Consider the following 54826-nt stretch of genomic DNA (forward strand, 5'->3'; position numbering starts at 1 on the left):
CACTCCTCGCGGGGCGGCCCCGTCGCGAGGAGTGCACGAAGTGCTCGACGAGCCGCCCCGAAAGCGCAGGAAAGACCGCACAGCATGAAACCCGTCCGCCTGGTCAAGGGCTTTGTCACCGTGGGCTTCTGGACCCTGGTCAGCCGCGTCGCGGGCCTGGTCCGCGACATCTTCCTTGCCCGCTATCTCGGCGACGGCACGGTGGCGCAGGCTTTCGTCGTGGCGCAATCGCTGCCCAACATGTTCCGCCGCTTTTTCGCCGAGGGCGCCTTCAACTTCGCCTTCGTGCCGATGTTCGCCAAGAAGGTCGAGGCGGGCGAGGATGCGCAGGGTTTTGCCGGCGATGCCTTCTGGGGCCTGGCGGCCTTCCTGGCGCTTTTCTCGGCCGTGGCCATCCTCCTCATGCCGGGACTGGTGTTCCTGATGGCCTCGGGCTTCGTCGGCGACGAAAGGTTCGACGTCGCGGTGACGCTGGGCCGGATCGCATTCGCCTATATCCTGTTCATCTCGCTGACCGCGCTGATGTCGGGGATGCTGAACGCGGCGGGGAAATTCGCGGTGACCTCGGTCGTCACGGTGCTCTTGTCGCTGACCATGATCGCCGGGATGCTTCTGGCGGCGCGGATGGGCTGGGACATGGGCCGGACGCTGGCCTGGTCGGTCACCATCTCGGGGGTGCTGCAACTTCTGGCGACCTGGGCGGCGATGCGGCATCTGGGCTACCGGCTGCCGTTCCGCTGGCCGCACCTGACGCCGGATCTCAGGCGCCTGGCCGTGATCGCCGCCCCGGCCGTGCTGGCGGGGGGCGTGGTGCAGATCAACCTGATCGTCGGCCGCCAGGTCGCCAGCCTGACCGACGGCGCGGTGGTCTGGCTCTACAACGCCGACCGGATCTACCAGCTGCCGCTGGGCGTCGTCGGCATCGCCATCGGCATCGTCCTCTTGCCCGACCTGTCGCGCCGCCTGCGGGCCGAGGATCACGAGGGTTCGCGCGCCTCGTTCAACCGCGGGACCGAATTCGCGCTGCTGCTGACCCTGCCCGCCGCCGTGGCGCTGATGGTCATCGCCCTGCCGATCATCAGCGTCCTCTTCCAGCGCGGCGAATACGGTCCCGAGGCGACGTCGAACACCGCCTGGGCGCTGGCCGCCTATGGCGCGGGCCTGCCGGCCTTTGTCCTGCACAAGGTGCTGCAACCCCTGTTCTACGCCCGCGAGGACACGCGCTCGCCCTTCCGCTATGCCGTCAACTCGATGGTGGTGAACGCGGCGCTGGCGATCGGGCTGCTGCCGCTGATCGGCTGGCTTGCGGCGGCGGTGGCGACCACGGCGGCGGCCTGGGTCATGGTCTGGCAACTCTGGCACGGCAGCCGCGCCATGGGCGACGCCGCCCGCCTGGACGACCGCTTCCGCTATCGCCTGCCGCGCATCGCCTTCGCCTCGGCGCTGATGGGCGTGGTCCTCTGGGGCCTGACCCTGCCGCTGGCCGGGACGCTGGCCACGCCGGGCCTGCGCACCCCGGCCCTGGGCGGGATCGTGCTGGCCGGAATGGCGGTCTACTTCGGCACCGTGCTGGCCATCGGTGGGATGAGCTGGGTCGAGCTGAAAGGCGCCTTCCGCCGTCAGCGCTGACGCATCTTGTCCATCACCCGGGCCCAGCCGCCCGGGCTGACCACGAAGGACATCAGGAACCCGGCCGCGAAGCCGGCGATATCGGCCACCCAGTCCCAGTTGCCGCCGAACAGCACGCCGAACAGCAGCTGGAAGAACAGCAGCATCCCGATCAGGCTGAAGGCGCGATACCTGTTCGCGCCGGTCCGGGCCAGGTTCACCCACAGAAGGAAGGTGAAGGCCCCGATCAGCCCGTAGACCGCCGGATAGGCCCCGATCAGCGGCGCGCGCAGCCCCGGCACCAGAAAGCCATAGGCCAGCGCCCCCGCCACGGCCGAACCGAGGAACACCGCCAGCACCGCCCACCAGCGGAAGATCTCGCCCACCATCTTGCCCAGGGCCAGCAGGATCACCACCGCGAACATCGCATGGGTAAAGCTGCCGTGGACGATGGTATAGGTGAACAGCCGGTGCAATTCCTCCAGCGGATAGCCGCCGGTTTCCCACTGGTGGCGCATGAGGTCGGGGAAGGCCCCGAACCGCTCCACCGCCTGCAACCGCCAGCCGACACCCTGCGCGCCGCCGACCAGACCGCGCTCGGCCAGGGTCAGGACGATCTCCATCGCGACCAGCGGCAGGGCCAGGACCCAGACCACCGCCGGCAACGGGTTGATCGGCGCAGCGTTATGGTCGCGGTTCATGTCCAGCCTGCCCTGATTGACGCCTGTTGCCCCTTGGATTACGCGGGATCGCAAGCTTAATCCAGACGGAGCCAACCCATGTCCACCCCGGCCCCAACGGTCCAAACGCCGAAAACCTTCCAGCCCCGCATCTTCTCGGGCATCCAGCCCTCGGGCGGGCTGACGCTTGGCAACTACCTTGGCGCGCTGAAGCGTTTCGTCGAAAAGCAGGACGAGGGGATCGAGACGATCTACTGCCTGGTCGACATGCATGCGATCACCGTCTGGCAGGATCCCGCGAAACTGCGGCAGCAGACCCGCGAAGGGGCCGCCGCCTTCATCGCGGCGGGGATCGACCCGAAACGCTCCATCCTCTTCAACCAAAGCCAGGTCAGCGCCCATGCCGAGCTGGCCTGGATCTTCAACTGCGTGGCCCGCATGGGCTGGATGGGCCGGATGACCCAGTGGAAGGACAAGACCGCCGGCAAGAACGCCGAGGCGGCCAGCCTGGGCCTCTTCGCCTATCCGGCGCTGATGGCCGCCGACATCATGGCCTACCACGCGACCATGGTCCCGGTGGGCGAGGACCAGAAGCAGCACCTGGAACTGACGCGCGACATCGCGATCAAGTTCAACAACGATTATGGCGTGGACTTCTTCCCCATCGTCGAGCCCCTGATCGAGGGCGCGGCGACCCGCGTCATGTCCCTGCGCGACGGCACCAGGAAGATGTCGAAATCCGATCCCTCGGATCAAAGCCGGATCAACCTGACCGACGACGCCGACAGCATCGCCGCCAAGATCCGCAAGGCCAAGACCGACCCCGCGCCGCTGCCCGATAGCCTTGAGGGCCTGAAGGACCGGCCCGAGGCGCGCAACCTGGTGAACATCTACGCCGCGCTTTCGGGCCATTCCGCCGAGCAGGTCGTCCGCGACTTTGCCGGCGCGCAGTTCGGCACCTTCAAGCCCGCGCTGGCCGATCTGGCGGTGGCGAAACTCGCGCCCATCACCACCGAGATGAACCGCCTGATGGCCGACCCGGCCGAGATCGACCGCATCCTCGGCGACGGCGCGGACCGCGCCGACGCCATCGCCCGCCCGATCCTGGAGCAGGTCTACGACATCACTGGCATGATCCGCTCGCGCCGGGGCTGAGCGTCACATTCCCGTTGCGCCCCCGCACTAGGGTCGGGGCGTCCGGAGAATGCGATCTGTCCCCATCGCCCGGTCCGGCCCGCTGCCAACGGACGGACCTTCCCGACATTGCCCCCGTGCCGCCTGCACGGGGGCTTTTTCACGGCTGTGCCTCGTCATGCGGATGCTCTGCCGAGGGCGTATGCGTCGCGCCCGGTCCGATCGGCGCGCCCTCGCTGCCCTGCGGCCCATAGACCGCCGCATGCAGCCCCCAGTACAGCGAGGAGAACCCGACCAGCGCCAGCGCAAGGCCGGGCGGGATGCCCCAGAGCGATTCCCGCAACGGACGCCAGCGGTTGAGCCGCGGGGCCGGGTCGGCCGCGATCAAGACCAGGATCGCCATGATCAGCGCATGGCCCACCAGGTCGATCCGGCCAAAGGGCCAGACCGCCGCGACGAAGATCACCAGCAGCGCCAGCGCCGACAACCGCCGCACCAGGGGCGTGCCCGTCAGCCCGAACCCTAGGGTGAACTCGGCCACCCCGGCCATCGGAATGAAGACGTCGCGCGGCAGGCCGAAGGTCAGGAAGGGCCGCTCCTCGACCAGGGGATAGAACCATTCGGGATAGGCGAACTTCTCCAGGCTTGACCACATCAGCGCGATGGCCACGCCCCAGCGCAGCACCCGGAACCGCGCCGCGCGCCAGTCCTCGTTCCGGCTGGCCGCCAGCACCAGATAGCCTGCCGCCGCCACCCCGAGCGCCAGATAGTCCAGCAGGTGGAAGAAGTCGTAGTCGCGCAGCGCCAGCACCCAAAGCCCGATGATCCCCAGCGCCGACAGGGGCATGGTCCGGCGCCAGAACACCCCGACCGCGATCAGCAGTTGCGTCCAGCTGACCCATTCGCTGGGGGTTTGCAGGTCCGGCGTCAGATAGACCCCGCCGACCGAAAAGATCGCCACGAAGAAGCCGCCGATCATCGCCCGCATGAAATCGTCGCCCCGGGCCCAAAGTGGCGCGGTCGCGCGGTCGAACCCGGAAAGCGCCGCCTTTCCGGCCGCAGTCCGCTCGACAAAGCGGGTCAGCAGGAAGAAGACCAGCACCAGCGCCAGCGCGGTCCAGAACCACGGATCGGTCAGCGTCCGCATGGGAGAGGCGGGTGGCGCGCCGACGATGAAGGGCGCGAACCATTTGACATGGGCAGCCGCCGGCAGGGCCCAGAGCAGGCAGAAGACTGTAAGGCACCACCGCAGCATCGAAATCCCGCCTTGCGTCCCGTAGACAACACCGCCGCGCGCCAAGGGTTCCGGCTTTTCCACAGGAGATTTCCGAAGAAATCGCTTTACAGGCTTCCGCTTTGGCCACACCATATCTAGTAAGGTCTGCGTCAGGCATACGCTGCACCTTGCCAGACACCCAGTCCTTGGGGTCGAACGGCCCCGATGGCATCAAAATGAGGCCGGGCATGTCGCTTTCCGAAGACTACGCAACGATGGAAGATCTCCACCCGATCGACATCGTCGAGACCCTGGCCGAACACCATGCCTGGGAATTCGACCGCGTGACCGAGGACCAGATCGCCATGGCGGTCGAGGGGCAGTGGCGCACCTACTCGCTCACCCTGGCCTGGAATCCCCAGGACGAGACGCTGCGCCTGATCTGCACCTTCGAGATGGAGCCGCCGGAGAACCGGATTCCTGCGCTTTACGATGTGCTGAACCGCTGCAACGACATGGTCTGGACCGGGGCCTTCACCTGGTGGGCCGAGCAGAAGCTGATGGTCTGGCGCTATGGGCTGGTGCTGTCCGGCGGGCAGGTCGCGGGGCCGGAACAGATCGACCGGCTGATCTCCGGCGCCGTCCTTGCGGCCGAACGGTTCTATCCGGCCTTCCAGTTGGCCTCCTGGGGCGACCAGACCCCGGCCGAGGCGATGAAAGTCGCCATTGCCGAGGCTTACGGCCGCGCCTAACCTCTCCCCCGGTTTGAAGGGGGGTTCGATGACCTTGGATCGCGTGGCCCGGGACGGGCTGGTGCTGCTTGGCTGCGGCAAGATGGGAACGGCGCTGTTGACGGGCTGGCTGGCGGCGGGGGTGCCGCCGGACTCGGTCTGGGTGATCGAGCCCAATCCGACCGACTGGCTGAAGGGGACCGGAGTCCATCTGAATCAGGGGGTTCCGGCCTCGCCCGCCGTGGCGCTGCTGGCGGTGAAGCCGCAGATGATGGGCGCGGCCCTGCCCGCATTGCAGGCCCTCGGCAACGGCAAGACCCTTTTCGTCTCGATCGCCGCCGGCACCACCATCGCCAGCTTCGAGGCCGCGCTCGGCGACCGCACGCCCATCGTCCGCACCATGCCGAACACGCCTTCGATGGTCGGCCGTGGCATCACCGCGATCTGCCGCAACGCGCATGTCCCCGACGCCGACTTCGCCCTGGCGCGCGCGCTGATGGCAGCGGTGGGCCAGGTGGTCGAGCTTGCGGGCGAACACCAGATCGACGCGGTGACCGGCGTTTCCGGCTCGGGCCCGGCCTATGTCTTCCACCTGATCGAGGCGATGGCCGCGGCCGGCGAGGCCGAGGGCCTGTCCCCCGAAGTGGCGATGCAGCTGGCGCGCGCCACGGTCTGCGGCGCGGGCGAACTGGCGTTCCAAAGCCCCGAGACGGCGGCGCAGCTGCGCGTCAACGTGACCTCTCCCGGCGGGACCACGGCGGCGGCGCTGGCGGTGCTGATGGATCAGGCCACCGGCTTTCCGCCGCTGCTGAAGCGGGCGGTCAAGGCCGCCGCCGACCGGGGGCGGGAGCTGGGCAAATGACCATCACCTACGGCGATTTCGAGAAGGTCGACATCCGCGTCGGCCGCATCACCCGGGCCGAGCCCTTCCCCGAGGCGCGGAAACCGGCCTACCGGCTCTGGGTCGATTTCGGACCGGAGATTGGCGAGAAACGCTCCTCGGCGCAGGTCACGACGCATTACACGCCGGAAGAGCTGGTCGGCCGCCAGGTGCTGGGCGTGGTGAACTTCCCGCCCCGGCAGATCGGGCCGGTCCTGTCCGAGGTGCTGGTCCTCGGCCTGCCGGACGAGAACGGCCAGGTCGTGCTGATCGGGCCGGGGCATGAGGTTCCGCTGGGGGGGAAACTGTTCTGATGCAACGCCTTCTGATCACCCGTCGCCTGCCCGACCGCGTGCTGGAGGCCGCCCGCGCCCGGTTTGACGTGACGCTGCGCGACCGGACCGAGGTGCTGTCGCCCGACGAACTCCGCGCCGCGCTGCGCGACCATGATGCCGTGCTGCCGACGCTGGGCGACCGCTTCCAGGCCGATGTCTTCGCCGATGTGCCGCAGCCCCGGGCGAAACTGCTGGCGAATTTCGGCGTGGGCTACAACCACATCGACGCCGAGGCCGCGAAAGCCGCCGGGATCGCGGTGACGAACACGCCCGGCGCGGTGACCGATGCCACGGCGGACATCGCGCTTGGCCTGATCCTGATGACCGCCCGCCGCCTGGGCGAGGGCGAGCGCCTGCTGCGCGCCGGGAAATGGCAGGGCTGGGGTCCGGTGCAGATGCTGGGCACCCATGTCACCGGCAAGCGGCTGGGCGTGATCGGCATGGGCCGGATCGGCAAGGCGATCGCCCGGCGCTGCCACTACGGCTTCGGCATGGAGGTGGTGTTCTACAACCGCTCGCCGGTCGCCGATCCGGGCCTGCCCGCGCGCCAGGTCGGGATGGAGGAGGCGATGGCCGCCGATTTCGTCGTCATCGCCGTGCCGGGCGGCAAGGAGACGCATCACCTGATCGATGCGGCGGCGCTGGCGATGATGCGGCCGCAGGGCATCTTCGTGAACATCAGCCGCGGCGACGTCGTGGACGAGGCCGCGCTGGTCGAGGTCTTGCGGACGGGCCGGATCGCCGGGGCCGGCCTCGACGTCTACGAATTCGAGCCGAAGGTCCCCCAGGCCCTGATCGGGATGGAGAACGTGACCCTCCTGCCCCATCTCGGCACCGCCTGCCTGGAGGTGCGCGAGGCGATGGGGATGATGGCGGTGGCGAACCTGATCGCCTGGGCCGAGGGCAAGGCGCTGCCGAACCACGTCAACCCATGATCCTCTCCCGCGCCCGGCGGTTCATCTTCGCCCATGCCCCGAAGACGGGCGGAACGGCCTTTGCCCTGGCCTATGAGGCGAGGGCGGCCAGGGACGACATCCTGATCGGCGACACGCCCAAGGCGCGGCAGCGGGCCGGGCGCTGGAAGGGGATCCGGACGGCGGGACGGGTCTGGAAGCATTCGACCCTGGCCGATGTGGTCGGGCTGGTCACGCCCCAGGAGATCGCCGCCTGCCAGGTGGCGACGCTGGTGCGCAATCCCTGGGACCGGGCGGTCAGCTATTACCACTGGCTGCGGGCGCAGGGCTTCGCCCATCCCGCCGTCGGCCTTGCCAGGGCGCATGACTTCTCGGGCTTCCTGAACCATCCGCAGACCCGGGCCAGCTTCCGCCTCTGGCCCTACGGCGCCTATCTGCGGCAGGGCGACGGGACGGAAGCGCCGGGCGTCTTCATCCGGCTGGAGCATTTCGCCCTGGACGTCGCCCCGGTCGAGGCGCATCTCGGCTTTCGCCTGGGCCTGCCGAGGGTCAACGAAAGCGCGCGGAGCCGGGATTGGCGGGGCTATTATTCCGACGCCGACGCAACGCTGCTCGCCGACCTCTGCGCCGAGGATATCGCGCGGTTCGGCTATCGGTTCGATCCCGGGCCGTGAACCAGCGCGACCCAAAATTTTTCGTCGAAAAATTTTGGGTCACTCTCCGGTCAAGCCGCCGCCTTCCCGCCCGCGAACCGGCCGTAGAAGGTCTCGCCCTTCTCCGCCATCTCGCGCAGCAGCGCCGGCGCGTGGAAGCGCGGCCCGAACTGCGCCGTCAGCCCCCGGCAGATCTCCACCGCCCGCGCCGCGCCGATCATGTCCAGCCAGGAGAACGGCCCCCCCGACCAGGGCGCGAAGCCCCAGCCGAGGATCGCGCCGACATCGCCCTCGCGGATATCGGTCAGCACCCCATCCTCCAGCGCCCGGACCGCTTCCAGCACCTGCGCGAACAGAAGCCGGTGCTGCACGTCCGCCAGGCTGGGCTGCATCTTGTCCAGCGGATATTTCCGCTCCAGCCCCTCCCAGAGGCCCAGGCGCTCGCCCTTCTCGTCATAGGCATAGAACCCCGCATTGGCCTTCTTGCCCAGGCGGCCCTGGTCGGCCATCCAGAACAGCACCCGGTCCACCGCCTCGTCCGGGTAGTCCGCCCCCATCGCCGCCCTGGTGGCCTTGGCGATCTTCACGCCCAGGTCGATCGAGGTCTCGTCGACCAGTTGCAGCGGGCCAAGCGGCATCCCGACCAGCTTCGCCGCATTCTCGACCAGCGCCGGCTCCACCCCTTCGGCCAGCATGCGGATGCCTTCGTTGATGTAGGGGATGATGCAGCGGTTGGCGTAGAAGAAGCGGGCATCGTTGACCACGATCGGGGTCTTCCTGATCTGGCGGACGAAATCCAGCGCCTTGGCGACGGCGTGGTCGCCGGTGGCCTTGCCGCGGATGATCTCGACCAGCATCATCTTGTCGACCGGCGAGAAGAAATGGATGCCGATGAACTGCCCCGGCCGTTTCGAGACGGCGGCAAGCCCGGTGATCGGCAGGGTCGAGGTGTTGGTGGCGTAGATGCAATCCGCGCCCACGACGGCCTCGACCTTGGCGGTCACTTCGGCCTTGACCTTCGGATCCTCGAAGACCGCCTCGACCACCAGATCGACGCCCGCAAGCGCGGCATAGTCGGTGGTGGCTGCGATCCGGCCCAGCATCTCGGCCTTCTTCTCGGCGGTGACCTTGCCGCGCTTCATGCCCTTGTCCAGCAGCGCCTCGGAATGGGCGCGGCCCCGATCCGCCGCCTCCTGCGTCGCGTCGATCAGCACCACCTCGATCCCCGCATTGGCCGCGACATGGGCGATGCCCGCCCCCATCATCCCCGCGCCGATGACGCCCAGCTTCCTGACGGCCATATCCTCGACCTTCGGCCGGTTCGCGCCCTTCTCCAGCGCCTCCTTGTTGATGAAGAGGCTGCGGATCATCGCGGCGGAGGAGGGGTTCATCAGCACGCTGGTGAAATGCCGCGCCTCGATCCTCAGCGCGGTGTCGAAGGGCACCAGCGCGCCCTCGTAGACCGCGGCGAGCAGCGCCTTGGCGGCCGGATAGACGCCCATGGTCTTGGCATGGACCATCGCGCTTGCGCCGACAAAGGTCATGAACCCCGCCGGGTGATAGGGCGCGCCGCCGGGCATCTTGTAGCCCTTGGCGTCCCAGGGCTTCACCAGATCGGCATCGGTGGCCGCCAGCACCCATTCCTTCGCCCGCTTCAGCAGGTCTTCCGGGGCGACCACCTCGTCGATCAGCCCGGCGGCCTTCGCCGATTTCGGGTCGGAGAGCTTGCCCTCCAGCAGGAAGGGCGCCGCCATCATCGCGCCCAGCTTGCGGACCAGCCGCGTGGTGCCACCCGCGCCGGGAAAGATGCCGACCAGGATCTCGGGCAGGCCGATCCTGGCCTTCGGATTGTCGGCGGCGATGATCCGGTGGCAGGCGAGCGGCAGTTCCAGCCCGATCCCCAGCGCCGTGCCGGGCAGGGCCGCGACGATGGGCTTGCCCCCCTTCAGCGTCTTCGGGTCCATCCCGGCGCGCTCGATCTTGCGCAGGACCTGGTGCATCTGCATCACGCCGTCGAAGATCGCCTGCGCCCCGCCCGCCCGCATCCGGGCGATGACGTTCAGGTCCATCCCCCCGGCGAAATCCTTCTTGGCCGAGGTGATGATCACCCCCTTGACCGAGGCATCGGCCAGCGCCCGGTCGATCAGGCCGTTCAAGGCCATGAACGCCTCGGTCGACATGACGTTCATCGACTTGCCGGCCACGTCCCAGCTGATGGTGGCGACGCCTTCGGCATCGGTGGTCATGGTGAAATCGGTCATCGGTTCGTCTCCTTGGGCCAGCCGGGATAGGGCGTGCCATCCTTGTGCGACAAGGTGCGCAGGCCCTTCCGGCGCGAGTAATGCAGGTCGATGTCGGGATAGGTCACCTCGTCCTCGGGCAGGCGCGAGCCCAGGACGAAATAGGTGACCGGCTGGTCGGTGCGGTTTTCCAGGCAATGCGCATTGGCCACGCCCGCGGGCCAGCAGGCGCACATGCCGGGCGGCAGGTCATGCGCCCCGTCCTCCTCGTGCAGGGTGACGGTGCCGCCGAGGGTGTAGAGGAACTCATCCTCCTCCGCATGCCAGTGCCGGTGGCTCGACCGCGCGCCGGGCATCAGCACCTCGGTGAAGGCGCCGAACTGGGTCAGCCCGCCCGCGTCGGACAGGGGATGCGCCAGATATTCGCCCAGCGCATCATAGGGCGCGGGGGCGGAAGCCGGAACCTGCTCGCCCGGGACCGACCCGGCGCGGATCACGACCGGGTGGTCGGCGCCGTCCCAGGGCCGGCCCCAGGGCGCGCGCAGGCCCAAAAGCCGGGGCGGCAGGTCGCCCCCCTTCACCCGGTTGCCACCGGCGTCAAGGATCGCCCAGGTCGCCGCGGCGTTCACCTGGCGCAGGCCCTCGTCCGGATAGGTGCAGACATCCCCCGCCGCGCGGGTGCCGGCGATCAGATAGCGGCAGGGCGCATCGCTGCGGTTCAGCAGACGATGCGCATTCGGCCGGCCACGCGGCCAGGCGATGGCATCGCCGGGGCCAAGGTCGTGGAACCCCCCCGCGTCCTGCAGGGTCACGCAGCCCTCCAGCACATAGGCGAACTCGTCCTCGGCCGAATGCCAGTGCCGCCGCCCCGTGCTTGCGCCGGGAAACAGGGTCTGGTCATGGACGCCGAATTGCCGCAGCCCGCCCGCATCCGACAGGTGCAGCGTCACCGCCCGGCCAAGCCGCGGCAGATCGGCCTCGGGCGTCCGGGTCGGCCGCAGGGAGGCGAGGTCGAGGATCATCCCGGCTCCGATCCCGGCATGAGAACGTGACCGAAGATGTCCGCATCGGTCAGCGGCCATTCCGTGCTGTCCAGCATGTCGTATTGCGCTTGCGAAAACAGCCAGCACTCGCCGCGCCGCACCAGCGAATGCCGCGACAGATGCGGCGAGGCCACCCGCTCGCCGTTGGTGATCAGGTGGCTGTAGTGCCAGCCGTCGATCCGGTCGCGGGCGACGAAATCGGCGGTGCGGGCGATGCGTTCGTAATGCGTGATGCCCCGCGCCCGCAGCCCGTTCACGATCACCTCGAATGTCGGGCGCATCTCCTCGGCCGAGGCGACGAGAAAGGTCGCCTTGCGGGTCTGGACCAGGAAGGGCAGGTCGAACAGCGTGATGAAGGCCGGGAAATCCGCCTCCCGGACGGCCTTGCTTACCGCATCCAGAGCAGCCTGGAAAATCTCCAGCGGATTCATCGCACCCCCCTGAAATCGCTGCCGTCCTTATGGGTGAAGCGGGCCTTTCCGGCCTCGATCTCCAGCCGCAGGTCCACGTCGGAATAGGTCGCAACCTCGCGCGGGGCCCTGGTGCCGACCACCAGGAACCGCGCCAGCCGGTCGCTGCGGTTGATGAAATGATGCCCATCGGGATCGCCCGCCGGAAAGGCCGCGCAATCGCCCGCCCGCATCACGGTTTCGCCCGCGTTCTGCACCAGGGTGCATTCGCCCTCGGTCACCATCACGAACTCGTCCTCGTGCCGGTGCCAATGGCGCAAGGAGGACAGCGCGCCCGGCTCCAGCGTCACCAGGTTGACACCGAACTGCGTCAGCCCCCCGGCCTCGCCCAGCCGCAGCGAGGACCGGCCCCGCATCATGCCGGCATAGGGTTCGGGATAGATCGAGCCGGTCTTCACCGGCGCCCTGGCGGGGTCGATCACGGGCATGGCAAGCCCCCTGCCGGGGCACCTGCCCCCGAGGACCTCAGGCAGACAGGGCGAGAGACGCGAAATGAGGCCGGAATTCCGGCATCGTCAGCGTGAGGTTCTGCACCATCTCGATCATCAGGCCGGCGGATTCGGCGGTCAGATAGTAGATCGTGGAGGCGCAGCGCGACTCTTCCGGCGACTGGGCCCGTTCCTCCCAGTCGACCCAGACCCGGATGCCCCGGCCGCGCGGCAGTTCCAGCGCGGCGATCCGCGGAACCAGCGCGAACACGCCCCGCTTCAGGTAGAGGGCCCGTTGCAGGACCAGCATCGACTCGGCCTCGGCCGGGGTCCGCACGATGACCGGGCCGGCGCCCAGCCAGACCGGGAACGGATAGCGATAGCCCGCCGTCACGCGGTCGAACTGACCGGACATCAGCCAGTCGGCACGATTGCGCAGGTGCGATGCGACCCGAGTGAACACGATCCGGCAGTCCTTCCCAGTATTTCGTGCAAGCCTTGAGATTGGGAGAATCATCCTTGAGATGACGGGAAAAGACGACTTTTCGATGGCCGCGGGCGACATCGCGGTGGCCATGATGTCGCAGCATGACGCAGGGTAAGGTCGCGGCCGGCATCGGTCACACCCGCTCGATGATCGTGGCCGCGCCCATGCCGCTGGCGATGCACAGCGTCGCCAGGCCCAGCTCCTTGTCCTGCCGCTCCAGCTCGTCCAGGAGCGTGCCGATGATGATCGCCCCCGTCGCGCCCAGCGGATGCCCCATGGCGATCGCGCCGCCGTTGACGTTGACCAGCGCCGGATCGACGTCGAAGGCCTGCTGGAAGCGCAGGACCACGCTGGCGAAGGCCTCGTTCACCTCGAACAGGTCGATGTCGCGGATGTCGATGCCGCTGTCCTTCAGGATCTTCTGCGTCGCGGGCACCGGGCCGGTCAGCATGATCGTCGGATCGGTGCCGATCTTGGCGGTGGCGCGGATCCGGGCGCGCGGCTTCAGCCCGTGGGCCTTGCCGAACTCGGCGCTGCCGATCAGCACGGCGGCTGCCCCGTCGACGATGCCGCTGGAGTTTCCGGCATGGTGGATATGCTCGATCCGCTCCAGATGCGGGTATTTCATCAGCGCGACCTTGTCGAAGCCCGGCATCGCCTCGCCCATGTCCTTGAAGGCGGGCCGCAGCGCGCCCAGGGTCTGCATGTCGGTGCCGGGCCGCATGTATTCGTCGGTGGCAAGGATCGGCAGCCCGTTCTGGTCGCGGATGGTCAGGACCGACCTGTCGAACCGCCCCTCGGCCCAGGCCTGCGCCGCGCGGCGCTGCGATTCCACCGCCAGCGCATCGGCCTGGTCGCGGGTGAAACCGTATTCGGTGGCGATGATGTCGGCGCTGATGCCCTGCGGCACGAAATAGGTCTTCATCGCAAGGCCGGGATCCACCGCGATCGCCGCCCCGTCGCTGCCCATGGCGACGCGGCCCATCATCTCGACCCCGCCGGCGATATAGCCATGCCCCGCGCCGCCCCTGACCTGGTTCGCGGCCAGGTTCACCGCCTCCATCCCGCTGGCGCAGAAGCGGTTGATCGCAAGGCCCGGGATCCGCTCGTCCAGCCCCGAGGCCAGCACCGCCGACCGCGCGAGGCAGCCGCCCTGCTCGCCGACCTGGGTGACATTGCCCCAGATCACATCCTCGACCGCATGGCCCTCCAGCCCGTTCCGCTCCTTCACGGCGTCCAGCACCTTCGCGGACAGCGCGACCGAGGTCAGCTCATGCAGCGCGCCGTCGGGCCGGCCCTTGCCGCGGGGGCTGCGCACGGCGTCGTAGATATAGGCTTCGGTCATCTTCGTCTCCTCAAGCGCCGGGGAAGGCCCGGGTCATCAGCTCATAAGGGTGCCGCCAGCCCGGCAGCCCGGCGATGCGGCCAAGCCAGGCGTCGACATGCGGCCAGTCGGCCCGGTCAAAGCCGAAGGGCTCGGGGTAATAGAGATAGCCGCAGCAGCTCAGGTCGGCGATGGTCGCGCCCTCGCCGACGATCCAGTCGCGCGTGGCGAGGTGGTCGTCCAGCACCCGGTAGGCGGCTTTCAGGCGGCCCTGCAGGAAGGGGACCACCCCCTCGGGGCGCTTCTCCGGCGGCAGGAAATTCATCAGGAAGCGGGTCGTGCCGATCGTGGTGGAAAGCTTGTGGTTGTCCCAGAACAGCCAGCGCAGGATCTCGCGCCGTTCCGCGGCAGACCGGCCGCCCAGCTTGCCGGTCTTCGACGAGACATAGTCCAGGATCACCCCCGACTGGCTGAGCGTCAGCTCGCCATCGACCAGCACCGGCACCTCGCCCATCTCGTTGACCGTCCGGAACTCCGGCGACCGCGCCTCGCCCTTGAAGAAGTCGACGAAGACCGGCTCCCACCCCAGACCCGCCATTTCCAGGGCGAGAGCGCATTTGTAGGCGTTGCCGCTTTCACCGAAACAGTAAAGCTTCATGACCGTCCCCCCTTTTGCCTCCCCCACCCTGACCTCTCGGACCTCTGTCCGGAAGCCTCCTCCTGCGCCTTCGGCATCTCGTCGGGACTGCCGGCGAGGAGTGACGAAGTCATCGACGAGCGGCCCCGGCTCAGAACGCCTCGGCCGCCAGCGCCATCACCGGATCGGCGCCGCTTTCGATCCGTCCCAGATGCATCGCGCAGGCCGGCAGCTGGCGCGCCATGTAGAAGCGCCCCGTCGCGATCTTGGCCTCGTGGAAGGCGCGGTCGCTGGTGCCCGCGTCCAGCGCGGCATAGGCCGCCCCGGCCATCCGGGTCCACATCAGGCCCAGGCAGACATGGCCCATCATGTGCAGGAAGTCATGGGACCCGGCCAGCGCCGCATTCGGATTCTTCATGCCCTCGGCCATGAAGAACATCCCCGCCTGCTGCAGCGCCTTGGAGGCGGCCTTCAGCGGTTCGGTGAACGCGGCCATCCGCGGGTCGGCGTCATGCGCCTTCGCCTCGGTCTTCACCATCTCGAAGAAGGCCATCACATGCCTGCCGCCATCCGCCGTAAGCTTGCGCCCCACCAGGTCCAGCGCCTGCACGCCATTCGCGCCCTCGTAGATCATCGCGATCCGGGCATCGCGGGCGAACTGCGACATGCCCTGTTCCTCGATATAGCCGTGCCCGCCATAGACCTGCTGCGCCTGCACCGCCATGTCAAAGCCCTTGTCGGTCTGGAAACCCTTCAGGACCGGGGTCAGAAGGCCGACCAGCCCGTCCGCGGCCTCATCGCCGTGATGCGCCCGGTCGATCAGCGTCGCCCCCCAATAGGTCAGCGCGCGGGCGCCTTCGACAAAGCTTCTCTGCTCCATCAGGCTGCGGCGGATGTCGGGATGGACGATCAGCGGATCGGCCGGGCCCTCGGGGTTCTTCGCGCCGGTCACGTCGCGGCCCTGCAACCGCTCCTTCGCGTAAAGCGCCGCGTTCTGATAGGCCGCCTCGGCCACCGCATAGCCCTGCAGCGCCACGCCAAGCCGGGCCTCGTTCATCATCGTGAACATGGCCTTCATGCCCTTGTGCAGGTCCCCCAGCAGCCAGCCGGTCGCCCCGTCATAGTTCATCACGCAGGTCGCATTGCCGTGGATGCCCATCTTCTCCTCGACCTTGCCGACCGAGACGGCGTTGCGCTCCCCCAGCGAGCCGTCCGGATTCACCAGCAGCTTCGGCACGATGAATAGGCTGATCCCCTTCGTCCCCTCGCCGCCGCCGGGGGCCTTGGCCAGCACCAGATGGACGATGTTCTCGGCCATGTCGTGATCGCCGGCCGAGATGAAGATCTTCTGCCCGGTGATCCGGTAGCTGCCGTCCGCCTGCGGCTCGGCCCTGGTGCGCAACAGCCCCAGATCGGTGCCGCAATGCGGCTCGGTCAGGTTCATCGTGCCGGTCCATTCGCAGGTGACCAGCTTCGGCAGCCATTGCCGCTTCTGCTCCTCGGTCCCGTGCGCCAGGATCGCGGAATAGGCGCCGTGGGTCAGGCCCTGATACATGTTGAACGCCATGTTGGCCGAGACGAAGGCCTCGTTCACCACCGTATGCATCAGATAGGGCAGGCCCTGCCCGCCGTATTCGGGGGCCGCGTCCAGCGCCATCCAGCCGCCCTCGGAGAGGGTGCGGAACGCCGCCTTGAACCCCGTGGGCGTGCGGACGACGCCGTTTTCCAGCTTGCAGCCCTCACGGTCGCCCACGGCGTTCAGCGGGGTCAGGATCTCCTCGGCGACCTTCGCCGCCTCCTCCAGCACCGCCCCGGTGAAAGCCCGGTCCAGATCGCCATAGCCGGGAATCCCCGAGGCGCCGACCTGCAAGACGTCGTGAAGCAGGAACTGCATGTCCTTCACGGGGGCGGTATAGCTTGGCATTTCCTTCCTTCTCCCTTTGATCGCGGTCTTCAGGCCGCCTGGCGCGGCACCAGGCCCATTGCCCTGGCCTCGGCAAGCTCGGCTTCCAGGTCGGCGATGGCCTGGTCCAACTCGTCCCGCTGGTCCTTCATGCCGGCCAGCCGCTCCAGCGCCAGTTCGTAGATCCGCTGCCGCTGCGCCGCGTCCGAGCCGTCGCGGTCGTAAAGATCCAGCGTCTGCCGGATGTCCTCAAGGCTGAACCCGAAGCGTTTGCCGCGCAGGATCAGCTTCAGCCGCGCCCGGTCGCGCCGGGTGAACAGCCGCCTGGTGCCCTGCCGGATCGGCGACAGCAGCTCCTTCGCCTCATAGAAGCGCAGGGTGCGCGGGGTGACGTTGTAGGTCTCGCACATCTCGCGGATGGTCATCGTTTCGGTCGTCGTCTCGGACGTCATGGCAGAACTCTCGGGCATGGCAGCATCTGCATCCGAGATGCGCGGCCAGTCTGGGGAATACCAGATAAGGTGACGTTAACGTCACCGTGACGTCGCGTCACGATCCCGGCCGACGCCGCGTCAGCCGAAGGGGCTGTCCCGGACGGCCGCCGGCGCATCGGCCTGCGCCGCACTGGCGCCTTTCCGCCGCCTCCGCTAGAACGGCGGAACATGGCGATCACCCTCACCTCCCTTGCCGATCTGGCCGCGCATGGCTTCGATGACATCATCGACGTCCGCTCGCCCGCCGAATATGCCGAGGATCACCTGCCCGGCGCGATCTCGCTGCCCGTCCTCGACGACGAGGAACGCGCCCGCATCGGCACGATCTACAAGCAGGTCTCGCCCTTCACCGCGCGCAAGCTGGGCGCGGCGCTGGTGGCCAGGAACGCGGCCCGGCATCTGGAAGGCCCGCTCGCCGACCGGCCGGGGGGCTGGCGGCCGCTGGTCTATTGCTGGCGCGGCGGGCAAAGGTCGGGCTCCTTCGCGCTGATCATGGGGCAGATCGGCTGGCGGGTGGAGACCCTTGCCGGCGGCTACAAAAGCTGGCGCGGGCTGGTGGTCCGGGCGGTCTACGACACGCCGGTCGCGGCCCCGGTCGTGGTCTTCGACGGCAACACCGGCTCGGCCAAGACCGAGGTGCTGAACCTCCTGCCCGGTTTCGGCGTGCAGGTGATCGACCTCGAAGGGCTGGCCCGTCATCGCGGCTCGCTTTTCGGCAACCTCGGCCCGCAGCCCTCGCAGAAGGCGTTCGAGGGCGCGCTGGCGCAGGTTCTGGCCGGGCTCGACTCCGGCCGCCCCGTGGTGGTCGAGGCGGAAAGCTCCAAGATCGGCGAATGCCGCATCCCGCCGGAGTTGTGGAAGGCGATGACCGCCGCCCCCCGGGTGACCATCGCCGCCCCCCGCCCCGCCCGGGCCGAGTACCTGGCGCGGGCCTATGCCGACATGACCGCCGACCCCGCCCGCCTCGCCGCCACGCTGGACCTGCTGAAACCCCTGCACCCGCGCGAGGTGATCGAGGCCTGGCAGGCGCTCGCCGCCTCCGGCGAATTCGCCGCGCTGGCCGAGGGCCTGATGGAACGCCACTACGACCCCCGCTACGGCAAGCACCGCGAACGGATGCCCGCCCCCGCGGCCGAGATCGCCGCCGACCGCCTCGCCCCGCAGGACCTGCCGGGCATCGCCGAGCGTCTGGCCGGTGCGATCCGCCGCCTCTAGACCACCGTCAGATGCGGCGCGCCCGCCGTGACCCGCCCGATCCGGGCCGCGTCATGCCCCGCCACGCGCAGCGCCCGGACCAACCCCTCCGCCGCCGCCTCGGGCACCGCCGCCAGAAGCCCGCCGCAGGTCTGCGGATCGGTCAGGAGGTCCACCCTCGGATCGACCGGCGCGGTCATCCGCCAGCTTGCCGCCGCCAGATTCGCCGGCTGCAACGAGGATCCCTGCCCCGCCCGCGCCAGGTCCACCGCGCCCGGCAGGAAGGGCACCGCCTCCAGCCATAATTCCGCCGCCGCGCCCGAGGCCTCCAGCATCTCCAGCAGATGCCCCGCCAGGCCGAAACCCGTCACATCGGTCATCGCTTGCGCCTCCGGCGCCAGGATCGCCGCGGCGTCGCCCTGCCCGCGCTCCATCTGCGCGATGCAGGCGACCCAGGCCTCGCCCAGCAACAGCCCCGGCAGCCGCGCCAGCGCCATCTCCGCCGCCAGCACCGTGCCCGAGCCCAGGGGCTTGGTCAGCAGCAGCGCATCCCCCGGCCGCGCGCCGCCCTTGCCGACCACCCGCCCGGCAAGGCCGGTGACCGTGAAGCCGATCGTCAGCTCGGCCCCTTCGGTGGAATGCCCGCCCACCACGTCGGCCCCCGCCGCGCCGAAGCTGGCCGCCGCCTCCGCCATGATCTCGCCCAGCATCCGCGCCTGCAATTCCGGCCCCAGCGGCGGCAGCACCACCTGCGCCAGCGCCGCCTGCGGGCGGGCGCCCATCGCCCAGATGTCGCCCAGCGCATGCAGCGCCGTCAGCCGCGCCATCAACCGGGGATCGTTGCAGAAGGCACGCAGATGGTCGGTCGTCAGCACCTGCACCCCCGCGCCAGCACGCAGCACCGCCGCATCGTCGCCCGGCCCCGACAGGACCTCGGGCCGCTGCGGCGCGGGCAGCCCGGCCAGGGCCGCGGCCAGCACCCCCGGCCCCAGCTTCGCCCCGCAGCCGCCGCAAAGCGGCCGCCCCGCCAGATGCGCCGCCAGCCCCTCGGTCGCCGCCGCCGGCACCGCCGCCCGCGCCATCGCCGGCAGGTCCGAGAGCCGCGCCATGAACGCCCGGTCGATCCGGTCCTTCAACCGCCAGAGCCGGCGCCCCGCAAGCGACAGCCCCCATTTGTCCGCCACCGCCTCCTGCGGGCCCAGCGCCACCAGCTTCAGGTAATCCCGCTGCGGGCGGAAGCGCCGCAACCTGCCGCCAGACAGCGCCGCGCGCAGGTTCGCCTGCAGGACCGGCGCCGCGCGGACGGCAAAGACCCCCGCCTTCGGCCGCGCCGCCCCGGCCAGGGTCGCGCAATCCCCGGCCGCGAAGATCCGTTCGTCCGAGGTCCGCAAACAGGCATCCGTCACCAGAAAGCCGCGCTCCTCCTCCAGCCCCGTCCCGGCCAGCCAGCCCTGCGGCCGCGCCCCCGCCACCATCAGCGTGAAATCCGAGCCGACCTCCTCACCCCCCGCCAGCCTCACGCAGGACGGGCCGATCCCCACCACCTCGACCCCGGTCCGCAGCGCGATCCCCTCCGCGCGCAGCCGCGCCAGCACCCTGCGCCGCGCCGAAGCGCCCAACCCCGGCAGAAGCCGCGCCTCGCGGTCGACCAGCACCACCTCCGGCCGCGCCCCCTGCGCCGCCAGCCGGTGGCGCGAGGCCAGCGCCAGCTCCACCCCGCCCAGCCCCGCGCCCAGGATCACCACCCGGGGAAAGGCCAGGCGGCGCGCGACAAAGGCCTCCCAGGCGGCGGCGTAACCGGCCATCGGCTTCGCCGGCACCGCATGTTCCACCCCCGGCAGGCCGGGCAGGTCCGAGGTGATGCCCACGTCGATCGAGCAGAGGTCATAGTCCAGCGGCGGCCGCCCCTCCAGCCGCACCCGCCGCGCCGCAGGGTCCAGCCCGGAGGCGCGGTCCAGGATCAGCCGCGCGCCCGCGAACCGGGCCAGCCGCACCAGGTCGATCATCAGCTCCTCGCGCCGGTAATGCCCGGCGACCAGGCCGGGCAGCATGCCGGTATAGGGCGCCACCGGATCGGGATTCACCAGCGTCAGCCGCGTGCCCGGCACGGGGTCCATCGCCCACATCCGCAGCACCAGCGCATGGGCATGGCCGCCGCCGACCAGCACGAGATCCTTGATCGCGGGATAGGCGGGGGTCATCTTGCCTCTCGCATGGCTTCGCCAGCCCTCTACCCCAGCCGGCGGCGAAAGACGAGCATCCGGCCCGACCTCCGGCAAGACCGCGCCTCCCCTCCGGCGGCAGCGCATGTGTCAGGGACAGGAGCCTCCGGCGGGAGTATTTTTGAAAAGAGCAAGCAGCGTTACGCTTCGTCAACCTTTCCGGACGAAGCTCTCCGGGCGGTACAGGGAGGAGTCCCGATGACCGCAAAAGGGCAAGTCGCCCCGGCGGCGTGGGAAGCTCTCCCTTCGCACTGTAGTGGTGCCGACCGCCGGGGCGCATCCGCCCCCTGATCTTGCTCTTTTCAGAAATACTCCCCGCGGAGCGTCCGCACCATCCACCTTCCCGAACACCGGAAATCCGGGCCGCGGCAGCGCCGTCCGAGGGGCTCGATGCCCCGAGGACGGCCCCCCTTCCCGGATCAGGCCGCGCGGGCGCTCCGCCCCCATGCCAGCGGTTTCCCGGACCGAGGGCGAAACCACCGGCAACCCCGGGGTTCCGCAAGCCTGCAAGGGCAGGTTCAGCGCAGCAGGTTCAGCACCTCGAGGCTGGGATAGCCATCCGGCACCAGCCCGCGCGCCTTCTGGAAGGCCTTCACCGCCGCCACGGTCCTCGGCCCCATCCGCCCGTCCACGCCGCCCGGATCGAATCCGGCCTGCCCCAGCCGGTCCTGCAGCTCCCGCCGCTCCTCCAGCGTCAGGGCGCGCAACTCGCGCGGCCAGCCCGCCCGGATCGCCGGCCCCCCCTTCAGCCGGTCCGAAAGACTGCCGACCGCCACCACATAGGCATCGGCGGTATTGTACTTTTCGATCACCTGGAAGTTCGGAAATATCAGGAAAGCCGCCCCGCGATGCCCTCCAGGCAGCAAAATCGAACCTGACCCATGGTCCGGCAGGTCCGCGCCGGAGACGGTCCTGACCCCCATCGCCTGCCACTCGGCCACCGGCTTCACCACCCGCTCGGTGGTCTGGTCATGGTCGAACCCCTCGGGCAGCTTGACCTCCACTCCCCAGGGCTGCCCCTTCGTCCAGCCCCAGTGCCGCAGGTAATTCGCCGTCGAGGCCAGCGCATCCGCCGGATCCTCGCCCCAGAGGTTCCGCTTCCCGTCCCCGTCGAAATCGACCGCGAATTTCTCCCAGCTCGATGGCATGAACTGCGTGTGCCCCGATGCCCCCGCCCAGGAGCCCGCGAACCGCTCGACATGCCCGCCCGCGACGATCTTCAAGGCCGCGATCAGCTCCGCCTCGAAGAACGCCCCTCGCCGCCCCTCATAGGCCAGCGTCGCCAAGGAGCCCAGCACCGGCAACTCGCCCCGATAGCTGCCATAGGCGCTCTCCAGCCCCCAGATGGCCGCCACGACTTCCTTCTCGACGCCGTATTCCGCCTCGATCCGCTCCAGCAGCGCGCGATGCTTCGCCACCGCCTGCAGCCCCAGCGCCACCCGTTCCTCCGACACCGCAGTATCCAGGTAATCCCAGATCGTCTTGGAAAACTCGTTCTGGTTCCGGTCGCGCTCCACCACCTTCGGATCGAACGCCACCCCGCGCAGCGCCGCGTCGAAGGTCGCCGCCGGCACCCCCGCCGCCAGAGCGCGCGGCCGGAAGTCCGCCACCCACCCGTCCAGCCCGGCCTGAGTCCCCATCTCCACCTCCACCCCCGCCACCGGATCGGGCAGGATCGTCTGCGCAAACCCTGTCGAGGCAAGGCACCACATCGCCAAGATCCAGACGACTTTCCTCAACTGCATGGCTTTCATACTGGCCCAAATATCCCACGGGGGTCCGGGGGTGTGAAACCCCCGGTCCCTCATCGCCGCTTGCGCATCAGCCGCCGCTTCGCCGCCGCCTGCGCGGGCTTCCGGGGGCTGTACTTGCCCCCCTTCCGGCGCGGAGGCCGCACCACGGCACCCTCCACAGACAAAAGCTCCAGGATCAGCCCGCCCGTCACCGGCACCGCCTCGGAAAGCCGCACCATGACCTTCTGCCCGATCCCCAGCACCAGCCCGGTCTCGGCCCCCATCAGCGTCTGGCTGCCCTCGTCATAGTGGAAATACTCCCGCCCCAGCGCCCGCACCGGGATCAGCCCGTCCGCCCCGGTCTCGTCCAGCCGGACAAAGACGCCAAAGCGTTGCACGCCCGAGACATGGCCCGCGAACTCCGCCCCGACCCGGTCCGCCAGATAGGCCGCCAGGTAACGGTCGGTCGTGTCCCGCTCCGCCGCCATGCTGCGCCGCTCGGCCTCCGAGATCAGCTTGCCGGTCTCCTCCAGGTTCTCCTCGTCCCAGGCGGACAGCCCGTCCTTGCCCCAGCGATGCGCCGAGATCAGCGCGCGATGCACGATCAGGTCGGAATAGCGCCGGATCGGCGAGGTGAAATGGGCATAGTTCCGCAAGGCCAGCCCGAAATGCCCGAAATTCTCCGGGTGGTAATAGGCCTGCGTCATCGACCGCAGGGTGGAGAGGTTGATCAGCTCGTCGAACTCCGTCCCCTCGGCCTGCGCCAGCAGCCGGTTCAGGTGCCTGGTCTGCAACACCTGCCCCTTGGCCAGCGTCATCCCCGCGCTTTCCGCCACCTCGCGCAGCCCCTCCAGCTTCAATGGCGAGGGTTCCTCATGCACCCGGAACAGAAGCGGATGCTTCAGCCGGATCAGCTCCTCGGCCGCCGCCACATTGGCCAGGATCATCATCTCCTCGATCAGCCGATGCGCCTCCAGCCGCTCCTTGAACGCGACCGAGGTCACGCGGCCCTGATCGTCCAGCTCGATCCTGCGCTCCGGCAGTTCCAGGTCCAAAGGCTGCCGCACCTCCCGCGCCCGCTTCAGCGCGGCATAGGCGGCGTAAAGCGGCTTCAGCACCGGCTCGACCAGCGGGGCGGTCTTCTCGTCGGGCGCCCCGTCCACCGCCGCCTGCACCTGCGCATAATGCAGCGAGGCCGCCGAGCGCATCATCCCCCGCACGAAGCGGTGGTTCCGCTTGTGACCCTCGCGGTCGATCACCATCCGCACCGCCAGACAGGCCCGGTCCACCCCCTCGTGCAGCGAACACAGGTCGCCCGACAGGATGTCCGGCAGCATCGGCACCACCCGGTCGGGGAAATAGGTCGAATTGCCCCGCTTCCGCGCCTCGCGGTCCAGGGCCGAGCCCGGCGTGACGTAATGCGCCACGTCGGCGATGGCGACCCAGATCACGAAGCCGCCGATATTGCCAAGATCGGTATCCGCCTGCGCCAGGACCGCATCGTCCCGGTCGCGCGCATCCACCGGGTCGATGGTCAAGAGCGGCAAGTCGCGCAGATCCTCGCGCCCCGCCATGCCCACCGGCTCCGCCCGGTCCGCCTCGGCGATCACCGCGTCGGGAAAGACATCCGGGATGCCGTGCTGGTGGATGGCGATCAGGCTCGCCGCGCGCGGCCCCGCCGGGTCGCCCAGCCGTGCCACCACCTGCGCCGCTGGAAGGCCCAGCCTGCGGCCGCCCACCGCCTCGGCCTCGACCAGCTCGCCATCCTTGGCGCCCATGCTCATGTCGGGCGAGACGCGCCATTCCTTGTCGTCGCCCTTCTCGATCGGCACGATCCGCCCACCCTCGCGGCCGATGCGGAACACCCCCAGCACCTTGCGCGGGTTCGACCCCAGCCGCCGGATCAGCCGCGCCTCATAGGCGTGGTCCTCGGCCTCCACCTTCGCCAGCCGCGCGAGGATCCGGTCCCCCGCGCCCAGCGCCGGATCGCCCTTCTTCGGCACGATCAGGATACGCGGGGTCTCGTCCACCCCCTCTTCCAGCGGCCTGGCGTAAAGATCACCGCCCGCATCCGGCGGCAGAACCTGCAAGACCGCCACCGGCGGCAGCACCCCCGGCTCGCGGAAGCGGCGGTCGGATTTCTCCACCACCCCCTCACCCTCCAGCTCGCGCAGCAGGCGCTTCAATTCGATCCGCGCATCGCCCTTGATGCCAAAGGCCTTGGCAATGTCGCGCTTGGCCGCAAGGCCGGGGTTCTCGGAAATCCACTGACGGATTTCATCCTTGGAGGGCAAAGGTTTCATGCCCAAGTCCTAGCACGACGGGCAGCCCCCGACTACCCGGACCAGCAGCTTGCTCTTTTCCCAAATACTCACCTTCGCCCGAGGTTTTCGCGCGTCCTTCACGCGCGAAGACCGAGATGAAAGGCTTGCGCCGCAAGGCGCTCGATTCAAAAACCGCCGGTCAAAGGGCGCGGCGCATGTGGCGGTGCGGGATGCCCGCGTCCAGGAACTCCTCGCCCTCGACCGCGAAGCCCAGCTTCTCGTAGAACCCCGTCGCATGGGACTGTGACCCGAGATAGGCCTCCGCCACCCCCGGCATTCCGCGCAATTCCGCCAGCGCCGCCCGGATCAGCGCCGCCCCCAGCCCGGTCCCCCGCGCCTCGGGCAGGACGCAGACCCGGCCGATCTTGCCCGTGGCCCCCCGCACCAGCAGCCGCGCCGTCCCGACCGGCCGCCCGCCGTCCAGGGCCAGCAGGTGGATCGCCGCCTCGTCCAGCCCGTCCAGTTCCTCCGCCTCGCTGACGCCCTGCTCCTCGATGAAGACTGCCCGGCGCAGGCGTTGGCAGGCGGCGATGTCGCGCGTCACCTCGATGCCCGGACCCTCGGGCCTCATGCGAAATACTCCCGCAGGATGCGGCCATAGATCGCCTTCAGCTGGTGGATCTGCGCCACCTCCACCCGCTCGTCGACCTGGTGCATGGTCCTCCCGACCAGGCCGAATTCCACCACCGGGCAATGATCCTTGACAAAACGCGCGTCCGAGGTCCCGCCAGAGGTCGAGGCCACCGGCTTCCGCCCCGTCTCCGCCGCCACCGCCGCCGCCACCAGTTCCGACAGCGCGCCCGGCGGCGTCAGGAAGGCCTCGCCCGAGACGCTGATCTTCAGCCCGATCTCCACCCCCGTCGCCTCGGCCACCGCCGCCGCCTCGCCCCGCAGCCAGTCCGAGAGCGTGGCCCCCGAATGCATGTCGTTGAAGCGGATGTTGACCGTGGCCGTCGCCCGCGCCGGGATCACGTTGGTCGCGGGATTGCCGCAGTCGATGGTGGTGATCGCCAGGGTCGAGGGGTCGAAATGCGCCGTCCCCCGGTCCAGCGGCTCGGCCTCCAGCCGGGCCAGCAGGCGCACCATCGCGGTCAGCGGGTTCTTCGCCCGGTGCGGATAGGCGCTGTGGCCCTGCACCCCGACCGCCGTGACATGCGCGGTCATGCTGCCGCGACGGCCGATCTTCATCATCTCGCCCATCTCGTTCGGACAGGTCGGCTCGCCCACCAGGCAATGCGTCATCCGCTCGCCGTTGAAGGCCATCCAGTCCAGGATCGCCACCGTCCCGTCGGTGCCCTCGCCCTCCTCGTCGCCGGTGATCGCCAGGATCACCGCGCCATCGGGCGGGGTCTCGCGCACGAAATCCACCGCCGCCGCGACAAAGGCCGCGACGCCCGACTTCATGTCGCAGGCCCCCCGGCCATACATCACCCCGTCCTCGATCTCGGCCCCGAACGGATCATGCCGCCAGGCCCCGGCATCGCCCACCGGCACCACATCGGTATGGCCGTTGAACCCGAAGGCCCGGTTCGCCCCCGGCTTGCCCCAGCGCGCATACAGATTGGCGATCCCGCCCCGGTCGACGCGGGTGCAGGCGAACCCCGCCTCATCCAGTATCCCCGCCAGAAGCGCGATCGCGCCCCCCTCCTCCGGCGTGACCGAGGGGCAGCGGATCAGGCGGGCGGTCAGGTCGGCGGGGTCGAGCTTTTCGGTCGGCATCGGGTCATCCAGGGCTGTCTCGGGCCTGTATTGCGTAACCGCTGCCGCGCCCTGCCGCAACCGCGCCGCTCGTCGTTCGACTGCGTCTCCTCCTCGCCCCCCCCGCGACGAGTGGTCGAAGACCATCGAGGAGCGATCCCGCCCCACGGCGCCCCCCGGCCTCAGTCGAAAAACGGCGTCATCTGCGCCACGATCACCGAATTCTCGTCCAGCGCGCGGCGCATCAGCGCCTGCTCCTCGGCGTCAATCTCGTCCCCGGCCTTCAGCCGCTCGTCCAGGGTGCCATGGCCCGTCACCTCCAGCGGCGCAAGGTCGGCCTCCTTCAGGATCGCCACCGTCTCGCGCACGGCCTCGGCCTCGTCGACGCCGCTGGCATAGATCACCAGCCCCGCCCCGGTGGCCTTGTCCGGCAGGCCATCCCCCGGCTTGCGGCCGACTTCGACCACCAGCGTATAGACCTGCTGCGGCCGCTTGACCTTCTCGGGACGCGCCTCTTCCATCTCAGTCCCGCAACAATTCGTTGATCGAGGTCTTGGAGCGCGTCTGCGCATCCACCTTCTTCACGATCACCGCGCAATACAGGTTGATCCCGCCCTTCGACGGCATCGAGCCCGCGACGACGACCGATCCCGCCGGAACCTCGCCATACATCACCTCGCCGGTTTCCCGGTCGACGATCTTGGTCGACTTGCCGATGAAGACCCCCATCCCCAGGACCGAGCCCTCGCGGACGATGCAGCCCTCGACCACTTCCGACCGCGCGCCGATGAAACAGTTGTCCTCGATGATCGTCGGGCCGGCCTGCATCGGCTCCAGCACGCCGCCGATGCCGACGCCGCCCGACAGGTGGACGTTCTTGCCGATCTGCGCGCAGGAGCCGACCGTGGCCCAGGTGTCCACCATGGTGCCGCTGTCGACATAGGCGCCCAGATTCACGAACGACGGCATCAGCACCACGCCCGGCGCGATATAGGCGCTGCGGCGCACCACGCAGTTCGGCACCGCGCGGAAACCGGCGGCCTTCCACTGCGCCTCGCCCCAATGGGCGAACTTGCTGTCCACCTTGTCCCACCAGGTCCCGCCCTGCGCGCTGCCGGTATGGACCTCCATGTCCTTGAGGCGGAAGCCCAGGAGGACGGCCTTCTTCGCCCACTGGTTCACATGCCAGTCGTTGCCGCGCTTCTCGGCCACCCGCAGCGTGCCCGCATCCAGCGCGGCCAGCGTCGCCTCGATCGCGCTGCGCGTCTCGCCCTTGGTCGCCGGGGTGATCGTGTCCCTGGCCTCCCAGGCGGCTTCGATGGCGGCTTCCAGTGCGGCGTTGGACATGCGGATCCCCTTTTCGGTTGGTCACGGCGGCCCCGACCCTATAAGGCTGAACCCGACACCACGCAATTGCCAGGCGCGACACATGAAGGACGAACCCCGAAGCCACCCGTTCCGCGACAGTATCGAGGACATCGCGGCGACCAAGCGCATCCCGGACACGGCCCAGACCCGCGCGCCCGCCTATCGCCTTGCCTTCGCCGACCACGATTTCCTCACGCGCGAGGAGCTGCGCCCGGTCCGGCTGCAGCTGGAGCTGCTGAAGCCGCAGATGATCATGGACGAACGCGGCATCGAATCGACCGTGGTCATGTTCGGCGGCGCCCGCATCCCGGCGCCGGAGAACCGCGACCATGCCCGGACCGAGACGCTGGCCAACCTGTCGCATTACTACGAGGAAGCCCGCCGCTTCGCCCGCGCGATGACCGAGCGCAGCGTCGCCACCTATGGTCGCGAATGGGTGATCACCACCGGCGGCGGCCCCGGCGTGATGGAGGCCGGCAACCGCGGCGCGGACGAGGCCGGGGGCCAGTCCATCGGGCTGAACATCGTGCTGCCGCATGAACAGGCCCCGAACGCCTATGTCACGCCGGACCTCAGCTTCAACTTCCACTATTTCGCCATCCGCAAGATGCATTTCCTGATGCGGGCCAAGGCGATCGTGGTCTTCCCCGGCGGCTTCGGCACGATGGACGAGCTGTTCGAAAGCCTGACCCTGGTCCAGACCGGCCGGATGAAGCCGATTCCCTTCCTGCTGTTCGGCCGCGACTGGTGGGAAAAGGTGGTGAACTGGGGCCACCTGGCCGAGGCCGGGGTGATCTCGCCCGAGGACCTCGCGCTCTTCGCCATGGTCGAGACGGCGGAAGAGGCGGTCAGCGTGATCGACGGCTGGCAGATTCCGGCCTGAGCGCAAGCCGGCAATGGCGCCCACCCCACCCCGCCCCCCGATTCGCGGCGGCATGGTTAACGCCTCCTCCGGCGGCCCTCCGTCCGGACGGATGCCAGACGCATGCCAGACCGATGCCAGACGCTTCACCCGCCGGTAATCCGCCGGATTACCACCGCGTTCTCAACCACTTGCCCGGCGCAGCGTCTCGCGCTCCCAGCCGTCCGTGAATTCCACCCGCTCGCAGCCCGCAAAGGCCGCCAGCCGGTTCAGTTCCGCCTCCAGCTTCGACCGGCGGGCTTTCGTCAGCTTCACCCCGGCCTCGGGCCAGAACGCCTTGACCCGCAAGGCCCCGGCGTCCCGGAAGGCCTTCACGTCGATCCTTCCGACCAGCCGGTCCCCCTCCAGCACCGGAAAGACGTAATAGCCGTAAAGCCGTTTCGGCTCGGGCACGAAGACCTCGATCCGGTAGTGGAAGCCGAACAGGAACTCGGCCCGGTCGCGGTCGCGCAGGGCCGGATCGAAGGGTGACAGGATGCGCAGGCGCGGGGCGGGTCCGGGTGGGTCATCCTCCAGAATCTCCGGGAAAATGAAGGTCTTGCGGCGCTGGCCCAGGGCCCCCTCGACCTCGGCCTCGATGATCTCGCCGCGCGCCAGGGCCTCCCGGCACCAGTCCTTTGCCGCCTCCGGTCCGATCGCATTCCAGTAGGCGGCGATCTCGCCCGAGGTGCCGAAGCCAAGCTGCCGCAACCCCGTCCGGCAGGCCCAGTCGGTCACCGCCTCGGCCGGCACCGGCCTGCGATGCGCCTCGGGGATCACCCGCTCGGTCAGGTCGTAGATCTTGGCGAAACCGTCGCGCCGGGTGATCGCCAGCCGCCCGGTCCGCCACAGCCATTCCAGCGCGGTCTTGGACGGATGCCAGTCCCACCAGCCGCCCTTGCCCCGGACCTCCCCCTCGCCCACATCCGCCGTGCCCACAGGGCCGTCCCTGGCTATCCGGTTGAGAATACTGTCGAATTGCGCCTCATACCCCTCGCGGAACCAGCGTTTCCAGTTCGCCTCCAGCCGCTGGGCATCGCGCCGGAAGCGGTGCTGCCACAGGCCGTGCAGCCCGACCGGCAGGATCGAGGCGTCATGCGTCCAATGCTCCCACAGGCTCCGGTCCCGCTCGATCAGCCGCTTCAGCGCGGGCGGGCGAAAGGCCTGGCGCCGCGACCAGAGGATCATCTCATGCGCCCGGGCGACGGTGTTGATGCTGTCCACCTGGACAAAGCCGATCCGCTCGACCAGCGCCTCCAGCGCCGCGCCGCTCGCGGGGCCGACCGGGGCCTCGGCAAGCGCATGGCGGTCCAGGAACAGGCGGCGGGCGCGGAGGTTGGGGATCAGCTCGGGCATCGCCAATCGGTAGCACCAGCCGGAATGCGGTCAAGCCGGGTTCACAACCCCGCCTCGGCCGCGATCTGCGCCTTCGACTTGCGGGCGCGCTCGGTGGCCGATTTCAGCTGCCCGCAGGCGGCCATGATGTCCTCGCCCCGCGGCGTGCGGATCGGCGAGGCATAGCCGGCCTTGTAGATGATGTCGGCGAAGGCATGGATCCGGTTGCCCGAGGACCGCTTGTAGGGCGCGCCGGGCCATTCGTTGAACGGGATCAGGTTAACTTTGGCCGGGATGCCTTCCAGCAGTTTCACCAGCCGATGCGCATCCTCCTTGCTGTCGTTCACCCCCTCCAGCATCACATATTCGAACGTGATCCGCTCCGAGTTCGACAGGCCCGGATAGGCCTTCAACGCCTCCAGCAAGGTGTTGATGTTCCAGCGTTTGTTGATCGGCACCAGCACGTCGCGGACCTCGTCCGTGGTGGCGTGGAAGCTGACCGCCAGCTGGCAGCCGATCTCGGTGGCGGTGCGGGCGATCTCCGGCACGACGCCGCTGGTCGAGAGCGTGATCCGGCGGCGGCCCAGCGCGATGCCCTCGCCGTCCATCACGATCTGCATCGCGTCGCGGACATTCTCGAAGTTGTAGAGCGGCTCGCCCATCCCCATCAGCACGATGTTGGAGATGAGGCGCACCTCCTCTTTCGGCGCGCCGGGGACGGGCCATTCGTCCAGGTCGTCGCGCGCCATCATCACCTGGCCGACGATCTCGGCCGCGGTCAGGTTGCGCACCAGTTTCTGCGTGCCGGTATGGCAGAAGGAACAGGTCAGCGTGCAGCCGACCTGGCTGGAAATGCAGAGCGTGCCCCGGTCGGTCTCGGGGATGTAGACCACCTCGACCTCATGCCCGCCGGCGATGCGGACCAGGTATTTGCGGGTGCCGTCTTCGGAAATCTGGCGGGTCACGACCTCGGGGAGTTCGATGCAGAAGTTCTGCTCCAGCAGCGCGCGATAGTCCTTGGCGAGGTTCGTCATCAGCGCGAAATCGCGCACCCCCCAGTGGTAAACCCATTGCCAGACCTGGCCGAGGCGCATCTTCGCCTGTTTCTCGGGCGTTCCGGCCGCGATCAGGGCCTCGCGCAGGGCGGCGCGGGTCAGGCCGACGATATTGGTCCGGCCGCCCTCGGGCAGTTTGCGCGGAATGGTCAGCACGTCTTGCGTGATGGGGGCGCTCATGGCGGCAGATCCTTTTACCGGGCCTTGTCACAGGCGATCTGAATGTCGCTGCGGATATAGGCGAGACGCGGCGAAAAGAAAAGCGCCCCGCGAGGGGGCGCCGGGATGCAGCCTGTCGGGCGCCTACTTGCAGCGTTTCTCGGCGTCTTCCATCGCGGCGGTGAAACCGCGCAGCGAGAAGTTGTCCACCGTCTGCGTGCCCTTGCCCGAGCGCGCCGTAAGCGTGGCCCCCCCGCCGGCCTTCATCGCGGCCAGAAGCTTGGCGTCATCCTCGGGGCTGCCGGGCCAGGCCCATTCGCCATCGGTGAAAAGCTGGTGCGGCTTGCCGTCGATCATCACCTCGACCGTCGATCCGTCGGCAAAGGGATAGCCGCCGGTAAAGCTGATCTCGCCCGGCTTGCCGGGACGGAAGGTCACGAACAGCAGGATGTCGCCGCGCCGCACGCTGACCGGCTGGCCGTCACGGGTATTCACCGATTCCTTGGGCTTGGAGACGCCCCAGCATTCCTTGGGGCTTTCCTCGGCAAAGACGCTCCAGTCCGTCATCGTGGCGACGAGATTGGTGGATTCCTGCGCCACGGCACCCGTGGCCAGAACCGAGAGGGTGGCGACCGCAAGCGCGCGACCGATAGGGGAAGTCATGTCCGACGCAGCCTCCAAGCTGTCTTGTTGCCCGGCGCCACCCGGCCGTTTTCACTGGCGCGGCGCCTGTCTACCCGATATTCCAGCCTTAGCCAAAAACACCAATCCGCGAAAGCCCCATGGGCGACAATTCGCGCATATGTTACGGGGATTGCCATGACGGCTGCGCATCCGATGGTCGAGCTTTGGCGCGGCGGGCTGCTGGAAAGCACCCATGCCGGCCATGCGGTGATCTGGGGCCCGGACGGGATCGAGGACAGCTGGGGCGACCCGGACAAGGTGATCTTCCCGCGCTCCTCTTGCAAGATGATCCAGGCCCTGCCGCTGGTCGAGACCGGGGCCGCCGATGCCCTGGGCCTGACGCCCGCGCATCTGGCCTTTGCCTGCGCCAGCCACCAGGGCGAGGCGCGGCATTTGAAGCTGGCCGCGGACTGGCTGGCCGCGATCGGCCTGGCGGAGCCCGCCTTGCGCTGCGGCGCGCACGAGCCCTATGACCGGGACGAGCGCAACCGCCTGATCAAGTCGGACGAAAGCCCCTGCCAGTTGCACAACAACTGCTCGGGCAAGCATTGCGGCTTTCTGACGGTGACGCGGCATCTGGGCGCGGGGCCGGAATATGTCGAGATCGACCATCCCCTGCAGCGGATGATCCGCGAGACGACCGAGGAAGTCACCGGCGAGACCGTGGCGGGCTACGGGATCGACGGCTGCTCGGCGCCGAATTTCGCGGTGACGGTCGCGGGGCTGGCGCGCGCGATGCAGGCCTTTGCGGCGGCGCGCGAGGATGGCGATGGCCGTGCGCGCGCCATGCAGCGGCTGGCCCGCGCCATGGCCATCCATCCCGAGCTGGTGGCCGGCGAGGGCCGGGCCTGCACCGAGCTGATGCGCGCCATGGGCCATGCGGTCGCGTTGAAGACCGGGGCCGAGGCCGTCTTCGTGGCGATCCTGCCCGAACAGCGGCGCGGCATCGCGCTGAAGATCGTCGATGGCGGCACCCGGGGATCGGAGGCGGCGATCACCGCCCTTCTGATCCGGGCCGGGGTGCTGGATCCGGCCCATCCCGCCGCGCTGAAGCGGCTGGGCGGCGTCCAGCGCAACTGGCGCGGGCTGGAGACCGGGACGGTCCGGGTCGCGCCGGGCTTTCTCCGTTGATTAAAGGTGCAAAGCGGGTAAGCTTTCGGGATGAACGCCGAGGCTCCGATCCCGTTTCCGCAGACGCGGCACATCCCCGATGAGGTCAGCTTCGACCGGCGCGAACTGGGGCTGATCCTGCGGCTGTACGGAAGGATGGTCGCTGCCGGGGAATGGCGCGACTATGCCATCGCCGCGATGCGCGACCTGGCGGTCTTCGCGGTGTTCCGCCGCACGGCCGAGACCCCGCTCTACCGGATCGAGAAGCGGCCGAAGCTGCGCAGCCGCCAGGGGCTTTACGCCGTGGTCGGGATGGACGGCCGCGTGCTGCGGCGGGGCCATGACCTTGACCAGGTGCTGAAGGTGCTGGAGCGTCGGATGATCGGCCCGGTCTAGCCTGCGGCCCCCTCCTCGTTCGACTGCGTCTCCTCGTCGGCGAGGCGTGCAGGAGGCGCGGGGGTCAGACCCGCTGCCGCGCCTGCACCAGCCCGCCGCCATTGGCCGCGATCCGGGCGACGGCATCGCGGATGCCCTCATAGCTGACCGACATCGTGTGGCCGTTGGCGTGGATCAGCAGATCCTGGTTCACCACCAGCGCGACATGGCCTTTCCAGAACACCAGATCGCCGCGCCGCAGCTGCTCCTCTGCGCCAAGCCCGCGACCCATCGCCATCTGCATGTCGCTGTCGCCCGGACAGGTCCTCCCCGCCGCGTGGAGCGCCACCTGCACCAGGCCCGAGCAATCGATGCCGAAGCGGGAGTTGCCGCCCCAGAGATAGGGCGTGCCCAGCAGGCTTTCCGCGACCAGCACCGGATCGGGGGCCCATTGGCCGACCGGATGCAGATGCGCCACCGGCACATAGCCGAAGTCGGTGCTGGCCCAGGCACCCCAGGCGCCCTGGACCGCCACGCGCGAGCCGAGGCTGAGCGAGGCCAGCTCCTGCGCCTGGACCGAGGGGGCCTCATACAGATGGGTGGCGGGGGCCATGACCCAATGCGTCGGCTCGGGCCCGTTCCCCAGCGCCGCCTCCTTCACCCAGCCGCAGTAGCCGTCCTTTTCCGAGATCACGAAGGCATGGTCCCGGTCGCGGTCGATCACCGTCACCGCATCGCCCAGCAGAAGCTGGCGGTCCCGCGCGCCGTCCGGTGCGGCGCGAAGGTCGGCCAGGGGCAGCACGACCCGCGCGGGCTCGCCCTCGGTCAGGGGGGCGGCCACCAGGTCCCGCAGCGAGACATGGGCCACCCTGCCGGAAAACGGCGTCGTCCTGCGATCCATCACCCTCTCCCCCCTCTCAGACCTTCAGACCCAGCGCCTGCGGCAGGGCCCCCAGCAGCGCCCGCGCCCCCTGGCCCACCGCACCCTTGGGCCGGGCGGGCTGGTCGCTGGGGGTGTGGCCGTAGATGTCGAAATGCACATAGCGCGGCACGTCCACGAAGCGGCGCAGGAACAGCGCGGCAGTGATCGAGCCGGCGAAGCCATAGCCCGGCGCATTGTCCAGATCGGCGATCCCGGGCTCGATCACGCTTTCATAGGCGTCGTGGAAGGGCATCCGCCAGACCGGATCGAAGCCCGCGGCCGCCCCCGCCTCGACCGCGGCGGCAAGCCGGGCGTCGTCGCAGTAATAGGGCGCGAGGTCCGGCCCCACCGCCACCCGCGCCGCGCCGGTCAGCGTGGCCATGCTGACCAGGAGGTCGGGCCTGTCCTCGCAGGCATGGGCCAGCGCGTCGGCCAGGACCAGCCGGCCTTCGGCATCGGTATCGTTGACCTCGACGGTAAGGCCCTTGCGGCTGGTCAGGATGTCCTTCGGTTTCAGGGCATTGCCCGCGATCACATTCTCGACCGCCGGGATCAGCACCCGCAGGCGCAGCGGCAGGTCCAGCGCCATGATCATCTGCGCCAGCCCCATCACCGTGGCCGCGCCGCCCATGTCCTTCTTCATCAGGCTCATCCCCGACGAGGGCTTGAGATTGAGCCCCCCGGTGTCGAAGCAGACCCCCTTGCCGACCAGGGTGAGCTTCGGCCCGCGCTCGCCCCAGCTCATGTCCAGAAGCCGCGGGGCGCGCGGGCTGGCGCGGCCGACGGCATGGATCATCGGGAAGTTGCGCGCTAGCAGCGCCTCGCCCGAGGTGACCGCGACCTTTGCCCCGAAGCCCCGCGCCAGCGTGTTCAGCACGACCTCCAGCTCTCCCGGCCCCATGTCCTGCGCCGGGGTGTTGATCAGGTCGCGGGTCAGCACCTCGCCCTCGGCCATGGCGGTCAGCCGGTCCGCATCCACCCCCTCGGGGCAGACGAGGCGCGGCACCTCGGCCGGTTTGCGGCCGGGGCGGTAGCGATCGAATCGGTAGCCGGCCAGCAGCCAGCCAAGCGCAGCCTCGCGCCGTTCATCCCCGGACAGGCTGCCCTCCAGCCGCCAGTCGCCGCCCGGCAGCGCCGCGACCGCCCTCGCCAGGCCGAAGCGCAGCCGCCGCCGGGCCTGGGCCGTGCCGTAACCCGCCACCGCCCCGGCAACCGCGCCGCCCGGCCCCGGCAGGAGCCTGACCTCGCCCAGGCCAGCCTCGAATCCCGTCAGCCAGCCGGCCCAGGCCTTGCCCGCGCCATCGCGGAAGGCGGCAAGCTCCTCGGGGCGCAGGACATGCAGCGGCAGGGCGGCGGCGGAGGGGGCGGCAAAGGTCATCTCGTTGGCGGCTTGGGGTCGGGTCACGGGGTTTCCTTCAGGGGAAAGGGAATTTGCATGTCACGCAAGGCTTGTGTCACGAAGGTCTAACAATTCCTGAAGGAACGGCAATTGCCATCGGTCGATGCAAGGCCCTGCCCGCCGGAAATGCGCCCGCCCGACCCCCGCGCATTGGCCTAGACTGCGGCCGGTCCGCGCATCGCCCGCGCGGACCGGCCTGCCTCAGCCCGAAAGGTCGGCCGTGCCAAGGTCCGGCGACAGCGACTGTTCCGCCACCCGCAGAAGCCGCGCCCAGACGGAAGAGAAAGCCGTGCCGTCCGCCCGCTCCAGACAGGTCTTCGCATCCCCCGCGACGGTTGCCAGGGTGACCAGGCCCATATCCTCGGACAGGCGGCGGAGGCGGCCGAGCTGGCGCGCGAGATCGCGCAGCTCTTGCGCCCGGACCTTCTCGGCGATGCCCGCCATCGTCAGCGCCAACTCTCCCAGAGCCCGCGTCACCATCTGTTCCGCCACCGGCGCGCCGAGATTGCGATACATCACCGCGATCGCCTCGACGTCCTGGCGCACGACATCCTGCGGCCGCAAGACCGTCACCTGTCCCATCCGGATCACCCATATTCCAACACAACCCGAGGCCGATCCTGCGCCCTCATGCTGAAGAAAGGGTTGCCCTCAATGCGCAGGCGCGGGAAATTGCCTCTCGAATTTTCGACGAATGCGCCTTAGGCAGGAGCGGCAGCGAAGGACCGAGCCCATGATGAACCACATCCGCCCCCTGCCCAGCTACCTCGTCCAGCGTTTCCACGGCTGGCGCGCGACGACCTACCAGGACAACCGCGCCTGGTTCCGGCGCCTGGCCGAATCCGGGCAGCATCCGCGCGCCATGGTGATCTCCTGCTGCGACAGCCGCGTGCATGTCACCTCGATCTTCGGCGCCGACGAGGGCGAGTTCTTCATCCACCGCAACATCGCCAACCTGGTGCCGCCCTATACCCCGGACGGCGAGCGCCACGGCACCTCGGCGGCGGTCGAATATGCGGTCACCAGCCTTGGCGTGGCGCATATCGTGGTGCTGGGCCATTCGAACTGCGGCGGGGTGAAGGGGTGCCACGACATGTGCAGCGGCCATGCCCCGCAACTGGAGGAGAAATCCAGTTTCGTCGGCCGCTGGATGGACATCCTGCGCCCCGGCTATGAGAAGGTGGCCGGCCTGCCCGAGGCCGAGCTGCTGCGGGCGCTGGAAAAGCAGGCGGTGCTCACCAGCCTCGACAACCTGCTGACCTTCCCCTTCGTCAAATCGGCGGTGGAGGATGACCGGCTGACGCTGCACGGGCTGTGGAACGACACCGGCGAGGGGCTGCTGGAGCAGTTCGACCCGGCCCGGGGGATCTTCGTCGCGGTCTGAGCGGCGGGCGCGGGCTCAGGGCATTATCGCCCCCTGCCCGCGCGCGTTCAGCGAAGCTCCATCCCCTCGGGCCAGGAGAGGCTGTGCTCCAGCGTGATGGTCTGCTTTCCGCCCGAGGGCAGGTCGAACTCCCAGGCCAGGATGCCGCGCTGGCCGTCGACGTCGGTCTCGTCCGGCGCGGGCGAGGCGGTGACCTCGATCTCCAGCTCGGACTGCTCGCTATAGGGCACCTGATCCAGCAGCCGCACCGGCCAGGCCTCGTCGCCGGTGTTCTCGACCGTGATCACAACGCTTTCGCTTTGCTCGTTCGCGGTGGTGAAGACCCCGGTCTCGCCCGCCGCGCGTCTTGGCATCTCGCGTTTCAGCCGCAGCGTCTCGATTGCGCCGAAGCCGATCTCGGTCTCGCTTCCCGGTGCGATCCCGTCGATCCAGGCGGTCCCGACCAGCACGCCCTCGCGGAAGAGAAGCGCCTCGCCGGGCAGGAGGGGCTCGCCGCCGGAATTGGTGAAGCTGGCCGAGACGAAGGCGGTCGCGTCAAGGCGCGGCACGGCGAGGGCCTTGATCACCGGCGCGAAGCTCAGGCTGTCGAGGGCAAGGCGCAGGTCCTCGGCCCCCGAGGCCACGGTGACGGGCTCGGGGTAGTGGTAGACCACCGTATCGCCTTCCAGCGCCGCCGCCGCGGTGATGGGCGCGGGGGCGGCCACTTCCGGCATCGCCTCGGCATCCATCGCAGCACCTCCGGCCAGACGGGACAGGTCGTCCTTCGCGCCCTCGGGCTCGATCCGGCGCAGTTCGGGCCAGAGCGACGAGGGTGCGGCCTGCTGGCTGGGCGCCGAGGAGGAGAGCGTCAGCGCGACCCCGGACCAATCCTCGCCGGTCTGTTGCGTCACGAGGACAGAGCGGTCGAAGGCCAGCGCATCGCCGCCCTCGCGCGTCAGTTTCAGATCGTAGAACGGCCGCCAGCCCGCCCCGCCGACATATTGCGTGATGGTGACGCTATGTTCCCCGGCCTCGGCGGTCAGGTCGACGGCCAGCGCGGTATAGTCCATGTCGGCCGAGGGCAGGGCGTCAAGGGCCGCGCGGGCCTTCTGCAGGGCTTCCTGCGCCGCCTCCAGCGCCTTGCGGGCGGGCCAGAGTTCGGCGCGGGCGGCAAGCGCCGCCTGCCGGGCCGCCAGCGTCTCGCTCCCGATCATCGCGGCCATGGCCCGGATCGTCTCGGGCGTGGCGGCATCGGGCAGCGCGCCGGAGAAGGAGGCCAGGAAGCGCGCCTGCGCCTCGGCGGCCTCGACCCGGGCCTGCACGGCATCGAGGGCGAGGAGCGCCGCCTGCTCGGCGGCTTCGAGCCGCTCGACCTCGGCCTGCGCTTCCGCCTGCGCCGGGGTCAACGGCTCCTCACGCGGGGGGAGGCGGTCGGCGCGCAGGTTGAAGGCGCCAAGCCGGAGGCCCGCGCCGGGGGCAAGCTGGATCAGCCCCGGCTCGCTGGCCGCGGGCAGGTCGGTGACCAGCAGCTCGTGCCGCCCGGCGGCGGGGACGGTGAAGGCGACCTCGCGCGTCAGCCTCGCGCCCTCGGGGTAGACGGTGACGGCGGTGATCCGGCTGGCTGCGGGGATCGTGTCGGCCATGGCAGGCAAGGCGGTGGCGAGGAGGAGCGGGAGAAGCATGCGCATGGCGGTGGCCTGTCGGGGAAGGGTCTGGGCGCGAGGGTAGGCCCGTCGGCGCGCATTGCGCAAGGCGGGAAACCCGTCCCTATCGCCCCGCTTGCCGCGCCAGCGCCTGAGCGGCGAGGCCGGGACGCGGGTGGCCGGGGAAGCCCGCGCCGAAGCGGCGGACGAGGGCGAGATAGGCGGGGCCGACCTGGCTGGACTTGGCAAGGGGGTCGCCGGTGGCGGCGTCGATCAGATTGAGGCCACCGCCCGCGGGCTGGAAGCGAAGGCCACGCCGGCGCAGGGCGGACTGCAGCGCGGGCCAGTCCTGCGCTTCGGCGAGCGCCTCGGCGACGAGAAGCCGAAGGCGCACGAGGAGCTGCTCGTCGATGACTTCGTCACTCCTCGCCTTGCGGCGCTCGTTGCGCTGCACCTCCAGCCGCACCAGATCGCGCAGCACCGCGCCGGGAGTTTCGTCCCGCGCCCGGCAAATCGCGGCGAAACGTCGCCACAGCAGGTCATCGCAATGGAAAAGGGTCTCGGCCATGGACCGAGACCCTGTCAGACAAGGGTAAAGAAAGTCTTAGCCCTTCTTCAGCACCCTCGACCCCAGCAGCTCGGCGATCTGCACCGCGTTCAGCGCGGCGCCCTTGCGCAGGTTGTCGCTGACGCACCACAGGTTCAGCCCGTTCTCGATGGTCGAATCCTGCCGCACGCGGCTGACATAGGTCGCGAATTCGCCCACGCATTCGATCGGGGTGACGTAGCCGCCCGCCTCGCGCTTGTCGACCAGCATGATGCCGGGCGCCTCGCGCAGGATGTCCTGCGCCTCCTGCCAGTCCAGGAACTCCTCGGTCTCGATGTTGATCGCCTCGGAATGGCCGACGAAGACCGGCACGCGGACGCAGGTCGCGGTGACCTTGATCGAGGGGTCGAGGATCTTCTTGGTCTCGGCCACCATCTTCCATTCTTCCTTGGTCTCGCCCGAGTCCAGGAAGACGTCGATATGCGGGATCACGTTGAAGGCGATCTGCTTGGAGAACTTCTTCGGCGGAACCTCCTGCACCGGGTTGTAGACCGCCTTGGTCTGCTCCCAGAGTTCGTCCATCCCCTCTTTCCCGGCGCCCGAGACGGACTGGTAGGTCGAGACGACGACACGCTTGATCTTCGCCCGGTCATGCAAGGGCTTCAGCGCCACCACCATCTGCGCGGTCGAGCAGTTGGGATTCGCGATGATGTTGCGCTTGGCATAGCCGTGGATCGCGTCGGCGTTCACTTCCGGCACGATCAGCGGGATCTCGGGATCGTAGCGGTAGAGCGAGGAATTGTCGATCACCACGCAGCCCGCCGCGGCGGCCTTGGGGGCATAGGTTTTGGTCGCCTCGGAGCCCACGGCGAACAGCGCGATGTCCCAGCCGGTGAAGTCGAAAGTGTCCAGGTCCTTGGTCTTGATAGTCTTGTCGCCAAAGCTGACTTCGGTGCCGAGAGATTTGCGCGACGCCAGCGCGGCGATCTCGTCCACCGGGAACTCGCGCTCGGCGAGGATGTTCAGCATTTCGCGGCCCACGTTGCCCGTGGCACCCGCGACGACGACCTTGTAGCCCATCGGGGTTCTCCTTTGTCCGTCCCGGACCTCGGGACGGGCGGCTGTTAGCGCATGGGCCGCGCGGGGGAAAGCGGATTCGTCCGGCCTCGCGTCAGTCGGCGCGGTCCTGTGACAGAAGATAGACGGCCAGGCCGATGGCGGTGCTGACGGCGAAGAACAGGAACACCGCCGCATAGGGCGCGGCCGCGGGGGCGGCCGGGGTCGCGGCATGGATGCGGCCGGTGACAATCTGGGCGATGCCGATGGGCGCGATGCCGAAGAGGTTGAGCAGCGTCACCCCCCGCCCGGTCAGGTGCGGCGGCACGAAGGACCGGCCATGCGCCAGCACGATGGGAAAGCTGGCGCCCAGAAAGCCCGCGGCGACCAGGATCGCGGTCGCCACCGCCGGCGGGGCCGCCGCGAACCACCACAAGGCGAAGAGACAGGCCACACCGGCCGCATTGCCCGCGATGACCAACCACTTCCTGCGGCCGAGCAGGCGGTCCAGCGGCCCGTAGGCGAAGTTCCCGGCCACCATGGCCAGCCCGACCCAGAGGCTGATCCGCCCGATCTCCAGCGGGTCCGCGCCATGCACATCGGCGAAATAGGGGCCGATCCACAATCCCCGCAGCCCGGCGATCGGCGCATAGCAGACCACCATCATCGCCAGGATCGGCCAGAGCGCGGGCATCCGCAGAAGCTCGACCAGCGAGCCCTTGCGCCCGGCCTCCAGCCGCTCGGGGTCGCGCACCAGCGCGAGGATCGCCAGCGCCACCGCCCCGGTGATGGCGGCAAGGCCCAGCATGGTCTCGCGCCAGCCGAAGGCCGCGACCGTCCAGGACAGGGGCAGCGCCGAGGCGACATTGCCCAGCGTCCCTACCCCCAGCATCAGCGCGGCCAGCGTGCCGAAGACCGTGGGCGAGAAGCTGCGGGCGAAGATGAAATAGCCGGCCATCAGGACCGGCGCGCAGCCCGCACCGATCAGCGCCATCGCCAGCTTGATCTGCAGGGCCCCGGTCGCCTGGGAGAACAGGACCGCCCCGCCCGCCCCCAGCGCCAGCAGAAGGCCCGTGGTCAGCCGCGGCCCCACCCGGTCGAGCCAGGCGCCGATCGGCACCTGCATCGCCGCGAAGGCCAGGAACCACCAGCCCGAGGCCGAGGCGAGATCCGCCGCCGAGACGCCAAGTTCGGCGGTCAGGACCGGCGTCATCACCGCCAGGAAGGCGCGGTAGAACTGGCTGAGGACATAGGCCAGGACGAGGGCGGCAATGCCGATGCGCATGGGGCGAAGCTCTCGCAGGGGTCCGGAGGTTGTGACAAGCGGCGCGGCCGGGCGCAAGGCGATTTCTGGAAGAAATCGCATCGGAACCCTTGCAGGTTCCGGCGCCCGGCGGACTTGCGGGAATCCGGCGATGGGCGTCTGATGCAGGGGATTCGCCCGGAGGTTCCGATGCGCCTGTCCCTTTGCCTTGCCCTGCTTTCCGCCGCTCCCGCATTCGCCAACGACGGTTTCGGCGGGCTCTCCGCCACCGGCCTGACCTTCGGCCAGACCGAGGCCGTCACGATGGAGGAGGAGCGGCTTTTCATCGGGATCGACAGGGTGAGCGTGGACTATGTCTTCCGCAACACGACCGCCCAGGATGTCACCGGCGAGGTGATCTTTCCCCTGCCCCCGATCAGCGTCTGGGCGGGCTACGAGGGGATGATGAACCTGCCCGAGGACCTGTCGCAGCCCGATCTCGTCGGCTTTGCCGCCACGGTGGACGGCCAGCCGGTCGCGGTCACCATCGACCGGATCGCCGTGGTGCAGGAGAACTGGGAAAGCGCCACGCTGGCCGAGCAATACGACACGCCGGGCCGCGAGGTGACCGCCGATCTGGAGCGCCTGGGCATCCCCCTGGCGCTGGACTGGGTCGCGCTGCGCGAACTGCTCCTGTCCTTCCCCGAGGAAAAGCGCAACGAGGTCGCGGCGCTGGGGCTGGCGGAATATTTCGAGGGCGACGCGGCGCAGGACATCCCGCCCGATGTCTGGGGCGCATGGTCCATCGTCACCCGCTATCACTGGACCCAGACCTTTCCGGCGGGCAAGGAGCTGCGGATCGGCCACAGCTACACCAACCGCCCGCCGGGGGGCCTGTTCTACTGGTCCGAACCGCCGGAGGACTATCAGCAGACGCTGGTGGAGCAGTATTGCATCGATGCCGGCACCTCGAAGGCGATGGCCAAGGCGCTGAAGAACCCCGGGGGCGAAGACCATGGCAATTACGGCACGGCCTATTACCTCTCCTACGTCCTGCGGACGGCGAACAGCTGGGCCGGACCGATCGGCAGGTTCAGCCTGACGCTGGACAAGGGCGATCCAGGGAACGTGATCTCGCTTTGCGCCGAGGGGGTGAGGAAGACCGGCCCGACCACCTTCGTGATCGAGAAGACCGATTACACGCCCGACCGCGACCTCGAGGTGCTGGTCGTCCAGCCGATGCCGAAGGAATAGCGGGCCGCTCGTCGAGCATTTCATGCACTCCTCGCGGGATGATCCCCGACGAGTGCACGAAGTGCTCGAGGAGGATGCGGGTCAGGCCGCCAGCGCCACCATCTGGCGCTCACGGATCGGCAGGTGGACGATGGCCGAGAAGGCCCCGACGCCGACGCCGATCCACCAGACCAGCGTATAGTCGCCGTGCAGGTCATACATCCGCCCGCCCAGCCAGACGCCGAGGAAGCCGCCGATCTGGTGGCTGAGGAAGACGAAGCCGTAGAGCGTGCCCATGTAGCGGATGCCGTAGATATGCGCGACAAGCCCGCTGGTCAGCGGCACCGTCGCCAGCCAGAGCGAGCCCATGACCGCCGAGAAGATCAGCACGCTGGCCGGGGTGATCGGCATGAGGATGAAGACGGCGGCGGCGATGGTGCGGCCGACATAGACCGCGAACAGAAGGTATTTCTTGGTATATCGCTTGCCCAGGTATCCGGCCGTCAGCGTGCCCAGGATGTTGAACAGCCCGATCACCGCGATCGACACCGCCCCCAGCGCCGAGGTCGAGGTGATTCCCAGCCCGGCGAGCAGGCTGCTGGCGTCGATGGGCGAGCAAAGCTCGGTCACGAAGGCGGGGAAGTGGGCGGTGATGAAGGCCAGCTGATAGCCGCAGGAGAAGAAGCCCAGGAAGATCAGCGTATAGGACGGGTCGCGCATGGCGCGGGCCAGGACGGTGCCCATGCTCTCCTCCAGCTCGTGCCTGGTGGCCAGCTGCGGGCTGCGCAGGAAGGGGAGTGCCGCCAGCGTGGCCAGGATCACGGCGGCGAAGATCACGAAGACGACCTGCCAGGACCAGGATTGCAGCAGGAATTCGGCCGAGGGGGCGCCGATCACCTGCCCGGCCGAACCTGCCGCCGTGGCGATACCCAGCGCCATGGAGCGGTTCTCGGCGCTGGTGGCGCGGCCGACGATGGCCAGGATCACGCCGAAACCGGTGCCGGCGATGCCGAAGCCGATGATGATCGCCAGCAGCTGGTGCTGGCCCGGCGTGACCGCATAGGCCGAGAGGACCAGCCCCGCCGCATAGAGAAGCGCCCCGGCGATGATCGCGCGGCGGTCGCCGAACCGCTCGGCCAGGGCGCCGAACAGCGGCTGGCCGATGCCCCAGGCCAGGTTCTGGATCGCGATCGCCAGCGAGAAATCGGCCCGCATCCAGCCGAATTCCTCGGCGATGGGGATCTGGAACACGCCGAAACTGGCCCGGACGGCGAAGGAGATCATCAGGATCACGGATCCGGCGATCAGGACTGGGGTGACGAGCGGGGCTTTGGTCATCTTCGACTCCGGGCTGGGGCTGGAAGGTGCTGCGGCAAGACGGCGGGGTCAACCGGGAAGTTGCGGCGGCGCTGCGGGCCGGGCGGCAGGAAGTAGCGCGGTCTGGCGGCGGACGGGTCTTTTTCCCGGGGCCGCGTAGGGCTATGGGGGCTGGAAGACAGCGCAGGGCGGGCAATATCGCCACCCTGCGCTTGCGCGGGATGGAGGCGGGAATGCAGGAATGGTGGCGTGGCGCGGTGACCTATCAGGTCTATCCCCGGTCGTTCCAGGACAGCAATGGCGACGGGGTGGGCGACCTGCCCGGCATCACCCGCAGGCTTGACCATCTGGCGGGGCTCGGGGTCGATGCGGTCTGGCTCTCGCCCTTCTTCCGCAGCCCGATGAAGGACATGGGCTATGACGTCAGCGATTACCGCGACGTCGATCCGGTCTTCGGCCGGCTGGAGGATTTCGACCGGCTGATCGCAAGGGCGCATGAGCTGGGGCTGAAGGTCATCATCGACCAGGTCCTGAGCCATACGTCGGACCGGCACCCGGCCTTCGTGGAAAGCCGCCAGAACCGGCTGAACCCCAAGGCCGACTGGTATGTCTGGGCCGATGCCCGCCACGACGGCGGCCCGCCCTCGAACTGGCTGTCGGTCTTCGGCGGCACCGCCTGGGCCTGGGATGCGCGGCGCAAGCAGTATTACCTGCACAACTTCCTGGCCAGCCAGCCGGACCTGAACTTCCACAACCCCGAGGTCCAGGACTGGGCGCTGGAGACCCTGCGCTTCTGGCTGGACCGGGGGGTGGACGGCTTCCGCTTCGACACGGTCAACTATTTCTTCCACGACGCGAAATTCCGCGACAATCCCTCGGACTACCGCATCAAGCCCGAGACCGAGGCCAACCCCTACGGGATGCAGTACCACCTGTTCGACAAGAACCAGCCCGAGACCCTGCCCTGGCTGGAAAGGGTGCGCGGGGTGCTGGACGAATACGGCGCGATCTCGGTGGGCGAGATGGGCGAGAGCCACCATGCGATCCGGATGATGAACGAATACACCGCGCCCGGCCGGCTGCACCAGTGCTACAGCTTCGAGATGATGGGCAACGACTATTCCCCCGCCTGTTTCCGCGCCAAGCTGGCCGAGTTCTTCGCCGGGGCCGCGCGCGGCTGGCCGATGTGGGCCTTTTCCAACCACGACGTGCCGCGCCATGTCAGCCGCTGGGCCGGATATGGCGACACGCTGGATTGCCTGGCCAAGCAGGCCGGGTCGCTGCTTCTGTCCTTCGAGGGGTCGATCTGTCTCTGGCAGGGCGAGGAACTGGGCCAGACCGATACGCCGCTTGACCTGGAGGAGTTGACCGACCCGCAGGGCATCGCCTTCTGGCCCGAGCCGATCGGCCGCGACAACACCCGCACGCCGATGGTCTGGGACGGCTCGCCGCAGGCCGGGTTCACGACCGGCAAGCCCTGGCTGCCGGTCAAGGCGGAGCAGGCGGCGCGGCATGTCGCGGGCCAGGCGGGAGTGCCGGGCTCGGTGCTGGAGCATTACCGGGCGATGCTGGCCTTTCGCCGGGCGACGCCGGTGCTGCGGACCGGGCGGACCCGGTTCCTCGACCTGCATGACCCGGTGCTGGGCTTCCTCCGCGGCGAGGGCGAGGCCGCGCTTCTGTGCCTGTTCAACCTGTCGCCGGTGGCGCTGTCGGTGACGGTGGCGGGCGCGGACCGCCTGGATCCGGTCTCGTTCAACGCGGTGCTGGAGGGCGACCGGCTGACCCTCGGCCCCAATGCCGCGGCCTTCCTGCCGGTGACCGGCGAGGTCTCGGTCAAGGATTGAGGCGGGCGCAGGGTTATCCGTCCTTCGGGGGCATCAGGACCTGGGGCTCGGCCAGGCCCCTGGCGACCGCGGGAAAGGCGAAGACCTGGCCCGAGGCCGGATGCCTTGCCCGCGCCTCGGCGCTCATGTTCTCCAGCGCCGTGGTGACGAAAAGCGTGGAAAGGTCGGGGCCGCCGAAGGCCGGGCAGGAGGATTGCGTGGCGTCCGGCGTTTCCACCGCCTGCAGGAAGCGGCCGTCCGGGGTATAGCAGGCGACGCGGCCGGCGCCCCATTGCGCGTTCCAGAACCGTCCTTCGGCGTCGATCACCGCCCCGTCGGGATTCAGGCCCGCGCGGTCGAGGTCGAGCCAGGCCTCGGGCGTGCCCTGCGGCCAGCCCGCCGCGTCCAGCGCCACCTTCATCACCTGGCCGGTGGCGGTGTCCGAGAAATGCGCCACCCTGCCGTCCGGGGTGAAGCAGATCGAATTGGGAATGGAGATCCCCTTGAACAGCTGGCGCAATTCGCCGTCCCGCCAGCGCCAGACCGCGCCTGCGCCCTTTTCTGCCTTCCGGCCCATGGTGCCGAACCAGAAGCCGCCCTGCCGGTCCGCACGCCCGTCGTTCGAGCGGGTCGCGGCCGTGCCCGCCGCCGCGACCGGGCTGCGCGCGCCGCTGTCGAGGTGAAAGCGGAACAGGCCGGTCTCCGAGGCGATCAGGAGTTCGTCCCGCCCGACCCAGCCTGCGGCCGAGACCAGCTCGGGGAAGCTCCAGCTTTGCGCCCGGGAATGCAGCGTCCGGTTCAGGATGTCGAACCAGAACAGCTCTTCGCGCAAGGGATGCCAGAGCGCGCCTTCTCCAAGTTCGCAGGGACGCGCATCGTAGATCATGCGAATACCGCGTCGAAGGCGGCCACGATCGTCGCGGCGCGGCCGGCGATTTCCGCGGTCGAAAGGCCGGGAGTGTAAAGCGCGGTGCCGATGCCGAAACCGTCCGCCCCGGCGCGGGCCCAGTCGGCGAAGTTCGCCGGTCCCGCACCGCCGACGGCATAGACCGGCAGGTCCTTCGGCAGGACCGCGCGCAGCGCCTTCAGCCCCTCGGGGCCGATCAGGCTGCCGGGGAAGAGCTTGAGCCCCGTGGCCCCGGCCCGGATCGCCGCGAAACATTCGGTGGGGGTCATCACGCCGGGCCAGCTTGCCATGCCAAGCGCGCGGGTGGCCCGGATCACCTCGGGGTCGCAGTTCGGCGAGACGACCAGGCTGCCGCCCGCGGCCTTCACCTGCGAGACCTCGTCGATCGTCAGGACGGTGCCGGCGCCGATCTCGGTATCCTCGGTGGCGGCGACCATGGCGGCGATCGAGGCGAAGGGATCGGGCGAGTTCAGCGGGACCTCGATCCGGGTGATCCCGGCCCTTGCCAGCGCCCGTGCGGCGGCGGGGGCCTCGGCCGGGGTGATGCCGCGCAGGATGGCGATGAGGTTGCGGTGGGTCGTGGGGTGGGTCATGGCGAGGGGGCCTCGGTCCGGGGGGCAAGCGCGGCCAGGCCCGCAAGCGTGCAATCGGCGGCGGCGAGATGGGCGGCCTCCACCCCCTGCACGGCCAGGGCGCGGGCATAGGCGGCGGCCAGCGCGGCAGAGCCGATCAGGGTGACGCGCTGGCCCAGCCAGTAGGGCCGGGCGGCGGCCAGCTCGGCCCCGATCAGAAGGCCCGAGAGCCTGGCCCGCGCGGTGCCCGGCGCAAGTTCGGCCACCAGCCCCTCGGCCCGCAGCGAGAAGAGCCGCGCCGCAAGCCGTTCCGGGCGGGACAGCGCATCCGAGACCGAGCGGTCGAAGGCCTCCTCATCCCAGCCGCCGCCCTGCATTCCGTGGCGCAGGACCGAAGCTTCGGAGAGGAGCGCGAACATCTCGCCGGTCATGAAGGTCTGGAAGCTGACCACCTCGCCCGCGCTGACATGGGCCCATTTGGAATGGGTGCCGGGCAGGCAGATCACGCCGTCATAATCCGGCATCAGCCGCAACGCCCCGGCGATCTGGGTCTCCTCGCCGCGCATCACGTCGGCGGGCTGGGCCTGCATCAGCCCCGGCGCGATGGAGACCTGCAGGCGGGGATCGGTCGTCGGGGCCAGGATCATCGCCGCGGGGTCGAGGGGCGCGCAGGGCACCTTGCGATAGGGGGCCTCGCACCAGCCCTGGCGGGCACCGACCATGCCGCAGGCGATGACCGGCGGCCGTCCCTCCAGCCAGGGCGAGACCAGGCGCAGAAGCGCGGGCTCGAACTCGCCCGGCGTCAGGCGACCCATCCCCTCGTCCGAGCCGGCCTCGGCCAGGACGCAGCCATCCGCCGCCATCGCCCAGGCGCGCAGGTTCGAGGTCCCCCAGTCGACGGCAATCCAGGCGGGTTGGAACGGTCCGGTCATGCGGAAATATACCCCCCGTCAAGGATCAGCGTCTGCGAGGTCATCATGCGCGAGGCGTTCGAGGCGAGGAAGAGCACCGCCCCGGCCATATCCCCGGGCTGGATCGGGTCGGGCAGGCATTGCCGCGACAGATGCGCAGCCAGCCCCTCGGGCGTGACCCAGTGTTCCTTCTGCCGTTCGGTCATCACCCAGCCGGGCGCGATCGCGTTGACGCGGATGCGGTCCGGCCCGAACTCGCGCGCCAGCGTCCGGGTCAGGCCGACGATCCCGGCATTGGCGGTGATATAGGCGGCATAGCCCTTGTCGGCCATCATGAAGCTGATCGAGGAGAAGTTGACGATGCTGCCCCCGCCCGCCGTCTTCATCCCCGGAAGGACGGCCTGACAGGCAAAGAAATAGGACCGCAGGTTGACCGCCATCGACCAGTCCCAGAAGGCCTGATCGGTCTTCAGCGTCTCGTGCCGCTGGTCGTTCGCGGCGTTGTTCACCAGCACCGTGACCGGGCCATGGACCTGCGCGGCGGTGGCGAGCGTCTGTTGCAGCTGCGCGGTCTGTGCGATGTCGCAGGGCAGGAACAGCGGGCGGTTGCCGGTGGCCTTCTCCATCGCGTCGCAGAAGGGCGTCGCATCGGACCGCTGGCAGAAGGCGACCTTCGCCCCTTGCCGCAGGAAGGCCTCGGTCAGCGCCGCGCCGATGCCCGACCCGCCGCCGGTGATGAAGACGGACTGGTGCTTCAGATCGGGAAAGACGGGATCGGTCATCGCTTTCGTCCTCGGGCGGCCCGGTCGACGGGCCGGGCTACCGGCATCGGCAGTCATCACCCCTTGGCCAGCCAGCGTCAAGAAGAACCCGGAATCCGGGCGAGGGTTCCCATGCACCGCCCTGCCCCGGCCAGCGGACCGGCCTTACTGCGCGCGCCCCGCCCCGGATGCCGGTTCGAGCTGGTCCCGGTAGATCTGCAGCATCTGGTCGATCTTCTTCTCCCAGTCGTATTCGGCCCGGACCTTCGCCGCCCCGAGCGCGCCCATTCGCCCGGCAAGCCCTGGGTCGTTTGCCAGGCGCTGCATCGCTTCGGCCAGCCTTGGCACGAAGGTCGACCGGGGCACCGGAGACACCAGAATCCCGCAGGAGGGGTCGAGATAATCGGCCGGGCCGCCCCAATCCGCGGCAATGACCGGAAGCCCGAGACCCATCGCCTCCAGCACGACCGCCCCTCCGCATTCGCGCAGGGAATTGAGGACCAGGGCATCGGCCCGCGCCATCTTCGCGGCACATTCGGATTGCGGCAGGAACCCGTGAAAGGTCACGACATCCTGCAGATCCAAGGCCTTCGCAAGGGCTTGAAGCCGTTCTGTCTCGGGTCCGTCGCCCAGGATATCCAGGCGCAGATCGACCCCGGATTTCCGGGTCAGCGCCACCGCTTCCAGGGTCAGGTCCACCGCCTTCAACCCGACCAGGCGCCCCACGAAGACCAGGCGGAAGGCATTGTCGCCTTCCGGCCGCCGCAAGGCCCCTTTCCAGACCGAGAAATCGACCCCGTTCTCGACCAGACTGATCACCCTGGGATGGTTCGCGACGGGCAATCCCTTTCTGGTCCGCTCATTGGCAACCAGAAGCGCCGCGGCGCGCGTCTTTCCCGGAATGATCCGGTTTGCCAGACCGGCGAACAGGCGGCTGAACCCGATCATCCGGCGTTCCCAGGACGGCTGGTAATCCTCGTATCCGTCCGGGAAGCTCATGTTTCCGTTCATCGGGCCGATCACGACCGGAATGCCGAAACCGTATATCGCGGACGGCGCGCGCGGAGAAACCGGAATCGGCTGGTGGATTATGTCCGCCTTTCCCTCTGCGACAAGCGAACGGATGAGGCGCTTCTGGAAATGTTCATTCACAAATCCCATGGCGATTTCGACAATCGGCTTGAATCCCCGCGCGGGCAGGTGCTGCCCAATTCGCCAGATTGCCCGGTGCCATCCGGTGTCGGGAATGAAATCCACGAACCGGATTTCATCGCCGAGGGTTTCCTGCAGATCGTCCCGGTTTCTCTGATGTGCGATCAGGCGCACCTCATGGCCGCGCTGACGCAGAAGCTGGAAGTATTTGAGAGGCAGGAACGCTTCTCCGCCGAAACGGGAAGATGCATTCTGCGCAACAAGCAGAATCTTCATGCTCTCACTCACCAGACCGGACGGGAGCGAGGGTCGTCCACTTCCCGCAGCGGGTCAAGTGGCCGAACCCTCTATCCCTCTTGCCGCTTTGCCCTGAGCTTTGCAAAATATTCGGCGCGTTTCTTCAACTCGCGCTCGAAGCCGCGTTCGGGGGGCAGATACCAGACCGGGCGCTTCATACCCTCGGGAAAGTAGTTCTGCCCCGAAAAGCCGTCCTCGGCATCGTGGTCATAGGCATAGCCCGCGCCATAGCCGTGCTCCTTCATCATCCGGGTGGGGGCGTTCAGGATATGCTTGGGCGGCATCAGGCTGCCGGTCTCGCGCGCCGCCGCGCGGGCGGCCTTGTAGGCGGTGTAGACGGCATTCGACTTGGGCGCGAGGGCGAGGTAGACCACGGCCTGCGCCAGCGCAAGCTCGCCCTCGGGGCTGCCCAGGCGCTCATAGGTCTGCCAGCCGTCCAGACACACGGCCTCGGCCTGGGGGTCGGCCAGGCCGATGTCCTCGACCGCCATGCGGGTCAGGCGGCGGGCGAGGAAGCGGGGGTCCTCGCCGCCCTCCAGCATCCGGGCGAACCAGTACAGGGCGGCGTCCGGGTCGGATCCCCGGATGGATTTGTGCAGGGCGCTGATCAGGTTGTAATGCTCGTCCCCGGACTTGTCGTATTTCGCCGCCCGCCGCATCAGGCGCTGCGCCAGCTGGTCGCGGGAGAGCGTGCCTTCGACCTTCCAGGCCGCGACCTGCTCGATCAGGTTCAACAGCGCCCGGCCGTCGCCGTCCGCCATCTCCAGCATCGCCTCGCGCGCCTCGCCCTTCAGCGGCAGGGCGCGGCCAAGCTCTTTCTCGGCCCGCTGCGCCAGGCGCTCCAGATCGGCAAGCGACAGCCGCTCCAGCACGATGACCTGGGCGCGCGACAGAAGTGCTGCGTTCAACTCGAAACTGGGGTTCTCGGTGGTCGCCCCGACCAGGAGGATCGTCCCGTCCTCCATATGCGGCAGGAAGCCGTCCTGCTGCGCCTTGTTGAAACGGTGGATCTCGTCGACGAAGAGCAGCGTCCCCTGCCCGTTCTGCCGCCGCAGCCGCGCCGCCTCGAACACCTTGCGCAACTCGGGCACGCCGGTGAAGATCGCGCTGATCTGGACGAAATGCAGGTCGGTCTCGGCCGCGAGCAGGCGCGCGATGGTGGTCTTGCCCACCCCCGGCGGTCCCCAGAGCACCAGCGAGGACAGCGATCCCGCCGCCAGCATCGCGCCAAGCGGTCCCTCGCGCGAGAGGATCTTTTCCTGCCCGATCACCTCGGCCAGCGACTTCGGCCGCAGCCGGTCGGCCAGGGGGCGCGGGCCGCTGTCTTTTGCAGGGTGGGGCGTGTCGAACAGATCGGCCATGGCCGCAATCTAGGCAAGCTGGCAGCCAAGGAAAAGCGGCGTTATGGCCCAGGGCCGAACAGGCCCCGGGCCGCGGTGCGCGCGGCGCGCCCCGATAACCCGGCGAGGATCGGGTCCCCCGGTTGACATGGCAGCCCCGGGATCGTCCCCCCGCATCAGCCTAGTGCAGCTTGGCCGCCATGCTGATCGTCACGCAGACGCAGTCCAGGCCATCGAAGTTCAGGATCGGGCCGGCCGGTTCACATTCCAGCCCCACCCGGCGGCCGATCCTGCGCGAGGCTTCGGGAATCAGCCCCAGCACCATCGAGGCGCCCAGGTCGCGCGCGGCCGCCACCATCTCCTGGCGGAGCTGCAGCTGCACCCGCAGGCGCAGGCTGGCCGGCACCGATTCCGAGACGAAGACGCGGCTGGATTCCCAGATATGCGGGGCCACCGGCGCCGGCATGTCGAGGAGATTGGACGGAATGCTTTCCAGCAAGCCCAGTTGCGCGTCGCGGATCATGTAGGAATAGATCCCGCAGCGGTGGGTCGTGGGGGTCAGGCGGATGCCCGCCAGCACCTCGCCGTTGTCATGCACGGCCAGCCAGCGGCTTGCCGGGGTATCGTACTGGTCGAACTCCATCCCGTTCGCCTGGGGCAGGTCCCACTTGTTCTGCTGGATGAAAGCGCGGTGCCTTGCGCGAAACATGTTGGCGAACAACTCGCCGTGGTTGTGCAGGTTTTCGTAGGAAAGCGTAGTGACTTCCATGGTCGTCTCCTTCTGGGCTCGTGGAACCTGTCAGAGGGAAACCGTGGGCGCCTAGAGCATGCGATACTCTCGCGCCTTTCTCACCGCTTCGGAGGTGGTGCGCGCCTCAAGCCGGATACGCGCCGAGTTGAGCCGCGCCTTGAGCGCGCTTTCCGAAATACCCAGTTTGGCTGCGGCAGCAGAGTGACGGTCCCCATTTGCGATGCATTGCAACGCCTCGATCTGTGCTTTGGTCAGTTCCGACGGAGGTTTCGCCGCGATGTGCAGACGCGCGGTGATATCGGCAAGGACCTCCATCTCCTCCACGGTGAACTCACGGGTCGAGGAGGTGATCCCTGCCATCGAGCGTGAGGTTATCGGGCCGTAGGAAGACACCGCACCATATTTCATGCCATAGGTGGCGGCCTTCTTCAGCAGGCCGAAAGGATCGGGCAGCGGGATATCACTCCACCGGCTGGTGCCCGTCGTGCCTATTCCCCAGAACACCAGGGGATCACGCAGATAGAAGGAGTTGTTGTTGTAGTATTCGACCCATTTGGCGGGATAGCGGCTGTGATACACAAGGGGCGTGGCAAAACGGATGTGCAGACCGACCGCATACCCGTCGGGTGCCAGCTTGTTCAACTCTTCATACAGTTCAGCCAACCGCTTTACCTGTGACATCGAGATGGGGCGTCTTCCGGCGATTCTACTTGAGATTGATCTTGATGCCCCGGCAGCCAAGTTCAAGTAACTTCTGTCAATCCCTGCAAATGGTTGGGCGATGGTGCCAAAATGGCAAAGGCCCGCCGGACCGGCGGGCCTGCTGACTTTGGCATATGCCGTGCCGTCGGATCAGCCTTCGGCGGCTTCCTCACGCGCGCGATCGGCAGCGCCCTTGGCCGAGGTGTCGCGGTCCACGAACTCGATGATCGCCATCGGGGCCATGTCGCCATAGCGGAAACCGGCCTTCAGGATGCGGACGTAACCGCCCTGGCGGTCCTTGTAGCGCGGGCCGAGGATGGCGAACAGGCGCTCGACATACTGGTCCTGCTTCAGCTGGGCCGCTGCCTGACGGCGGGCGTGGAGGTCGCCGCGCTTGGCCAGCGTGATCAGCTTCTCGATGATCGGGCGCAGTTCCTTGGCCTTGGGCAGGGTGGTCTTGATCTGCTCGTGCTCGATCAGCGAGCCGGTCATGTTGGCGAACAGCGCCTTGCGGTGTTCGTGGGTACGGTTCAGGCGGCGGTAGCCGCGGGCGTGACGCATGATGGTCTCCTGACGTCGTTTTGCTTTGTGTTGCCGGCCTGCGTTGGACCGGCGTCGTTGGGGCGGGATTGCCCAGGGTTCCCCGGATGGCCGGGCATTTCGACGCCGGTCTGAAGCCCGGCCTACGTAGGCCGGGCTTCAGACCGACTCTTAGAACTGGTCCTCGAACCGCTTGGCGAGGTCCTCGATGTTCTCCGGCGGCCAATCCTCGACATCCATCCCAAGATGCAGGCCCATGCCCGAAAGCACTTCCTTGATCTCGTTCAGCGACTTGCGGCCGAAGTTCGGGGTGCGGAGCATTTCCGCCTCGGTCTTCTGGATCAGGTCGCCGATATAGACGATGTTGTCGTTCTTCAGGCAGTTGGCCGAGCGGACCGAAAGCTCCAGCTCGTCGACCTTCTTCAGCAGCAGCGGGTTGAACTCGAGGCCCGAGTCGATCTCGCCGGCCTTGGCGGATTCGGGCTCCTCGAAGTTGACGAAGATCGACAGCTGGTCCTGCAGGATCCGCGCGGCATAGGCCACGGCGTCGTCCGGGGTCAGGGAGCCGTCGGTCTCGACCTTCATCGTCAGCTTGTCATAGTCCAGCACCTGGCCCTCGCGGGTCGGGGTGACTTCGTAAGACACCTTCTTCACCGGCGAATAGATTGCGTCGATCGGGATCAGGCCGATCGGCGCATCCTCGGGGCGGTTCTTGTCGGCCGAGACATAGCCCTTGCCGGTGTTCACGGTCAGTTCCATGAACACGTCCGCGCCTTCGTCCAGGTGGCAGATCACATGGTCCTTGTTCAGGACCTCGATGCCGTTGGATTCCGAGATGTCGCCCGCGGTCACCACGCCCGGCCCCTTGGCCGAGATCGACAGGCGCTTCGGCCCCTCGACTTCCATCTTCAGGCTGACGCCCTTCAGGTTCAGGACGATATCGGTCACGTCCTCGCGCACACCGGCCACCGAGGAGAACTCGTGCAGCACGTTGTCGATCTGGACGGAGGTG

53 protein-coding genes (1 of these 53 cut by a window edge) are annotated in these 54826 nt (G+C 68.7%); 14 read left to right on the forward strand and 39 right to left on the reverse strand.

Features of this window, described 5'->3' with window-relative positions; translation table 11 throughout:
- Window positions 1–84 precede the first annotated feature (84 nt).
- Window positions 85–1629, forward strand: a complete 1545-nt coding sequence (gene murJ / locus ACE3UA_RS14685; protein ID WP_374646392.1) for a murein biosynthesis integral membrane protein MurJ — start codon at window positions 85–87, stop codon at window positions 1627–1629.
- On the opposite strand, the gene ACE3UA_RS14690 is transcribed toward murJ, so the two are convergent.
- Complete coding sequence (locus tag ACE3UA_RS14690) at window positions 1620–2309, reverse strand: rhomboid family intramembrane serine protease (RefSeq protein ID WP_374646394.1); 690 nt, start codon at window positions 2307–2309, stop codon at window positions 1620–1622. The genes murJ and ACE3UA_RS14690 overlap by 10 nt on opposite strands.
- A gap of 78 nt (window positions 2310–2387) precedes the next feature.
- On the opposite strand from ACE3UA_RS14690, the gene trpS reads away from it, so the two are divergent.
- Window positions 2388–3443, forward strand: a complete 1056-nt coding sequence (trpS, locus tag ACE3UA_RS14695) for a tryptophan--tRNA ligase (RefSeq protein ID WP_374646396.1) — start codon at window positions 2388–2390, stop codon at window positions 3441–3443.
- A 139-nt stretch (window positions 3444–3582) separates the two neighbouring features.
- Here trpS and ACE3UA_RS14700 read toward each other — a convergent pair whose 3' ends face one another.
- On the reverse strand, window positions 3583–4677 hold the full coding sequence (locus ACE3UA_RS14700) for a DUF305 domain-containing protein (RefSeq protein WP_374646398.1): 1095 nt from the start codon (window positions 4675–4677) through the stop codon (window positions 3583–3585).
- Window positions 4678–4886: 209 nt separating this feature from the next.
- On the opposite strand from ACE3UA_RS14700, the gene ACE3UA_RS14705 reads away from it, so the two are divergent.
- Genes ACE3UA_RS14705 through ACE3UA_RS14725 form a run of 5 tightly spaced genes read left to right on the forward strand, consistent with a single transcriptional unit; the run spans window position 4887 to window position 8172 of the window.
- The gene (locus ACE3UA_RS14705; RefSeq protein ID WP_374646400.1) at window positions 4887–5390 is read left to right on the forward strand and encodes a YbjN domain-containing protein; all 504 of its coding nucleotides are present in this window, start codon (window positions 4887–4889) and stop codon (window positions 5388–5390) included.
- A 28-nt stretch (window positions 5391–5418) separates the two neighbouring features.
- Window positions 5419–6231 carry a pyrroline-5-carboxylate reductase gene (gene proC, locus ACE3UA_RS14710; RefSeq protein ID WP_374646402.1) on the forward strand — a complete coding sequence of 271 codons (813 nt, stop codon included), beginning with the start codon at window positions 5419–5421 and terminating at the stop codon, window positions 6229–6231.
- Complete coding sequence (locus tag ACE3UA_RS14715; protein WP_374646404.1) at window positions 6228–6563, forward strand: tRNA-binding protein; 336 nt, start codon at window positions 6228–6230, stop codon at window positions 6561–6563. The genes proC and ACE3UA_RS14715 overlap by 4 nt, the downstream gene beginning before the upstream one ends.
- Complete coding sequence (locus tag ACE3UA_RS14720) at window positions 6563–7519, forward strand: 2-hydroxyacid dehydrogenase (protein ID WP_374646406.1); 957 nt, start codon at window positions 6563–6565, stop codon at window positions 7517–7519. The genes ACE3UA_RS14715 and ACE3UA_RS14720 overlap by 1 nt, the downstream gene beginning before the upstream one ends.
- Window positions 7516–8172 carry a Type II secretory pathway, pullulanase PulA gene (locus ACE3UA_RS14725; protein ID WP_374646408.1) on the forward strand — a complete coding sequence of 219 codons (657 nt, stop codon included), beginning with the start codon at window positions 7516–7518 and terminating at the stop codon, window positions 8170–8172. Before ACE3UA_RS14720 ends, ACE3UA_RS14725 begins: the two co-directional genes overlap by 4 nt.
- Before the next feature lie 50 nt (window positions 8173–8222).
- On the opposite strand, the gene ACE3UA_RS14730 is transcribed toward ACE3UA_RS14725, so the two are convergent.
- From ACE3UA_RS14730 to ACE3UA_RS14770, 9 genes are all read right to left on the reverse strand, one after another.
- The gene (locus ACE3UA_RS14730) at window positions 8223–10412 is read right to left on the reverse strand and encodes a 3-hydroxyacyl-CoA dehydrogenase NAD-binding domain-containing protein (RefSeq protein WP_374646410.1); all 2190 of its coding nucleotides are present in this window, start codon (window positions 10410–10412) and stop codon (window positions 8223–8225) included.
- Window positions 10409–11413, reverse strand: a complete 1005-nt coding sequence (locus ACE3UA_RS14735) for a cupin domain-containing protein (RefSeq protein ID WP_374646412.1) — start codon at window positions 11411–11413, stop codon at window positions 10409–10411. The genes ACE3UA_RS14730 and ACE3UA_RS14735 overlap by 4 nt, the downstream gene beginning before the upstream one ends.
- Complete coding sequence (locus tag ACE3UA_RS14740; RefSeq protein WP_374646414.1) at window positions 11410–11865, reverse strand: hypothetical protein; 456 nt, start codon at window positions 11863–11865, stop codon at window positions 11410–11412. Before ACE3UA_RS14740 ends, ACE3UA_RS14735 begins: the two co-directional genes overlap by 4 nt.
- Window positions 11862–12332: a cupin domain-containing protein gene (locus ACE3UA_RS14745; protein WP_374646416.1), complete on the reverse strand. Its 471-nt coding sequence runs from the start codon at window positions 12330–12332 to the stop codon at window positions 11862–11864. Before ACE3UA_RS14745 ends, ACE3UA_RS14740 begins: the two co-directional genes overlap by 4 nt.
- A 37-nt stretch (window positions 12333–12369) precedes the next feature.
- Entirely contained in the window at window positions 12370–12795 is a 426-nt protein-coding gene (locus ACE3UA_RS14750) for a hypothetical protein (protein ID WP_374646418.1), read from the reverse strand.
- A 157-nt stretch (window positions 12796–12952) separates the two neighbouring features.
- Window positions 12953–14164 carry an acetyl-CoA C-acetyltransferase gene (locus ACE3UA_RS14755; RefSeq protein ID WP_374646420.1) on the reverse strand — a complete coding sequence of 404 codons (1212 nt, stop codon included), beginning with the start codon at window positions 14162–14164 and terminating at the stop codon, window positions 12953–12955.
- Between the two features lie 10 nt (window positions 14165–14174).
- Window positions 14175–14801 carry a glutathione S-transferase family protein gene (locus ACE3UA_RS14760; RefSeq protein WP_374646422.1) on the reverse strand — a complete coding sequence of 209 codons (627 nt, stop codon included), beginning with the start codon at window positions 14799–14801 and terminating at the stop codon, window positions 14175–14177.
- Between the two features lie 130 nt (window positions 14802–14931).
- Window positions 14932–16704, reverse strand: a complete 1773-nt coding sequence (locus ACE3UA_RS14765; RefSeq protein WP_374646424.1) for an acyl-CoA dehydrogenase C-terminal domain-containing protein — start codon at window positions 16702–16704, stop codon at window positions 14932–14934.
- A 29-nt stretch (window positions 16705–16733) separates the two neighbouring features.
- Window positions 16734–17135, reverse strand: a complete 402-nt coding sequence (locus tag ACE3UA_RS14770) for a MerR family DNA-binding transcriptional regulator (protein ID WP_374646426.1) — start codon at window positions 17133–17135, stop codon at window positions 16734–16736.
- A gap of 210 nt (window positions 17136–17345) precedes the next feature.
- On the opposite strand from ACE3UA_RS14770, the gene mnmH reads away from it, so the two are divergent.
- Window positions 17346–18392, forward strand: coding sequence for a tRNA 2-selenouridine(34) synthase MnmH (gene mnmH / locus ACE3UA_RS14775; protein WP_374646428.1), 1047 nt, complete (start codon window positions 17346–17348; stop codon window positions 18390–18392).
- Here the strand turns inward: mnmH and selD are convergent.
- The 7 genes from selD to dapD form a co-directional block, all read right to left on the reverse strand.
- On the reverse strand, window positions 18389–20572 hold the full coding sequence (selD, locus tag ACE3UA_RS14780; protein ID WP_374646430.1) for a selenide, water dikinase SelD: 2184 nt from the start codon (window positions 20570–20572) through the stop codon (window positions 18389–18391). The two genes, mnmH and selD, sit on opposite strands and share 4 nt — an antisense overlap.
- 539 nt (window positions 20573–21111) lie before the next feature.
- On the reverse strand, window positions 21112–22305 hold the full coding sequence (locus ACE3UA_RS14785) for a lytic murein transglycosylase (protein ID WP_374646432.1): 1194 nt from the start codon (window positions 22303–22305) through the stop codon (window positions 21112–21114).
- 92 nt (window positions 22306–22397) lie between these two features.
- The gene (gene rnr, locus ACE3UA_RS14790; protein ID WP_374646434.1) at window positions 22398–24629 is read right to left on the reverse strand and encodes a ribonuclease R; all 2232 of its coding nucleotides are present in this window, start codon (window positions 24627–24629) and stop codon (window positions 22398–22400) included.
- 160 nt (window positions 24630–24789) lie between these two features.
- Entirely contained in the window at window positions 24790–25221 is a 432-nt protein-coding gene (locus ACE3UA_RS14795; RefSeq protein ID WP_374646436.1) for a GNAT family N-acetyltransferase, read from the reverse strand.
- The gene (gene dapE, locus ACE3UA_RS14800; protein ID WP_374646437.1) at window positions 25218–26369 is read right to left on the reverse strand and encodes a succinyl-diaminopimelate desuccinylase; all 1152 of its coding nucleotides are present in this window, start codon (window positions 26367–26369) and stop codon (window positions 25218–25220) included. Before dapE ends, ACE3UA_RS14795 begins: the two co-directional genes overlap by 4 nt.
- 161 nt (window positions 26370–26530) lie before the next feature.
- Entirely contained in the window at window positions 26531–26869 is a 339-nt protein-coding gene (locus tag ACE3UA_RS14805; protein WP_374646438.1) for a hypothetical protein, read from the reverse strand.
- Window position 26870: 1 nt separating this feature from the next.
- Window positions 26871–27695, reverse strand: coding sequence for a 2,3,4,5-tetrahydropyridine-2,6-dicarboxylate N-succinyltransferase (gene dapD / locus ACE3UA_RS14810; RefSeq protein ID WP_374646440.1), 825 nt, complete (start codon window positions 27693–27695; stop codon window positions 26871–26873).
- Window positions 27696–27777: 82 nt separating this feature from the next.
- On the opposite strand from dapD, the gene ACE3UA_RS14815 reads away from it, so the two are divergent.
- Window positions 27778–28599 carry a TIGR00730 family Rossman fold protein gene (locus ACE3UA_RS14815; RefSeq protein ID WP_374646442.1) on the forward strand — a complete coding sequence of 274 codons (822 nt, stop codon included), beginning with the start codon at window positions 27778–27780 and terminating at the stop codon, window positions 28597–28599.
- A gap of 162 nt (window positions 28600–28761) precedes the next feature.
- Here the strand turns inward: ACE3UA_RS14815 and ACE3UA_RS14820 are convergent, their stop codons facing one another.
- The 3 genes from ACE3UA_RS14820 to ACE3UA_RS14830 form a co-directional block, all read right to left on the reverse strand.
- Window positions 28762–29973, reverse strand: a complete 1212-nt coding sequence (locus ACE3UA_RS14820; protein ID WP_374646444.1) for a winged helix-turn-helix domain-containing protein — start codon at window positions 29971–29973, stop codon at window positions 28762–28764.
- A gap of 41 nt (window positions 29974–30014) precedes the next feature.
- Window positions 30015–31187, reverse strand: a complete 1173-nt coding sequence (gene rlmN / locus ACE3UA_RS14825) for a 23S rRNA (adenine(2503)-C(2))-methyltransferase RlmN (protein ID WP_374646446.1) — start codon at window positions 31185–31187, stop codon at window positions 30015–30017.
- A gap of 123 nt (window positions 31188–31310) precedes the next feature.
- Window positions 31311–31829 carry an invasion associated locus B family protein gene (locus tag ACE3UA_RS14830; protein ID WP_374646448.1) on the reverse strand — a complete coding sequence of 173 codons (519 nt, stop codon included), beginning with the start codon at window positions 31827–31829 and terminating at the stop codon, window positions 31311–31313.
- Between the two features lie 156 nt (window positions 31830–31985).
- Between ACE3UA_RS14830 and ACE3UA_RS14835 the strand changes: the two genes are divergently transcribed.
- On the forward strand, window positions 31986–32981 hold the full coding sequence (locus ACE3UA_RS14835; protein WP_374646450.1) for an asparaginase: 996 nt from the start codon (window positions 31986–31988) through the stop codon (window positions 32979–32981).
- Between the two features lie 30 nt (window positions 32982–33011).
- Window positions 33012–33356 carry a DUF2794 domain-containing protein gene (locus ACE3UA_RS14840; protein WP_374646452.1) on the forward strand — a complete coding sequence of 115 codons (345 nt, stop codon included), beginning with the start codon at window positions 33012–33014 and terminating at the stop codon, window positions 33354–33356.
- Between the two features lie 64 nt (window positions 33357–33420).
- On the opposite strand, the gene ACE3UA_RS14845 is transcribed toward ACE3UA_RS14840, so the two are convergent.
- The 3 genes from ACE3UA_RS14845 to ACE3UA_RS14855 all read right to left on the reverse strand — a co-directional run bounded on the left by ACE3UA_RS14845 (window position 33421) and on the right by ACE3UA_RS14855 (window position 36238).
- A complete protein-coding gene (locus ACE3UA_RS14845; RefSeq protein ID WP_374646454.1) occupies window positions 33421–34236 on the reverse strand; it encodes a C40 family peptidase in 816 nt (271 codons plus the stop codon).
- 16 nt (window positions 34237–34252) lie between these two features.
- Window positions 34253–35635, reverse strand: coding sequence for a M17 family metallopeptidase (locus ACE3UA_RS14850; protein WP_374646504.1), 1383 nt, complete (start codon window positions 35633–35635; stop codon window positions 34253–34255).
- Between the two features lie 222 nt (window positions 35636–35857).
- Window positions 35858–36238 carry a hypothetical protein gene (locus ACE3UA_RS14855; RefSeq protein WP_374646456.1) on the reverse strand — a complete coding sequence of 127 codons (381 nt, stop codon included), beginning with the start codon at window positions 36236–36238 and terminating at the stop codon, window positions 35858–35860.
- 154 nt (window positions 36239–36392) lie between these two features.
- Between ACE3UA_RS14855 and ACE3UA_RS14860 the strand changes: the two genes are divergently transcribed.
- On the forward strand, window positions 36393–37040 hold the full coding sequence (locus ACE3UA_RS14860) for a carbonic anhydrase (protein WP_374646506.1): 648 nt from the start codon (window positions 36393–36395) through the stop codon (window positions 37038–37040).
- Between the two features lie 47 nt (window positions 37041–37087).
- Here the strand turns inward: ACE3UA_RS14860 and ACE3UA_RS14865 are convergent, their stop codons facing one another.
- The 4 genes from ACE3UA_RS14865 to ACE3UA_RS14880 form a co-directional block, all read right to left on the reverse strand.
- Window positions 37088–38707, reverse strand: a complete 1620-nt coding sequence (locus tag ACE3UA_RS14865; RefSeq protein ID WP_374646458.1) for a DUF4139 domain-containing protein — start codon at window positions 38705–38707, stop codon at window positions 37088–37090.
- Window positions 38708–38786: 79 nt separating this feature from the next.
- On the reverse strand, window positions 38787–39230 hold the full coding sequence (locus ACE3UA_RS14870) for a hypothetical protein (RefSeq protein WP_374646460.1): 444 nt from the start codon (window positions 39228–39230) through the stop codon (window positions 38787–38789).
- Between the two features lie 36 nt (window positions 39231–39266).
- Window positions 39267–40289 (reverse strand): aspartate-semialdehyde dehydrogenase, encoded by a 1023-nt coding sequence (locus ACE3UA_RS14875; protein ID WP_374646462.1) that lies wholly within the window; start codon window positions 40287–40289, stop codon window positions 39267–39269.
- A gap of 91 nt (window positions 40290–40380) precedes the next feature.
- The gene (locus ACE3UA_RS14880; protein WP_374646464.1) at window positions 40381–41550 is read right to left on the reverse strand and encodes an MFS transporter; all 1170 of its coding nucleotides are present in this window, start codon (window positions 41548–41550) and stop codon (window positions 40381–40383) included.
- Between the two features lie 168 nt (window positions 41551–41718).
- Here ACE3UA_RS14880 and ACE3UA_RS14885 point away from each other — a divergent pair, with 168 nt between their 5' ends.
- A complete protein-coding gene (locus ACE3UA_RS14885) occupies window positions 41719–42762 on the forward strand; it encodes a DUF4424 family protein (RefSeq protein WP_374646466.1) in 1044 nt (347 codons plus the stop codon).
- An 81-nt stretch (window positions 42763–42843) separates the two neighbouring features.
- Here the strand turns inward: ACE3UA_RS14885 and ACE3UA_RS14890 are convergent, their stop codons facing one another.
- Window positions 42844–44079 carry an MFS transporter gene (locus ACE3UA_RS14890; RefSeq protein WP_374646468.1) on the reverse strand — a complete coding sequence of 412 codons (1236 nt, stop codon included), beginning with the start codon at window positions 44077–44079 and terminating at the stop codon, window positions 42844–42846.
- A gap of 212 nt (window positions 44080–44291) precedes the next feature.
- On the opposite strand from ACE3UA_RS14890, the gene ACE3UA_RS14895 reads away from it, so the two are divergent.
- Window positions 44292–45902, forward strand: coding sequence for an alpha-glucosidase (locus ACE3UA_RS14895; protein ID WP_374646470.1), 1611 nt, complete (start codon window positions 44292–44294; stop codon window positions 45900–45902).
- 13 nt (window positions 45903–45915) lie between these two features.
- Here the strand turns inward: ACE3UA_RS14895 and ACE3UA_RS14900 are convergent, their stop codons facing one another.
- From ACE3UA_RS14900 to ACE3UA_RS14945, 10 genes are all read right to left on the reverse strand, one after another.
- Complete coding sequence (locus tag ACE3UA_RS14900) at window positions 45916–46767, reverse strand: SMP-30/gluconolactonase/LRE family protein (protein WP_374646472.1); 852 nt, start codon at window positions 46765–46767, stop codon at window positions 45916–45918.
- A complete protein-coding gene (locus tag ACE3UA_RS14905) occupies window positions 46764–47381 on the reverse strand; it encodes a 2-dehydro-3-deoxy-6-phosphogalactonate aldolase (RefSeq protein WP_374646474.1) in 618 nt (205 codons plus the stop codon). Before ACE3UA_RS14905 ends, ACE3UA_RS14900 begins: the two co-directional genes overlap by 4 nt.
- A complete protein-coding gene (locus ACE3UA_RS14910; RefSeq protein ID WP_374646476.1) occupies window positions 47378–48292 on the reverse strand; it encodes a 2-dehydro-3-deoxygalactonokinase in 915 nt (304 codons plus the stop codon). The genes ACE3UA_RS14905 and ACE3UA_RS14910 overlap by 4 nt, the downstream gene beginning before the upstream one ends.
- On the reverse strand, window positions 48289–49053 hold the full coding sequence (locus ACE3UA_RS14915) for an SDR family NAD(P)-dependent oxidoreductase (RefSeq protein ID WP_374646478.1): 765 nt from the start codon (window positions 49051–49053) through the stop codon (window positions 48289–48291). Before ACE3UA_RS14915 ends, ACE3UA_RS14910 begins: the two co-directional genes overlap by 4 nt.
- Before the next feature lie 144 nt (window positions 49054–49197).
- The gene (locus ACE3UA_RS14920) at window positions 49198–50460 is read right to left on the reverse strand and encodes a glycosyltransferase family 4 protein (RefSeq protein ID WP_374646480.1); all 1263 of its coding nucleotides are present in this window, start codon (window positions 50458–50460) and stop codon (window positions 49198–49200) included.
- A 71-nt stretch (window positions 50461–50531) separates the two neighbouring features.
- A complete protein-coding gene (locus tag ACE3UA_RS14925) occupies window positions 50532–51842 on the reverse strand; it encodes a replication-associated recombination protein A (protein WP_374646482.1) in 1311 nt (436 codons plus the stop codon).
- Between the two features lie 160 nt (window positions 51843–52002).
- On the reverse strand, window positions 52003–52590 hold the full coding sequence (locus ACE3UA_RS14930; RefSeq protein WP_374646484.1) for an acyl-homoserine-lactone synthase: 588 nt from the start codon (window positions 52588–52590) through the stop codon (window positions 52003–52005).
- Window positions 52591–52641: 51 nt separating this feature from the next.
- Entirely contained in the window at window positions 52642–53235 is a 594-nt protein-coding gene (locus tag ACE3UA_RS14935) for an autoinducer binding domain-containing protein (protein WP_374646486.1), read from the reverse strand.
- 189 nt (window positions 53236–53424) lie between these two features.
- Window positions 53425–53835 carry a 50S ribosomal protein L17 gene (gene rplQ / locus ACE3UA_RS14940; protein ID WP_197647127.1) on the reverse strand — a complete coding sequence of 137 codons (411 nt, stop codon included), beginning with the start codon at window positions 53833–53835 and terminating at the stop codon, window positions 53425–53427.
- Between the two features lie 150 nt (window positions 53836–53985).
- A protein-coding gene (locus ACE3UA_RS14945) for a DNA-directed RNA polymerase subunit alpha (protein WP_197647126.1) crosses the window boundary here: on the reverse strand, window positions 53986–54826 show its 3' portion. 176 nt of this gene lie beyond the right edge of the window; the window shows 841 of its 1017 coding nt (coding positions 177–1017); its start codon lies off the right edge, out of view — the gene reads right to left on this strand; its stop codon occupies window positions 53986–53988.

The sequence above is a fragment of the Tabrizicola sp. genome (genome assembly GCF_041919135.1).
In the GTDB taxonomy this organism is placed as follows: Bacteria; Pseudomonadota; Alphaproteobacteria; order Rhodobacterales; family Rhodobacteraceae; genus Tabrizicola.

Coding starts and splice junctions, on each gene's coding strand:
- murJ (WP_374646392.1), top strand. CDS start 85: ATGAAACCCGTCCGCCTGGTCAAGGGCTTTGTCACCGTGGGCTTCTGG.
- ACE3UA_RS14690 (WP_374646394.1), bottom strand. CDS start 2,309: ATGAACCGCGACCATAACGCTGCGCCGATCAACCCGTTGCCGGCGGTG.
- trpS (WP_374646396.1), top strand. CDS start 2,388: ATGTCCACCCCGGCCCCAACGGTCCAAACGCCGAAAACCTTCCAGCCC.
- ACE3UA_RS14700 (WP_374646398.1), bottom strand. CDS start 4,677: ATGCTGCGGTGGTGCCTTACAGTCTTCTGCCTGCTCTGGGCCCTGCCG.
- ACE3UA_RS14705 (WP_374646400.1), top strand. CDS start 4,887: ATGTCGCTTTCCGAAGACTACGCAACGATGGAAGATCTCCACCCGATC.
- proC (WP_374646402.1), top strand. CDS start 5,419: ATGACCTTGGATCGCGTGGCCCGGGACGGGCTGGTGCTGCTTGGCTGC.
- ACE3UA_RS14715 (WP_374646404.1), top strand. CDS start 6,228: ATGACCATCACCTACGGCGATTTCGAGAAGGTCGACATCCGCGTCGGC.
- ACE3UA_RS14720 (WP_374646406.1), top strand. CDS start 6,563: ATGCAACGCCTTCTGATCACCCGTCGCCTGCCCGACCGCGTGCTGGAG.
- ACE3UA_RS14725 (WP_374646408.1), top strand. CDS start 7,516: ATGATCCTCTCCCGCGCCCGGCGGTTCATCTTCGCCCATGCCCCGAAG.
- ACE3UA_RS14730 (WP_374646410.1), bottom strand. CDS start 10,412: ATGACCGATTTCACCATGACCACCGATGCCGAAGGCGTCGCCACCATC.
- ACE3UA_RS14735 (WP_374646412.1), bottom strand. CDS start 11,413: ATGATCCTCGACCTCGCCTCCCTGCGGCCGACCCGGACGCCCGAGGCC.
- ACE3UA_RS14740 (WP_374646414.1), bottom strand. CDS start 11,865: ATGAATCCGCTGGAGATTTTCCAGGCTGCTCTGGATGCGGTAAGCAAG.
- ACE3UA_RS14745 (WP_374646416.1), bottom strand. CDS start 12,332: ATGCCCGTGATCGACCCCGCCAGGGCGCCGGTGAAGACCGGCTCGATC.
- ACE3UA_RS14755 (WP_374646420.1), bottom strand. CDS start 14,164: ATGACCGAAGCCTATATCTACGACGCCGTGCGCAGCCCCCGCGGCAAG.
- ACE3UA_RS14760 (WP_374646422.1), bottom strand. CDS start 14,801: ATGAAGCTTTACTGTTTCGGTGAAAGCGGCAACGCCTACAAATGCGCT.
- ACE3UA_RS14765 (WP_374646424.1), bottom strand. CDS start 16,704: ATGCCAAGCTATACCGCCCCCGTGAAGGACATGCAGTTCCTGCTTCAC.
- ACE3UA_RS14770 (WP_374646426.1), bottom strand. CDS start 17,135: ATGACGTCCGAGACGACGACCGAAACGATGACCATCCGCGAGATGTGC.
- mnmH (WP_374646428.1), top strand. CDS start 17,346: ATGGCGATCACCCTCACCTCCCTTGCCGATCTGGCCGCGCATGGCTTC.
- selD (WP_374646430.1), bottom strand. CDS start 20,572: ATGACCCCCGCCTATCCCGCGATCAAGGATCTCGTGCTGGTCGGCGGC.
- ACE3UA_RS14785 (WP_374646432.1), bottom strand. CDS start 22,305: ATGTGGTGCCTTGCCTCGACAGGGTTTGCGCAGACGATCCTGCCCGAT.
- rnr (WP_374646434.1), bottom strand. CDS start 24,629: ATGAAACCTTTGCCCTCCAAGGATGAAATCCGTCAGTGGATTTCCGAG.
- ACE3UA_RS14795 (WP_374646436.1), bottom strand. CDS start 25,221: ATGAGGCCCGAGGGTCCGGGCATCGAGGTGACGCGCGACATCGCCGCC.
- dapE (WP_374646437.1), bottom strand. CDS start 26,369: ATGCCGACCGAAAAGCTCGACCCCGCCGACCTGACCGCCCGCCTGATC.
- ACE3UA_RS14805 (WP_374646438.1), bottom strand. CDS start 26,869: ATGGAAGAGGCGCGTCCCGAGAAGGTCAAGCGGCCGCAGCAGGTCTAT.
- dapD (WP_374646440.1), bottom strand. CDS start 27,695: ATGTCCAACGCCGCACTGGAAGCCGCCATCGAAGCCGCCTGGGAGGCC.
- ACE3UA_RS14815 (WP_374646442.1), top strand. CDS start 27,778: ATGAAGGACGAACCCCGAAGCCACCCGTTCCGCGACAGTATCGAGGAC.
- ACE3UA_RS14820 (WP_374646444.1), bottom strand. CDS start 29,973: ATGCCCGAGCTGATCCCCAACCTCCGCGCCCGCCGCCTGTTCCTGGAC.
- rlmN (WP_374646446.1), bottom strand. CDS start 31,187: ATGAGCGCCCCCATCACGCAAGACGTGCTGACCATTCCGCGCAAACTG.
- ACE3UA_RS14830 (WP_374646448.1), bottom strand. CDS start 31,829: ATGACTTCCCCTATCGGTCGCGCGCTTGCGGTCGCCACCCTCTCGGTT.
- ACE3UA_RS14835 (WP_374646450.1), top strand. CDS start 31,986: ATGACGGCTGCGCATCCGATGGTCGAGCTTTGGCGCGGCGGGCTGCTG.
- ACE3UA_RS14840 (WP_374646452.1), top strand. CDS start 33,012: ATGAACGCCGAGGCTCCGATCCCGTTTCCGCAGACGCGGCACATCCCC.
- ACE3UA_RS14845 (WP_374646454.1), bottom strand. CDS start 34,236: ATGGATCGCAGGACGACGCCGTTTTCCGGCAGGGTGGCCCATGTCTCG.
- ACE3UA_RS14850 (WP_374646504.1), bottom strand. CDS start 35,635: ATGACCTTTGCCGCCCCCTCCGCCGCCGCCCTGCCGCTGCATGTCCTG.
- ACE3UA_RS14855 (WP_374646456.1), bottom strand. CDS start 36,238: ATGGGACAGGTGACGGTCTTGCGGCCGCAGGATGTCGTGCGCCAGGAC.
- ACE3UA_RS14860 (WP_374646506.1), top strand. CDS start 36,393: ATGAACCACATCCGCCCCCTGCCCAGCTACCTCGTCCAGCGTTTCCAC.
- ACE3UA_RS14865 (WP_374646458.1), bottom strand. CDS start 38,707: ATGCGCATGCTTCTCCCGCTCCTCCTCGCCACCGCCTTGCCTGCCATG.
- ACE3UA_RS14870 (WP_374646460.1), bottom strand. CDS start 39,230: ATGGCCGAGACCCTTTTCCATTGCGATGACCTGCTGTGGCGACGTTTC.
- ACE3UA_RS14875 (WP_374646462.1), bottom strand. CDS start 40,289: ATGGGCTACAAGGTCGTCGTCGCGGGTGCCACGGGCAACGTGGGCCGC.
- ACE3UA_RS14880 (WP_374646464.1), bottom strand. CDS start 41,550: ATGCGCATCGGCATTGCCGCCCTCGTCCTGGCCTATGTCCTCAGCCAG.
- ACE3UA_RS14885 (WP_374646466.1), top strand. CDS start 41,719: ATGCGCCTGTCCCTTTGCCTTGCCCTGCTTTCCGCCGCTCCCGCATTC.
- ACE3UA_RS14890 (WP_374646468.1), bottom strand. CDS start 44,079: ATGACCAAAGCCCCGCTCGTCACCCCAGTCCTGATCGCCGGATCCGTG.
- ACE3UA_RS14895 (WP_374646470.1), top strand. CDS start 44,292: ATGCAGGAATGGTGGCGTGGCGCGGTGACCTATCAGGTCTATCCCCGG.
- ACE3UA_RS14900 (WP_374646472.1), bottom strand. CDS start 46,767: ATGATCTACGATGCGCGTCCCTGCGAACTTGGAGAAGGCGCGCTCTGG.
- ACE3UA_RS14905 (WP_374646474.1), bottom strand. CDS start 47,381: ATGACCCACCCCACGACCCACCGCAACCTCATCGCCATCCTGCGCGGC.
- ACE3UA_RS14910 (WP_374646476.1), bottom strand. CDS start 48,292: ATGACCGGACCGTTCCAACCCGCCTGGATTGCCGTCGACTGGGGGACC.
- ACE3UA_RS14915 (WP_374646478.1), bottom strand. CDS start 49,053: ATGACCGATCCCGTCTTTCCCGATCTGAAGCACCAGTCCGTCTTCATC.
- ACE3UA_RS14920 (WP_374646480.1), bottom strand. CDS start 50,460: ATGAAGATTCTGCTTGTTGCGCAGAATGCATCTTCCCGTTTCGGCGGA.
- ACE3UA_RS14925 (WP_374646482.1), bottom strand. CDS start 51,842: ATGGCCGATCTGTTCGACACGCCCCACCCTGCAAAAGACAGCGGCCCG.
- ACE3UA_RS14930 (WP_374646484.1), bottom strand. CDS start 52,590: ATGGAAGTCACTACGCTTTCCTACGAAAACCTGCACAACCACGGCGAG.
- rplQ (WP_197647127.1), bottom strand. CDS start 53,835: ATGCGTCACGCCCGCGGCTACCGCCGCCTGAACCGTACCCACGAACAC.